This window comes from Yimella lutea (genome assembly GCF_006715095.1).
GTDB classification, from domain to species: Bacteria; Actinomycetota; Actinomycetes; order Actinomycetales; family Dermatophilaceae; genus Yimella; species Yimella lutea.
This window is the reverse complement of the sequence record NZ_VFMO01000001.1, coordinates 3,204,082-3,261,752: the sequence shown is the minus strand read 5'-3', so window position 1 is coordinate 3,261,752 and position 57,671 is coordinate 3,204,082. Positions and strand designations below refer to the sequence as shown.

General features: G+C 67.1%; 55 protein-coding genes and 1 riboswitch (1 of these 56 running past the window's edge). Of the genes, 34 read left to right on the top strand and 21 right to left on the bottom strand.

Annotation, left to right across the window (positions count from 1 at the left end):
* Window positions 1–49: 49 nt before the first annotated feature.
* The 5 genes from exaC (at window position 50) to FB459_RS15645 (ending at window position 5,263) form a co-directional block, all read left to right on the top strand.
* Window positions 50–1,573, top strand: a complete 1,524-nt coding sequence (gene exaC / locus FB459_RS15665; protein ID WP_141929152.1) for an acetaldehyde dehydrogenase ExaC — start codon at window positions 50–52, stop codon at window positions 1,571–1,573.
* Window positions 1,574–1,675: 102 nt separating this feature from the next.
* Entirely contained in the window at window positions 1,676–2,089 is a 414-nt protein-coding gene (locus FB459_RS15660; RefSeq protein ID WP_141929151.1) for a DUF779 domain-containing protein, read from the top strand.
* Window positions 2,090–2,094: 5 nt separating this feature from the next.
* Window positions 2,095–3,249 (top strand): iron-containing alcohol dehydrogenase, encoded by a 1,155-nt coding sequence (locus FB459_RS15655; protein ID WP_246092491.1) that lies wholly within the window; start codon window positions 2,095–2,097, stop codon window positions 3,247–3,249.
* Window positions 3,246–4,595, top strand: a complete 1,350-nt coding sequence (locus FB459_RS15650; RefSeq protein WP_211345213.1) for a GAF domain-containing sensor histidine kinase — start codon at window positions 3,246–3,248, stop codon at window positions 4,593–4,595. The genes FB459_RS15655 and FB459_RS15650 overlap by 4 nt, the downstream gene beginning before the upstream one ends.
* The gene (locus FB459_RS15645; RefSeq protein ID WP_141929148.1) at window positions 4,595–5,263 is read left to right on the top strand and encodes a MadR family response regulator transcription factor; all 669 of its coding nucleotides are present in this window, start codon (window positions 4,595–4,597) and stop codon (window positions 5,261–5,263) included. Before FB459_RS15650 ends, FB459_RS15645 begins: the two co-directional genes overlap by 1 nt.
* A 33-nt stretch (window positions 5,264–5,296) precedes the next feature.
* On the opposite strand, the gene mftM is transcribed toward FB459_RS15645, so the two are convergent.
* The 4 genes from mftM to mdo all read right to left on the bottom strand — a co-directional run bounded on the left by mftM (window position 5,297) and on the right by mdo (window position 10,318).
* The gene (mftM, locus tag FB459_RS15640; RefSeq protein WP_141929147.1) at window positions 5,297–6,169 is read right to left on the bottom strand and encodes a mycofactocin oligosaccharide methyltransferase MftM; all 873 of its coding nucleotides are present in this window, start codon (window positions 6,167–6,169) and stop codon (window positions 5,297–5,299) included.
* A gap of 7 nt (window positions 6,170–6,176) precedes the next feature.
* A complete protein-coding gene (locus FB459_RS15635; protein WP_141929146.1) occupies window positions 6,177–7,700 on the bottom strand; it encodes a VWA domain-containing protein in 1,524 nt (507 codons plus the stop codon).
* A 12-nt stretch (window positions 7,701–7,712) separates the two neighbouring features.
* Window positions 7,713–8,933 carry an AAA family ATPase gene (locus FB459_RS15630; RefSeq protein ID WP_246092489.1) on the bottom strand — a complete coding sequence of 407 codons (1,221 nt, stop codon included), beginning with the start codon at window positions 8,931–8,933 and terminating at the stop codon, window positions 7,713–7,715.
* Window positions 8,934–9,025: 92 nt separating this feature from the next.
* On the bottom strand, window positions 9,026–10,318 hold the full coding sequence (gene mdo / locus FB459_RS15625; protein ID WP_141929145.1) for an NDMA-dependent methanol dehydrogenase: 1,293 nt from the start codon (window positions 10,316–10,318) through the stop codon (window positions 9,026–9,028).
* Between the two features lie 276 nt (window positions 10,319–10,594).
* On the opposite strand from mdo, the gene mftA reads away from it, so the two are divergent.
* The 7 genes from mftA to mftD are packed head-to-tail and all read left to right on the top strand — an operon-like array spanning window position 10,595 to window position 16,330.
* A complete protein-coding gene (mftA, locus tag FB459_RS15620) occupies window positions 10,595–10,699 on the top strand; it encodes a mycofactocin precursor MftA (protein ID WP_141929144.1) in 105 nt (34 codons plus the stop codon).
* A complete protein-coding gene (gene mftB / locus FB459_RS15615) occupies window positions 10,699–10,968 on the top strand; it encodes a mycofactocin biosynthesis chaperone MftB (RefSeq protein WP_141929143.1) in 270 nt (89 codons plus the stop codon). The genes mftA and mftB overlap by 1 nt, the downstream gene beginning before the upstream one ends.
* Entirely contained in the window at window positions 10,965–12,164 is a 1,200-nt protein-coding gene (gene mftC / locus FB459_RS15610; RefSeq protein ID WP_141929142.1) for a mycofactocin radical SAM maturase, read from the top strand. Before mftB ends, mftC begins: the two co-directional genes overlap by 4 nt.
* A complete protein-coding gene (gene mftE / locus FB459_RS15605; protein ID WP_246092488.1) occupies window positions 12,161–12,907 on the top strand; it encodes a mycofactocin biosynthesis peptidyl-dipeptidase MftE in 747 nt (248 codons plus the stop codon). The genes mftC and mftE overlap by 4 nt, the downstream gene beginning before the upstream one ends.
* Window positions 12,904–13,680 carry a mycofactocin-coupled SDR family oxidoreductase gene (locus FB459_RS15600; RefSeq protein ID WP_141929141.1) on the top strand — a complete coding sequence of 259 codons (777 nt, stop codon included), beginning with the start codon at window positions 12,904–12,906 and terminating at the stop codon, window positions 13,678–13,680. Before mftE ends, FB459_RS15600 begins: the two co-directional genes overlap by 4 nt.
* The gene (gene mftF, locus FB459_RS15595) at window positions 13,677–15,107 is read left to right on the top strand and encodes a mycofactocin biosynthesis glycosyltransferase MftF (protein ID WP_141929140.1); all 1,431 of its coding nucleotides are present in this window, start codon (window positions 13,677–13,679) and stop codon (window positions 15,105–15,107) included. Before FB459_RS15600 ends, mftF begins: the two co-directional genes overlap by 4 nt.
* The gene (gene mftD / locus FB459_RS15590; protein WP_141929139.1) at window positions 15,107–16,330 is read left to right on the top strand and encodes a pre-mycofactocin synthase MftD; all 1,224 of its coding nucleotides are present in this window, start codon (window positions 15,107–15,109) and stop codon (window positions 16,328–16,330) included. Before mftF ends, mftD begins: the two co-directional genes overlap by 1 nt.
* 574 nt (window positions 16,331–16,904) lie before the next feature.
* On the opposite strand, the gene FB459_RS15585 is transcribed toward mftD, so the two are convergent.
* From FB459_RS15585 to FB459_RS15575, 3 genes are all read right to left on the bottom strand, one after another.
* Window positions 16,905–17,219 carry a hypothetical protein gene (locus FB459_RS15585; protein WP_211345275.1) on the bottom strand — a complete coding sequence of 105 codons (315 nt, stop codon included), beginning with the start codon at window positions 17,217–17,219 and terminating at the stop codon, window positions 16,905–16,907.
* A gap of 210 nt (window positions 17,220–17,429) precedes the next feature.
* Window positions 17,430–17,519, bottom strand: a complete 90-nt coding sequence (locus FB459_RS17950) for an MGMT family protein (protein ID WP_246092487.1) — start codon at window positions 17,517–17,519, stop codon at window positions 17,430–17,432.
* A gap of 199 nt (window positions 17,520–17,718) precedes the next feature.
* Window positions 17,719–19,053 carry a serine hydrolase domain-containing protein gene (locus FB459_RS15575; protein ID WP_141929137.1) on the bottom strand — a complete coding sequence of 445 codons (1,335 nt, stop codon included), beginning with the start codon at window positions 19,051–19,053 and terminating at the stop codon, window positions 17,719–17,721.
* Window positions 19,054–19,119: 66 nt separating this feature from the next.
* Between FB459_RS15575 and FB459_RS15570 the strand changes: the two genes are divergently transcribed.
* Window positions 19,120–19,569: a hypothetical protein gene (locus FB459_RS15570; RefSeq protein WP_141929136.1), complete on the top strand. Its 450-nt coding sequence runs from the start codon at window positions 19,120–19,122 to the stop codon at window positions 19,567–19,569.
* Window positions 19,570–19,621: 52 nt separating this feature from the next.
* On the opposite strand, the gene FB459_RS15565 is transcribed toward FB459_RS15570, so the two are convergent.
* Entirely contained in the window at window positions 19,622–20,137 is a 516-nt protein-coding gene (locus tag FB459_RS15565) for a GNAT family N-acetyltransferase (protein ID WP_141929135.1), read from the bottom strand.
* A 133-nt stretch (window positions 20,138–20,270) separates the two neighbouring features.
* On the opposite strand from FB459_RS15565, the gene pcrA reads away from it, so the two are divergent.
* On the top strand, window positions 20,271–22,700 hold the full coding sequence (gene pcrA / locus FB459_RS15560) for a DNA helicase PcrA (protein ID WP_141929134.1): 2,430 nt from the start codon (window positions 20,271–20,273) through the stop codon (window positions 22,698–22,700).
* Window positions 22,701–22,754: 54 nt separating this feature from the next.
* Here the strand turns inward: pcrA and FB459_RS15555 are convergent, their stop codons facing one another.
* The gene (locus FB459_RS15555) at window positions 22,755–23,732 is read right to left on the bottom strand and encodes a M23 family metallopeptidase (protein WP_141929133.1); all 978 of its coding nucleotides are present in this window, start codon (window positions 23,730–23,732) and stop codon (window positions 22,755–22,757) included.
* A gap of 142 nt (window positions 23,733–23,874) precedes the next feature.
* Between FB459_RS15555 and FB459_RS15550 the strand changes: the two genes are divergently transcribed.
* From FB459_RS15550 to FB459_RS15535, 4 genes are all read left to right on the top strand, one after another.
* A complete protein-coding gene (locus FB459_RS15550) occupies window positions 23,875–24,339 on the top strand; it encodes a cobalamin B12-binding domain-containing protein (RefSeq protein WP_129625934.1) in 465 nt (154 codons plus the stop codon).
* 49 nt (window positions 24,340–24,388) lie between these two features.
* Entirely contained in the window at window positions 24,389–25,570 is a 1,182-nt protein-coding gene (sucC, locus tag FB459_RS15545) for an ADP-forming succinate--CoA ligase subunit beta (protein WP_141929132.1), read from the top strand.
* Between the two features lie 16 nt (window positions 25,571–25,586).
* On the top strand, window positions 25,587–26,477 hold the full coding sequence (gene sucD, locus FB459_RS15540) for a succinate--CoA ligase subunit alpha (protein WP_141929131.1): 891 nt from the start codon (window positions 25,587–25,589) through the stop codon (window positions 26,475–26,477).
* Between the two features lie 103 nt (window positions 26,478–26,580).
* On the top strand, window positions 26,581–27,807 hold the full coding sequence (locus FB459_RS15535) for a cell division protein PerM (protein ID WP_141929130.1): 1,227 nt from the start codon (window positions 26,581–26,583) through the stop codon (window positions 27,805–27,807).
* Window positions 27,808–27,819: 12 nt separating this feature from the next.
* On the opposite strand, the gene FB459_RS15530 is transcribed toward FB459_RS15535, so the two are convergent.
* The 3 genes from FB459_RS15530 to purN all read right to left on the bottom strand — a co-directional run bounded on the left by FB459_RS15530 (window position 27,820) and on the right by purN (window position 29,465).
* Window positions 27,820–28,482 carry a hypothetical protein gene (locus tag FB459_RS15530; RefSeq protein ID WP_141929129.1) on the bottom strand — a complete coding sequence of 221 codons (663 nt, stop codon included), beginning with the start codon at window positions 28,480–28,482 and terminating at the stop codon, window positions 27,820–27,822.
* Window positions 28,479–28,748, bottom strand: a complete 270-nt coding sequence (locus FB459_RS15525; protein ID WP_141929128.1) for a hypothetical protein — start codon at window positions 28,746–28,748, stop codon at window positions 28,479–28,481. Before FB459_RS15525 ends, FB459_RS15530 begins: the two co-directional genes overlap by 4 nt.
* 90 nt (window positions 28,749–28,838) lie before the next feature.
* Complete coding sequence (purN, locus tag FB459_RS15520; RefSeq protein WP_246092486.1) at window positions 28,839–29,465, bottom strand: phosphoribosylglycinamide formyltransferase; 627 nt, start codon at window positions 29,463–29,465, stop codon at window positions 28,839–28,841.
* Window positions 29,466–29,508: 43 nt separating this feature from the next.
* Window positions 29,509–29,586, top strand: a riboswitch (ZMP/ZTP riboswitch).
* 27 nt (window positions 29,587–29,613) lie between these two features.
* Between purN and purH the strand changes: the two genes are divergently transcribed.
* From purH to FB459_RS15500, 4 genes are all read left to right on the top strand, one after another.
* Window positions 29,614–31,215 carry a bifunctional phosphoribosylaminoimidazolecarboxamide formyltransferase/IMP cyclohydrolase gene (purH, locus tag FB459_RS15515; protein WP_141929127.1) on the top strand — a complete coding sequence of 534 codons (1,602 nt, stop codon included), beginning with the start codon at window positions 29,614–29,616 and terminating at the stop codon, window positions 31,213–31,215.
* 150 nt (window positions 31,216–31,365) lie between these two features.
* A complete protein-coding gene (locus FB459_RS15510; protein ID WP_141929126.1) occupies window positions 31,366–32,325 on the top strand; it encodes a DMT family transporter in 960 nt (319 codons plus the stop codon).
* Between the two features lie 120 nt (window positions 32,326–32,445).
* On the top strand, window positions 32,446–33,291 hold the full coding sequence (locus FB459_RS15505) for a bifunctional methylenetetrahydrofolate dehydrogenase/methenyltetrahydrofolate cyclohydrolase (RefSeq protein WP_141929125.1): 846 nt from the start codon (window positions 32,446–32,448) through the stop codon (window positions 33,289–33,291).
* Complete coding sequence (locus FB459_RS15500) at window positions 33,288–33,548, top strand: DUF3017 domain-containing protein (RefSeq protein ID WP_211345212.1); 261 nt, start codon at window positions 33,288–33,290, stop codon at window positions 33,546–33,548. The genes FB459_RS15505 and FB459_RS15500 overlap by 4 nt, the downstream gene beginning before the upstream one ends.
* Window positions 33,549–33,759: 211 nt before the next feature.
* On the opposite strand, the gene FB459_RS15495 is transcribed toward FB459_RS15500, so the two are convergent.
* Window positions 33,760–34,740, bottom strand: a complete 981-nt coding sequence (locus FB459_RS15495; RefSeq protein ID WP_141929124.1) for a malate dehydrogenase — start codon at window positions 34,738–34,740, stop codon at window positions 33,760–33,762.
* Between the two features lie 157 nt (window positions 34,741–34,897).
* Here FB459_RS15495 and FB459_RS15490 point away from each other — a divergent pair, with 157 nt between their 5' ends.
* The 3 genes from FB459_RS15490 to FB459_RS15480 all read left to right on the top strand — a co-directional run bounded on the left by FB459_RS15490 (window position 34,898) and on the right by FB459_RS15480 (window position 38,317).
* Window positions 34,898–36,082, top strand: a complete 1,185-nt coding sequence (locus FB459_RS15490) for a hypothetical protein (RefSeq protein WP_141929123.1) — start codon at window positions 34,898–34,900, stop codon at window positions 36,080–36,082.
* Between the two features lie 303 nt (window positions 36,083–36,385).
* A complete protein-coding gene (locus tag FB459_RS15485; RefSeq protein ID WP_141929122.1) occupies window positions 36,386–36,928 on the top strand; it encodes a hypothetical protein in 543 nt (180 codons plus the stop codon).
* 165 nt (window positions 36,929–37,093) lie between these two features.
* Window positions 37,094–38,317 (top strand): NADP-dependent isocitrate dehydrogenase, encoded by a 1,224-nt coding sequence (locus tag FB459_RS15480; RefSeq protein WP_141929121.1) that lies wholly within the window; start codon window positions 37,094–37,096, stop codon window positions 38,315–38,317.
* Window positions 38,318–38,400: 83 nt separating this feature from the next.
* Here FB459_RS15480 and FB459_RS15475 read toward each other — a convergent pair whose 3' ends face one another.
* Window positions 38,401–38,913, bottom strand: a complete 513-nt coding sequence (locus FB459_RS15475; protein ID WP_141929120.1) for a hypothetical protein — start codon at window positions 38,911–38,913, stop codon at window positions 38,401–38,403.
* A gap of 177 nt (window positions 38,914–39,090) precedes the next feature.
* Here FB459_RS15475 and FB459_RS17455 point away from each other — a divergent pair, with 177 nt between their 5' ends.
* Both FB459_RS17455 and FB459_RS15470 read left to right on the top strand, forming a co-directional pair.
* On the top strand, window positions 39,091–39,969 hold the full coding sequence (locus tag FB459_RS17455) for a nucleotidyltransferase family protein (RefSeq protein WP_170221967.1): 879 nt from the start codon (window positions 39,091–39,093) through the stop codon (window positions 39,967–39,969).
* Window positions 39,962–40,225, top strand: a complete 264-nt coding sequence (locus FB459_RS15470) for a PqqD family protein (protein WP_170221966.1) — start codon at window positions 39,962–39,964, stop codon at window positions 40,223–40,225. The genes FB459_RS17455 and FB459_RS15470 overlap by 8 nt, the downstream gene beginning before the upstream one ends.
* Window positions 40,226–40,289: 64 nt before the next feature.
* Here the strand turns inward: FB459_RS15470 and FB459_RS15465 are convergent, their stop codons facing one another.
* From FB459_RS15465 to FB459_RS15450, 4 genes are read right to left on the bottom strand one after another with little or no spacing between them, the layout of a single operon-like run.
* Entirely contained in the window at window positions 40,290–41,429 is a 1,140-nt protein-coding gene (locus FB459_RS15465) for a glycosyltransferase (protein WP_141929118.1), read from the bottom strand.
* The gene (locus tag FB459_RS17450; RefSeq protein WP_170221965.1) at window positions 41,426–42,448 is read right to left on the bottom strand and encodes a glycosyltransferase family 4 protein; all 1,023 of its coding nucleotides are present in this window, start codon (window positions 42,446–42,448) and stop codon (window positions 41,426–41,428) included. Before FB459_RS17450 ends, FB459_RS15465 begins: the two co-directional genes overlap by 4 nt.
* Window positions 42,445–43,815, bottom strand: a complete 1,371-nt coding sequence (locus tag FB459_RS15455; RefSeq protein WP_141929117.1) for an O-antigen ligase family protein — start codon at window positions 43,813–43,815, stop codon at window positions 42,445–42,447. The genes FB459_RS17450 and FB459_RS15455 overlap by 4 nt, the downstream gene beginning before the upstream one ends.
* A gap of 47 nt (window positions 43,816–43,862) precedes the next feature.
* On the bottom strand, window positions 43,863–45,836 hold the full coding sequence (locus tag FB459_RS15450; protein WP_246092485.1) for a glycosyltransferase: 1,974 nt from the start codon (window positions 45,834–45,836) through the stop codon (window positions 43,863–43,865).
* 100 nt (window positions 45,837–45,936) lie between these two features.
* On the opposite strand from FB459_RS15450, the gene FB459_RS15445 reads away from it, so the two are divergent.
* From FB459_RS15445 to FB459_RS15425, 5 genes are all read left to right on the top strand, one after another.
* A complete protein-coding gene (locus FB459_RS15445; protein ID WP_141929116.1) occupies window positions 45,937–47,349 on the top strand; it encodes a tyrosine-protein kinase domain-containing protein in 1,413 nt (470 codons plus the stop codon).
* A 65-nt stretch (window positions 47,350–47,414) separates the two neighbouring features.
* Entirely contained in the window at window positions 47,415–48,068 is a 654-nt protein-coding gene (locus tag FB459_RS15440; RefSeq protein ID WP_211345211.1) for a phosphatase PAP2 family protein, read from the top strand.
* Window positions 48,016–49,641, top strand: coding sequence for an oligosaccharide flippase family protein (locus tag FB459_RS15435; RefSeq protein ID WP_170221964.1), 1,626 nt, complete (start codon window positions 48,016–48,018; stop codon window positions 49,639–49,641). Before FB459_RS15440 ends, FB459_RS15435 begins: the two co-directional genes overlap by 53 nt.
* Before the next feature lie 4 nt (window positions 49,642–49,645).
* Window positions 49,646–50,647, top strand: coding sequence for a glycosyltransferase family 2 protein (locus tag FB459_RS15430; RefSeq protein ID WP_129625913.1), 1,002 nt, complete (start codon window positions 49,646–49,648; stop codon window positions 50,645–50,647).
* 82 nt (window positions 50,648–50,729) lie between these two features.
* Window positions 50,730–51,872, top strand: a complete 1,143-nt coding sequence (locus tag FB459_RS15425; RefSeq protein ID WP_170221963.1) for a glycosyltransferase family 4 protein — start codon at window positions 50,730–50,732, stop codon at window positions 51,870–51,872.
* Between the two features lie 625 nt (window positions 51,873–52,497).
* Here the strand turns inward: FB459_RS15425 and FB459_RS15420 are convergent.
* A complete protein-coding gene (locus FB459_RS15420) occupies window positions 52,498–53,559 on the bottom strand; it encodes a glycosyltransferase family 4 protein (RefSeq protein ID WP_141929113.1) in 1,062 nt (353 codons plus the stop codon).
* The gene (locus tag FB459_RS15415; protein ID WP_141929112.1) at window positions 53,552–54,496 is read right to left on the bottom strand and encodes a UDP-glucuronic acid decarboxylase family protein; all 945 of its coding nucleotides are present in this window, start codon (window positions 54,494–54,496) and stop codon (window positions 53,552–53,554) included. Before FB459_RS15415 ends, FB459_RS15420 begins: the two co-directional genes overlap by 8 nt.
* 86 nt (window positions 54,497–54,582) lie before the next feature.
* Here FB459_RS15415 and FB459_RS15410 point away from each other — a divergent pair, with 86 nt between their 5' ends.
* On the top strand, window positions 54,583–55,674 hold the full coding sequence (locus tag FB459_RS15410) for a glycosyltransferase family 4 protein (protein ID WP_281279577.1): 1,092 nt from the start codon (window positions 54,583–54,585) through the stop codon (window positions 55,672–55,674).
* Between the two features lie 59 nt (window positions 55,675–55,733).
* The gene (locus FB459_RS15405; RefSeq protein ID WP_168990241.1) at window positions 55,734–56,804 is read left to right on the top strand and encodes an acyltransferase family protein; all 1,071 of its coding nucleotides are present in this window, start codon (window positions 55,734–55,736) and stop codon (window positions 56,802–56,804) included.
* On the opposite strand, the gene FB459_RS15400 is transcribed toward FB459_RS15405, so the two are convergent.
* Window positions 56,780–57,671, bottom strand: partial view of a glycosyltransferase family 4 protein gene (locus FB459_RS15400; protein WP_168990240.1) — the 3' portion only. 128 nt of this gene lie beyond the right edge of the window; only the last 892 of its 1,020 coding nucleotides appear in the window; the start codon falls outside the window, past its right edge; its stop codon occupies window positions 56,780–56,782. The two genes, FB459_RS15405 and FB459_RS15400, sit on opposite strands and share 25 nt — an antisense overlap.

Here is a 57,671-nt window from a genome sequence, read left to right as displayed (position 1 = left end):
GTGATTAGCGTCACAATCATCGCACCAACAACGACGATGGGAGACAGCGATGCCCGTGTTCGAGCGCCCCGGCACGTCCGGTTCGAAGATCAAGGTCGAGGACCGATACGGCCACTACATCGGCGGCGAGTTCGTCCCGCCCAAGAAGGGCGAGTACTTCGACAACTACGCCCCGCAGACCGGCCAGGTGTTCACCCAGGTGGGTCGAGGCACCGCCGAGGACATCGAAGCTGCGCTCGACGCGGCCCACAACGCGGCCGACTCGTGGGGACGCACGTCCGCCACCGACCGCTCCAACATTCTGCTGAAGATCGCCGACGTCATGGAGGCGAACCTCGAGGACATCGCGGTCATCGAGTCCTGGGACAACGGCAAGGCCGTGCGCGAGACGCTCGCCGCCGACATCCCGCTCGCGATCGACCACTTCCGCTACTTCGCCGGTGCGCTGCGCGGCCAGGAGGGCAGCATCAGCGAGATCGACGAGAACACGATCGCCTACCACTTCCACGAGCCGCTGGGCGTCGTCGGCCAGATCATCCCGTGGAACTTCCCGATCCTGATGGCGGTGTGGAAGCTTGCCCCGGCGCTCGCCGCCGGCAACGCGGTCGTGTTGAAGCCGGCCGAGCAGACCCCGTGGTCGATCCTCAAGCTCGCCGAACTCATCGGTCCCCTGCTTCCCCCGGGCGTGCTCAACATCGTCAACGGGTTCGGCACCGAGGCCGGCAAGCCGCTGGCCTCCAGCCCGCGCATCGCCAAGATCGCCTTCACCGGCGAAACCACGACCGGCCGGTTGATCATGCAGTACGCCAGCCAGAACATCATCCCGGTGACCCTGGAGCTCGGTGGCAAGTCGCCGAACATCTTCTTCGACAGCGTCGCCTCGCAGAACGACGCGTTCTACGACAAGGCGCAGGAGGGCTTCGCGATGTTCGCCCTCAACCAGGGCGAGATCTGCACCTGTCCCTCGCGCGCGCTCGTCCAGAGTTCGATCTACAGCGACTTCATGAAGGACGCTGTTGCTCGCGTCGAGAAGATCAAGATGGGCAACCCGCTCGACACCGAGACCACGATGGGTGCGCAGGCGTCCAACGACCAGCTCGAGAAGATCAAGAGCTACCTCGACATCGGCAAGCAGGAGGGCGCGAAGGTGCTCACCGGCGGCGACGTCGCCTCGCTCGGGGGCGATCTCGACGGCGGCTACTACGTGCAGCCGACCGTGTTCGAGGGCGACAACTCCATGCGGATCTTCCAGGAGGAGATCTTCGGGCCGGTCGTCTCGGTCACCAGCTTCGACGAGGAGGCCGACGCGCTGAAGACCGCCAACGACACCCTGTACGGCTTGGGTGCCGGCGTGTGGTCGCGCGACGGCGCGCAGGCTTACCGGATGGGCCGCGGCATCAAAGCCGGACGCGTCTGGACCAACTGCTACCACCAGTACCCGGCCCACGCCGCGTTCGGTGGATACAAGCAGTCCGGCATCGGCCGCGAGAACCACAAGATGATGCTCGATCACTACCAGCAGACCAAGAACCTGCTCGTGTCCTACTCCCCGGACGCGCTCGGATTCTTCTGAGCCGACGACCCGCCCTGATGCCCCGGTAGCAGGCCTCGCGCCTGCTACCGGGGCCATCCCGTCCTCGGACGCATGCCCGCACCTCAAGGAGAAGGAAACCGGATGAGCACCGAATCGAAGGTTGCCAAGGCGGTGAACGATGTCGACTGCGTCGCGTTCACCGACGCGGCCGCACAACTCGTGGCGAAACTGGTCGATCGCAACGGACCGGTGATGTTCCACCAGTCCGGCGGATGCTGCGACGGCAGCGCCCCCATGTGTTACCCGGTCGGCGACTTCATGATCGGCGACGTCGACGTGCTGCTGCAGCGGGTGCAGCTGCCCGGCGTCGCCGAACCGGTCCCGTTCTACATGAGCTCCTCGCAGTACGAGTACTGGAAGCACACTCACCTCACAGTCGACGTCGTGCCGGGACGCGGCAGCGGGTTCTCGCTCGAGGCGCCCGAAGGAGTGCGCTTCCTCATCCGGTCGCGAATGTTCGACGAAGACGAACTGCGCGGTCTCGGACTGCTGTGAATCGGGTGGCCGGCACGCAGCGGGGCCTGTCGAAGTTCCAGGCCCCGGAAGTTGTCTTCGGCCCCGGTTCCATCGACGAAGCGGGGTTCGCGGCGGGACGTCTGGGCGCCCGCCGACCGTTCGTCGTCACCGATCCCGGCATCGTCGAGGCGGGCTGGGCCGACCGGTTGATCGACCTGTTGCGCGCCGCCGGGCTCGACCCGCAGGTCTGGAGTGCGGTCAGCCAGAACCCCAAGGACCACGAGGTTCGGGCAGCCTACGAGCACTACCGCAGCCGCGGCGCCGACGTCATCGTCGGCATCGGTGGCGGCTCGGTGATGGACGCCGCGAAGGGTGTCGCAGTCGTCGCGGGCAACGGCGGCGACATCCTCGACTTCATCGGCGTCGATCAGATGGCGCACCCGCTCCCGCCGACGCTGATGATCCCGACGACGGCCGGCACCGGTGCGGACGTCTCGCAGTTCTGCATCGTCACCGACACCAAACGCTCGGTGAAGGTGACGATCATGGGCCGGACGCTGGTGCCTGAGGTGTCGATCACCGACCCCGACCTGCTGGTCACCATGCCGGCCTGGCTGACCGCCGCGACCGGGCTCGACGCCCTTACCCACGGCATCGAGGCATACGTCTCGCTGGCGCACAACCCGATCGCCGACCTGCATGCGCTCGCCGCGGTCGAAGGGGTCTGCACCCACCTGCGGTCGATGGTTCGGCAGCCCATCGACACCGAGTCGGGTGCCGGCATGGCACAGGCGAGCCTGAACGCCGGACTTGCGTTCAGCAACGCGATCCTCGGCGCGACCCACGCGATGAGTCACCAGGTCGGCGGCCTACTCGACGCACCGCACGGCGTCATCAACGGAGTGCTGCTGCCGCACGTAATTCGCTTCAACGCGCCGTGCCACCGGTTCGTGCAGCTCGCGCGGGCGGCGGGCTTGCCCGATGCGCGCGACGGCGCGCAGGCCGCAGAGTTCCTCGCCACCTGCGTCGAAGAACTCGGTCGTGACCTCGGCGTGCCGACCGGGCTTGCCGGGCTCGGCGTGAGCGCGCAGAACATCCCGACCCTGGCCCGCACCACCTTGCAAGACGCCTGCCTGACGACCAACCCGCGCCCGGCGTCGCAGGAGCAGATCGAGGCGTTGTTCGAGGCTGCGTTGTGATCAACGAACTCGATTCACTCACCGGCATCCGGTCGGGCAAGCGTTCCTACTACCGCGAATACGTGCGGTCCGACGAACGGCTGCACGGCACGCTTCGGGCGATGGACGCGATCTCCCAGGCGGTCGTGCGCACTGTCGAGGGCCCGCGTGAGTTGCTGCAGGAGGTCGTCGAGGCCGCGCGCAGCCACCTCGACGCCGACTGGGCCCTGCTGCTGATCGGCGGGGGAGAGTTCCCCGGCGCCCGTCCGCGGGTGCTCATGGCGCCGCGCGACGGCGACGTCGTGATCGAGGAGTACGGCCTTCCGCTGGAGGTGCGCCGCGAGGTCGGGGCGGTGCGCGGTGGTGCCGTGCCCGGCGACCGGGCCCAATGCGTCCGCGCTCCGATGATGCTCGAGGGTCGCGTCGTCGGCACGTTGTCGGCCCGACATCGGCTGCCGGAGGAGCCGGCCGACGCCGACATCGCTGTGCTGCGCATCCTCGCCAACCAGGCGGCGGTTTCGCTGCACACGTCCGAGCAGTTCCAAGCCGGACTGCTGCTGCACCGACGGGCGCAACGCCTCAACGCCGAAACCGAGGCGCAGCGACGCGACCTCAACGAACGAGACACCGCGTTGCGCCACGCAGAACACCGACTGCAAGTTGCCGCGCAGCGCGAGTTGGTGGAGGAGGAGCGTCAGCGGATCGCGCGCGAGTTGCACGACACCGTCACCCAGCAGGTGCTCTCAGTGGGAATGGCCCTGGAGATCGCTCGTGGTGACGCGGCCGCGTTGCCGGGCGGCGACACTCTTGGCGAACGTCTGGCGGGCACCCGCGACGTCGCCGGTCACGCGGTCGAGCAGCTGCGGCAGGCGATCTTTGCCCTGCGTCAGCCTCACAGCGACCGGGTGCAGTCGTTGGCCGAACTGCTCGAAGCGCTCGTCTTGCAGCACATCGGGCCGCTGACCTTGCGCTTCCGGGTGGAGGGCGTCGAGGTGGAGGTGCCCGAGCAGGCACGACACGACCTGGTGCGCGCGGTCGGCGAAGCGTTGTTCAACGTCACCGTGCACGCTCAGGCGACCCGTGCCTACGTCCGATTGGTGTATCGCACAGGCGAATTGCGATTGATCGTCGCCGACGACGGCGACGGTGACCCGGCGCGTCTGCGCCGTCACCTCCGTCTCGCGCGCCGCACACCCGGCGACGGACGCCATCGCGGCCTGGCGAACATGGCGGAACGGGCAGAACGCCTGGGCGGAGCAATGAATGTGCGTCGCGCGCGCCTGGGAGGGGTGCGGATCGAGTTCCGCGTGCCGCTGCCAGTGATCATGACGCCGAGGGCGGCCGGCCCCGTAGGGAAGGAACAGTGATGAACGGACTGACGCCGACGACCGGCGAGCGCACGATCACCGTCGTGCTCGTCGACGACCATGCGGTCGTGCGGCAGGGCCTGCGCGCGATCCTCGAACGCGAGGACGACCTGTCGGTGGTCGCAGAGGCATCGGACGCGCGCGAGGCGCTCGCCGTCGTGCGGCACACCGACCCGGCGGTCGTTGTGCTCGATCTCAAACTCACCACCCAGCAGGACGCCGACGGCATCGACCTGTGCAGCGACCTGATCGCGGCCCATCCCGGGCTTGCCGTGCTGGTGTTCAGCACCTTTGTGGACGACCAACTCGTGCTCGCCGCGGTGCGCGCGGGGGCCCGCGGATACGTGGTCAAGGACGTCGACACGTCCGGCCTCATCAAGGCGATCCGCGACGTGCACCGAGGCGGCAGCGCGTTCGATCCGCGTAGCGCAGCGGCGATGGTGCGCGGCGTGACCGCGCCGGCCGTCGAGGACACCAGCAAGATGACCAAACGAGAACTCGAAGTGCTCGCGCTGCTGGCCCACGGGCACTCCAACAAAGCGATCGGCCAGATGCTTTTCATCTCCGAGGCGACCGCGAAGTTTCACGTCGCCAACATCCTGCACAAGCTCGGTGTCTCCCGGCGCGCCGAAGCGGTCTACGCCGCGAGCAAGCTCGGCGTGATCTGACGACCAGCGAAAGGCGCCGGAACGCAGCGGGATTCAGCGGTCGATGACGAGCCAGCCACCGTGGTGCTCGTGCACCTCGAAGCACAGGCCGGTCTGCGCACCGAGCTCGGCGAGGTCGGCTGGGCCGATCGTGCGCACATGCCCGAAGGTCTCGTCGGCGACGTCTTCGTAGGGCACCCCGACGATCACTCGGCGGTCGGCCAGCCGCACCGCTTCGTCGAGCACCCGGCGCCCGTGCTCGGTGTCGATGTGTTCCAACAGGTGCACCGCGAGCACGGTGTCGACGCTGCGATCGGCGGCCGGCACATGCCCCGCGTCGGCCACCACGGTGGCGACCCGTGCGCCGAGCCGGGGAGCGACCGCACCGAGTAACTGCATGGTGCCCACGCTGAGGTCGGACGCGGTCACGTCCAGCCCCTGCGCGGCCAGCCGCAGGGCGAGAAATCCGAAGCAGCTGCCGAGTTCGTGCACCGAGTCGCCGAGCACGAGTTCGACGGCGTGGTCGTGCACCGGCCGGAATTCCTCGATCGCGCCACCAGGTCGTGCACCAGGAGTCGACTCCTGACGAATCGTGTTGCGGTAGAACGCTTCCCACGCAGCCAGTGGGTCGTCGGCGCAGGTCAACACGATGCCGGTGAACAACCGCTCGAACAACTCGGGGCCACGCACCCAGCCCGGTTCGAACAGCTCGGTGCGCAGCAAGCCGGTCAGATCCTCGTCGAGATCGTCGACGCTCAGCTGGTGGGTGATCGCCAAGGGCTCACCGGCGTGCACCGTGAAGTGCGAGGTGTGCGCGATCTCTCGGCCGGGCGGAGCCGGGCCGCGGATCACCGTGACGCAGTCGTCGCGGTAGACCCCGCCCGGCGCCGAGCGCAGTGGGGACAAGATGTCCTGCGAGGTGTCCATCGCGCCCTCACGCCGGGGTGTGGATGCGATGGGAGAGGTCCTCCAGGCCGCCGAGTCCGCGCACGACCTGCACCCGGTCGCAGTACTCCGCGTAGAGCGGCAGGTCGCAGCGTCCGAGGCGCCAAGAGAACCTCGGCTCGGGCGTAAGCCACAACGTGCTGCGAGCACGCCGGGAGATCTCCTCGAAGGCGCGCAGGCCGGGGTCGTGCCCGTTGCCGCGTCCGTCTCCGAGCATGACGACCGTGGTGCGGTGGTTGAGCGCTGAGCCGTAGTCCTCCAGGAAGGTCTCGAAGACCGAGCCGTAGTCGGAGTCGGCGTCGACATCGATCGGTCCACCGCCGTCCGGGCCGGCCATGACGAGTTCCAGAGCACGGTCGAGGCGATGTTCGGCGAACAGGTCGGTGACCTCGGCGATGTCGGCAACGAAGCCGAAGGTGCGCACCGAGCTCACCAGCGATTGCAGGCTCTGCACCACCTGCAGGGTGAAGGCCGAGGTCGCGCGCACCGACAGCGACACATCGGCCAGCAGCAGCAGACGTGGGCGGTCGTGCGTCTTCGCGACGGTGATCGGCCGGAACGGAACGCCGTCGTACTTCATGTTGTGCCGCATGGTGCGGGCGGCGTCGACGGTGCCCGCCGCGCTGGTGCGGCGGCGCGCCCGCGGCGCACCGTGCAACCCGCGGATGAGGCGGCGCAGGTGGTCCTCGATCTCGGCTCGCTCCTGCTCGTGCAAGAGTTCGGCGCGGGCCGCGTCCTGGGCGCGCTCCTCGATTTCGGGGGCGGCGGCCAGTAAGCGTTCGAGGTGTTCGCGCAGCCGCTCGGGCAAGCCGGCGAGCAGCGGCGCGAGCTGCTCGCGCAGTGCCCTCAGGTCGGAGTCGTCGGCCGGACCCTCGTCGGGCAGGTCGCTCTCGGCGAGCCAGCCGAGTAGCGCCATCTCCTGGGCGACGCTGAGTTGAGCGTCGACCTCCAGCCCGGCGCGGTCGGTCAGCCTGCCGGGCAACCCCGGGTTCTGCAGCCGCCGGGTCGTCAGCTGCACCCGGGCGGCCTCGCCGCGCGGGTCGCTCTGGTCGTTCGACAACACGATCTCGTCGGTCGCCGAGGCCATGTCGAGCTTGTTGGCCTCCTGGTGCAGGTTGTACGACTGGGCGAGGTCCTCGCGGCGGAAGTAGTCGCGGATGTCGTCGGGCGCACCGTGCGAGTGGCCCTGTTGCGGGCTGTCGCCGGGGTCTTCACCGAGGGTGAACTGGTGAAGATCGCCGCTGTCGCTCAGGTCGTCGTGCGCGTGGCCGTGCTCTTCCGGCGCGGCCACGACCGCGCGCAGACCGAAGAACGCGGCGAAGACGTCCTGGAAGATCTCCAGGTCGCGGCGGTCTTTCACCAGGGTCACGCGCAGCGCGGACTCCAGCAGCTCGCGGTCGCCCAGCATGCCCGGTTGGGTCGCTGCCTGCAGCGCGTCGATGGTCTCCGCGACGCTGATCCGCATCCCGAACAACCGCAGCAACCGGACGAACCGGTGGATGGCACCCTGCACGGCGCGCCCCGATCAGAAGGTCCGACGGCGGGCCGTGCGGCGGGTGTCACGACCCGGCTCGCCGTAGATGCCCTTGCCGTGGCGGCCCGGCTTGTCCTTCGCCGCCCGCACGGCGGAACCGTCCGGATCGGACGCGTAGGCAGAGTGATCGTGGTCGTGATCCCCATCCGAGTGGTCGTGGTCGCCGTGCCCGTGGCCATGCCCGTGTCCGTGTCCGTGCCCGTGGGTGGGCAACTCCTCGGGCACCGTGGCGTTCGGGTCGACCAGCCGGGGGATCGCCTTGCGGGCCTCACTGACATCGCGCTCGTACTTCACGACGATGTTCAAGGTGTCGGACAGCACCTTCGACGACAGTTCGGACGCGCCGAGCACCGCCAGTGTGCGCGCCCAGTCGATCGTCTCGGAAATGCTCGGTGCCTTCCGTAGGTCGAGCTCGCGCAGGCCGCGCACCACCTCGACCAGCTGACTGGCCAGTGCGTCATCGAGGCCGGTGTCCTTGGAGCGGATGATGTCGAGTTCGCGTTCGGCGTCGGGGTAGTCGAGGAACAGGTGAAGGCAGCGGCGCTTGAGCGCGGCCGACAGGTCACGGGTGTTGTTGGAGGTGAGGATGACGTAGGGCTGGTGCTTGGCCCGCACCGTGCCGACCTCGGGGATCGAGATCTGGAACTCCGCGAGCAACTCCAGCAGCACGGCCTCGAGGGCTTCGTCGGCGCGGTCGACCTCGTCGATGAGCAGCACGACGGGGTCGGGGGAGAGCACCGCTTCGAGCAAGGGACGTTGGGCCAGGAAGCGTTCGGAGAAGAACACGCTGTCGTGGGTGGCGATGCGGTCGACGGCCTCGTCGATGGTGCGGGTGTCACCGACGAGCTCGGTGATCTTCTCGCGCAGGATCTGGGTGTAGAGCAGTTGCTTGCCGTAGTCCCACTCGTACAGTGCCTTCGACTCGTCTTGACCCTCGTAGCACTGCAGGCGCAGCAACCGGCGTCCGGTGACCTGCGCGAGGGACGACGCAAGCTGGGTCTTGCCGACACCGGCCGGCCCCTCGATCAGCAGCGGTTTGTCTAGTCGGGTCTGCAAGAACACCGTGGTGGCGAGTGCGTCATCGGCGAGGTAGCCGCCGGCGTCCAATCGGTCTTTGGTGTCCTGCACGTCAACGAACTGCAGGTCGGTCCCGGTGCTGTCGGTGCTGTCGGTGCTGTCGGGGTCGGTGCTCTTGCTGCTCACGGCGGTCACGTTTGCTCCTTGGCCATGCAGGTCGGGTAGCGGGTGGGGCTGTCGGGTCCGCGGGATGATCGCCGCGGACCCGACAGAGTGGGGGCGGACGGTTAGCCGAGCAGGTCGTCCAGTTCGCCGTTCATGCAGTGGTCGACCACCGGCGAAACGGTCTCGAAGGTGCACTCCCGCAGGTTGCCGGGGGTGCAAGCGTCGCCGAGGACGTGGTTGGTGATGCGCTCGACATCGGCCTTGTCACCCTTGATGACCTTGGCCTTCTCGTAGTACTTCGTCGGGCCAGTGCCGAGACGGTTCTTGGAGTAGCTGTCGGCCGTGACGTCGACGAAACGCTCCGGGATGGCCACATCGCGTAGCAACCGGATCGATGCGGCCAGCGCGGCCTCGGCCGCTTGCACATCGGTCATGCCGTGCGTGTCGATGCTCATCGCGCGAGCGATATCGGCGAACTTCTTGTAGCTGGCCGACATGTTGAACGCCCAGACGCGGGGCAACGCGATCGCGTTGTTGAGTCCGTGGTGGGTGTCGTAGAACGCGCTGACCGCGTGGCTTATCGAGTGGATGATGCCGAGGCCACCGGAGTTGAACGCCTGGGCGGCGATGTACTGGGCGTACATCATGCCCTCGCGGCCGCGCAGGTCCTGGCCGTTCCAGGTGGCTGCGCGCAGGTTCTCCTCAGTCAGCTTGATCGCGTGCAGCGCGTTGCCGAGCGAGGGTTGGAAGTCCAGGCGCGACACGTACGGCTCACTGGCGTGCGCGAGCACGTCGAACCCGCACTGTGCGGTGTAGTCGGTCGGGCAGTCGAAGTAGAGCACCGGATCGTCGACGGCCAGCGAAGCCACACTGGCGTCGTCGAACGCGACGTACTTGTGCGGGTTGTTCGGGTCGGTCGTGGTGTCGGTAATGACGTAGGCCCACGAGGTTTCCGAACCGGTGCCGGCCGTGGTCGACACGGCGATGTGCGGCGGGTTGTTCGGGTTCTCGGACATGTTGAAGCCCTCGAACTCGTTGACGCTGCGCCCGTCGTGAGCGACCGAGATGCGGGCACCCTTGCAGGCGTCGTGGCTCGAGCCGCCACCGATGGAGACGAACGAGTCGCACTTGTTCTCTTGGTACAGCGCCACGGCGTCCATGACGTTGTAGTCCTTGGGGTTCGACTCGACCTTGTCGTAAACGACGACCTCGAGGCCGTGGTACTTCAGCGACTCGACGATCTTGTGGACGATGTCGGTGCCGCGCAGGCCCGAGGTCATCACCAACGTCTTCTTGAAACCCATCTTGAGGGCTTCTGGCCCGATCATCTCGTGGGCACCTGGGCCCATGAGAGCCCGCGGGAACGGGTGGAATTCCTTGATCGGGAACGGCTTGAGCAACTCGTCGACCTGCATGGGCGACCTCCTTGTCGGCAGTGAACGGCTCGGACGCTAGGTCGTCGGCGGGCGCCGGAACAGACGAGGACGCGAAGACTGGCCACAGTCGTCGGGTCGTGCGCTGACCGCCCGGGGAGTGCCCCACCTCACCGGTCGGACAGGTGGGTCGCCGGGACCTGCCCGAATGGGTAGGTGCAACTGTCCGGTACGCGGGTTCGGTTGCAGCACAAGCGGTTCTAGCGTCGAATCACGGCGCACCGACCGGTGCGGCGAGTCGAACGGAAGGCGATCATCATGAACGAGGAGATCGACCGCAACGAGGATCTCGACCTCGCCGAGGTTGTCGAAGACAGCCTTGTGGAGGACGTCTCCATCGACGGAATGTGCGGCGTCTACTGATGTTGCACGAGCGATGGGCGCTGAGCGGGTCGGTTGCCTTGCGGCCCGAACCGTTCGGCGCCCTCGCGTACGACTTCACCTCTCGCCGGCTCAGCTTCTTGAAGTCGCCCCGGCTGGTTCGGGTGGTGGAGTCGCTGCGCGAGAGCCAAGACGTTGCCGCGGCACTGACCGGGGCCGGGGTGCCCGAAGAACAGTGGCCGCAGTACGAATCCGCACTCCGCCAACTCGCCGACCGCGGGATGCTCACCAGCCGAGGGAGCCAGTCATGACCCAACTTGCCGAACGACCGACAGAATCCGTCGGACGTCTCGTCGACCGTTTCGAACACGGCCTCGACGCACCGATCTGCTTGACGTGGGAGCTCACCTACGCGTGCAACCTGTCGTGCGTGCACTGCCTGTCCTCCAGCGGACGCCGCGACCCGCGCGAGCTGTCGACCGAGGAGTGCAAGGCACTCATCGACACCTTCCAGCGGATGCAGATCTTCTACGTCAACATCGGCGGCGGTGAGCCCACCATCCGCAGCGACTTCTGGGAGTTGGTGCAGTACGCCGTCGACCACCAGGTAGGAGTGAAGTTCTCCACCAACGGTTTTCGGATCACCCCCGAGCGCGCGCAGTACCTCGCGTCGTCCAACTACATCGACGTGCAGTTGTCGCTCGACGGTGCCACGGCCGAGGTCAACGACCCGATCCGCGGCGCGGGCACCTACGAAGCCTGCATGCGGGCGTTGCAGAACCTGGCCGATGCCGGGATGAAGGACATGAAGATCTCGGTCGTGTGCACCCGCACGAACATCGACCAGCTCGACGAGTTCAAGGCGATCGCCGACAAGTACGGCGCCCAGTTGCGATTGACCCGGCTGCGCCCCTCGGGTCGCGGCGCCGACGTCTGGGACGAGCTGCACCCGTTGCCGCACCAGCAGCGCCAGCTGTACGACTGGCTGGTCGCCAATGGCGAGAACGTGCTCACCGGCGACTCCTTCTTTCACCTCTCTGCCTACGGCGAGGCGCTGCCGGGCCTCAACCTGTGCGGTGCCGGACGAGTGGTGTGCCTGGTCGACCCGATCGGGGACGTCTACGCGTGCCCGTTCGCGATCCACGACCGCTTCAAGGCGGGCAACGTGCGCGAAGGCGGCTTCGACACCGTCTGGACCCAGGCGCCGCTGTTCAAGCAGCTGCGGGAGCCGTCGGGCGGCGGCGCGTGCGCGTCCTGCTCCGCCTACGACACCTGCCGTGGTGGTTGCATGGCGGCGAAGTTCTTCACCGGCCTACCCCTCGATGGCCCCGACCCCGAATGCGTCAGGGGCAACGCCGGGACCCCGGGCGATGAGCGCCCCGCGCCGTCCGGTGACCACTCGCACAAGGGGCCGGTGCGCAATGCACCGGTGCCGGTGACGATCAACCGACGTCCGCCGCGCAGCGCGTGCGACGAGAACCCGGTGTCGGAGTTGCTGGCGCCGTGAGCCGCACCCGACCGGCACCGCGACTCGAGGCGATCAGCTCGGCGCGCGTCGAACAGCTCGATCGCCCCTGGTTGTTGGTGCCTGTCGGGTCGACCGAACAACACGGACCGCACCTGCCGTGCGGCACCGACAGCCTGGTGGCCCGGACGGTGGCCGCCCGGGTGGCGGCGCGACTCAGCGAGTCGGGGGAGCGGGTGGTTGTGGCTCCCGGCATCGACTACGGCTCGTCCGGGGAGCACGAAGACTTCGCCGGCACCATCTCGATAGGCACCGAGGCGCTGCGCCTGCTGTTGGTCGAGCTGGTGCGGTCGGCGTCGCGCTGGGCGGGTGCCACCGTGCTGGTCAACGGGCACGGTGGCAACCTCGACGCCGTACGATCGGCCGTGCGCCTGCTGCGCACCGAGGGCCGCTCGGTGGCCTGGGTGCCCGGCGGCCCCGCCGGGCGCGATGCACATGCCGGACACACCGAGACCGCCATGATGCTCGCGCTGCGGCCCGACCAGGTCGCAATGGACCGCGCGACCGCGGGCTGCACCGATCCGTTGCCGCAGGTGCTCGAACGGTTGCGCCGCGAGGGCGTGCGCGCGGTGTCACCGACGGGCGTGCTCGGCGACCCGCGCGGCGCCTGCGCCGCCGAAGGGGCGGGCCTGCTCGACGGTGTCGTCGAGGAGATCGTGCGCCGGCTGCGGGCAGTGCACGTCGACGCCGACGGCATGTTGGCCAGAGCAGAGACCGTCGCATGAGCCTCGCCGTCGTCACCGGAGCCGCTCGCGGCATGGGCGCCGCGACCGTCTCCCGACTCGTCGCACGCGGTTGGACGGTGCTGGCGCTCGACGCCTGCCTCGGCGACAGCGAGCCGGGCGCCGTGCAGGCGACTCAGGCCGACCTCGATGCCGTGGTCGCCGCGCATCAGGGCCGGGCGATCGGCGCCGTCGTCGACGTGCGCTCACCCGAGTTGCTGCGCGACGCAATCGATCACGCGGTCGTCGAGCACGGACCTTTGGTGGCCGTCGTGGCCGCGGCGGCCATCATCGACGGTGGCGACGACCTGTGGCTGACCGACCCGGGCGTGCTCGATCGGCTCTGGGAGACCGACCTGGTCGGCGTCTTGAACACCGCCGCCGCGACCGTGCCGCATCTGCTGGCCGCAGCCGAAGCAGGGCAGCAACCGACCTTCTGCGCGATCGCCTCCGCCGCCGGTCACCGGGGCCTGTGGCACCTCGGCGCCTACTGCATCGTCAAGCACGCGGTCGTCGGGCTGGTGCGTGGGCTGGCCGCTGACCTGCACGGACGCGGCGTCACCGTGGTCGGCGTCTCGCCGGGATCGACCGACACCGACATGCTCACCGCCACAGCCGGGCTCTACGGACTCAGCGATGTCGCCGAACTCGCGCAGCGGCAGACCACCGGTCGCCCGCTGAGCGCCGACGAACTCGCCGGCGTCATCGATGCGGCCTGCACCCTCGGACCGGCCGTGCACGGTTCGGTGCTCGACGCGAGTGCGGGGATGCGATGAGCGGCCCGACGACGTGCGCGCTGCCGGTCGGCACCCGGGTGCGCCTCACCTCGACGGTCACCCGTTGCCACGGCGGCGACGTGCTCTTCTGCACCCGCAGCGGCGCGATGGTGCGACTGCGCTCGAAGGCGCGCGACCTGCTCGCCGGACGCGACGAGATCTTGGTTAGCGACAAGGTCAGTGCCACGCTCGCGCGCGCCCTGCTCGACCGCGGCTTGGCCGACCCGATGTGGGACGACGATGCGCTGACCGAGTCGCTCGACGTGACCGTCGTGATCCCGGTGCGCGATCGCCGGACGGCGCTGGTACGCCTACTCGCGGCGCTGCCCGCGGTGGGTGCGGTCATCGTGGTCGACGACGGGTCGACCGATGCCGACGCGCTGCGCACGATCGCGCAGGAGTGGGACGCGCAACTGGTGCGTCACGACGTCTCCCAGGGTCCATCGGCGGCCCGTAATTCCGGTCTGCGACAGGCGGTTACGCCGTACGTCGCGTTTCTCGACTCCGACGTCGTACCCGACGCCGGCTGTCTGGCTGCACTTGCGCGCGAGTTGCGCGACCCGGCGGTCGCGCTGGTCGCCCCGCGGGTGCTCGCCCTCCCAGTCGACCGACCGGGCTGGGTCGCTCGTTACGAAGACGTGCACTCCTCCCTTGACCTCGGCAAGACCCCCGGACGCGTCGCGCCCGGCACCCGCTTGTCCTACGTGCCGAGTGCGGCTCTGCTCGCCCGGCGCGATGCGCTCGGCGACGGCTTCGACGCCGACATGCGCGTAGCCGAAGACGTCGACCTCGTCTGGCGGCTGCATCGCGCCGGCTGGGTCGTGCGCTACCAGCCAGCCGCGATGGTGCGCCACGAGCACCGAATTCGGTTGGGGGAGTGGGTGACTCGTAAGGCCTTCTACGGCACGGGCGCGGCGCCGCTGGCTCTGCGGCACGGCGACCGTGTAGCACCCTTGCGGCTCGCGCCGCTGCCCACCGCCGCGGTGCTCGGAGCCGCCACGTTGACACGTCCGGGCGCTGCGCTCGCCGCCACCGCGGTCGCCGCGCAGCTTGCGGTCACCTCACGTCGGTTGCGCCAGGCCGGCGCCCCGTCGGCAACTTGGGCCCTGACCGGGATGAGCCTGGCCGCCACCGGCGCCCAACTCGGCGCCTCCTTGAACCGGCACCACTGGCCGCTGGCCGTGGCCGGCGCGGCCTGCTCGCGCCGCGTCCGGTGGTGGTGGGCGATCGCCGCGGTGACCGACGCGGTGACTGACCACCGCCGTACGCACAGCACCCTTGACCTGCCCCGGCACCTGCTCGCGCGTCGTCTCGACGACCTCGCCTACGGCGCCGGTGTCTGGTGGGGCGCCGCACGATCACACACCCTCGGCCCGCTGCTGCCGGCCGGGCTCCGACGACAGCACACACAGAAGGGAGACCCGTGATGGGTCAGCACAAGTGGTTCGAGACGGTCGCCGTCGCACAGGAGCGCGCCAAGAAGCGACTGCCGAAGTCGGTCTACAAGGCGTTGCTGGCCGGCAGCGAGAAGGGCGTGACCTACGCCGACAACCTCGCTGCGTTCTCCGAGTTGGGGTTCGCCCCGCATGTCGTCGGCGCACCCGCCGAACGCCAGCTCGCCACCCAGATTTTCGGCCAGTCGGTGTCGATGCCGGTGATGATCTCGCCCACCGGAGTGCAAGCCGTGCACCCGGACGGTGAGGTAGCGGTGGCTCGTGCCGCGGCCGCTCGCGGCGTGGCGATGGGTCTGTCGTCGTTCGCCAGCAAGCCGATCGAGGAGGTCGTCGCCGCCAACCCGCAGACCTTCTTCCAGATGTACTGGATGGGCGACCGTGATTCGATGGTGCGCCGGATGGACCGGGCCCGCGCAGCCGGCGCCGTCGGCCTCATCGCCACGACCGACTGGTCGTTCTCCAACGGGCGCGACTGGGGCAGCCCGATCATCCCGCAGGCGATGGACCTCAAGACGATGGTGACGCGCGCGCCCGAAGCGCTGCTTCGGCCGAACTGGTTCGCACAGTTCGCCCGGACCGGGCGTCCGCCGGAGTTGTCCGCGCCAAACCTGACCGAGGCCGGCAAGCCGGCGCCCGGCTTCTTCGAGGCCTACTACGAATGGATGCAGACGCCGCCGCCCACCTGGGACGACATCGCCTGGATGGTGCAGCAGTGGGGTGGCACCTTCGTGCTCAAGGGTGTCGGACGGGTCGACGACGCGCTGCGCGCGGTCGATGCCGGTGTCACCGGCATCTCGGTGTCGAACCACGGCGGCAACAACCTCGACAGCACGCCCGCCCCGATCCGGTCGTTGGAGGCGATCGCGGCGACCGTCGGTGACCAGATCGACGTCGCCCTCGACGGCGGTGTGCGCCGCGGCAGCGACGTCGTCAAGGCGCTCGCGCTCGGTGCGAAGACGACGCTCATCGGCCGTGCCTACCTGTGGGGGCTGAGCGCCGGCGGTCAGGCGGGCGTCGAGAACGTGCTCGACGTGATCCGCGGTGGCATCGAGTCGACGATGATGGCGATCGGACGCAGCGACGTGCACGACATCTCCCGCGACGACGTGTTGGTGCCCGAGGGTTTCGCGCGGCCACTGACGGCGGACGAGGTGAGCGCCGGTCCCGCGGTAGCGCACCGTTCGACGGCCGGCTGAGTCCGCGCTCAGAACAAGCGCTCGGCTTTCGTCTCGGCCGACTCGAATCTGTGCAGGCTGAAGAAGGCCGGTGGCGGTGAGCTGGTCGAGGACGACCTGGAGCCTGCCAGCAGGAGCAGCGCCGAAGACGCCGCCGATGAGGGCCTTGAGGTGGCTGCGCTCGATACCGGTCGCATGCTCCCAGATGTAGGACGCAACCGGCCCCAGCTGATGGACGACGTCATCGGCAAGCACGCACCGCTGACCGTTGACGCCGATTGCATCACTGGTGCTGGCGCGTCGTACGCCGGTTGGGCCGATCGCGTGGCTGAGCTTTGCCTCCCACCGATCGTGCCCCACGACGTGGTCGACTGCGCGGCCAGTCCGTCGATGACGTCGAATAACTGTGACGCATCCGAGTACTCGACGGCGTGCACGGGAACCGCCCGGAGTATTTCGCCCCATCGCGTCAGAGGCAACGCCCGATGGGTGACCGCCGCCGTGCTTTTGCCCGTGCCCGACGGTGCGACCAGGGCGAACACCCGGCTGTCGTCTGTACGCCGGGCACGCCCAAAAGACGTACAGATGGTCGAAGTCAGTCACCGTGACCGGTCGGCGCCACTGGGGTCTCAGGGCTTTTGCCGTCGGTGGAATCGGTAGCCGCGTCAGCGCCCTTGGCTTGCGCCGGGGCGACGCCCTGCGACTGGCAGATCCCAAAGTTGGGATCCGTGGTCTCGGTGCGCCATGTCGACAGGCCGGTCACGGTGAACGTTCCGCCGGGGACATTGGACCACCCGTCCGTGGGAGGGTTCGTCGAGGTGGAGTTGTTGACCTGTAGCTCGAAATCGATGGTGAAGTCGTTACGAGAGCTAGGGCCGGGCACCGAGGTGGTGTTGGCGGAGTATGTCAAAGCGACGACTTATCGCTTCCCCGGAGCGAGAGGTGAGCGCAAGTATCGAGTAGTTGCTCAAGGCACATTCCCAGCCGACGCTGAAGTTGTGGGTGCACGTGGCGCGGCAGTCGGACGAGGCCGCTCGGAACAAGCGCTCGGCTTTCGTCTCGGCCGACTGCTCCAGGTCGAGAAGGAAGCGCTTGCGGTCGAGGCCGCCAGCGAAACCGGTCAGCGAATCTCCGAGCCGACGACCCGGTGGCACGGCACGACGAGGCTGATCGGGTTGTGCCCCACACTGTGGCCGACCGCCTGCGCCATGTTCGGGTTGCCGAGCGCGGGCGATCGCGCTGTACGTCGTCGTCTCGCCGTAGCCGATGGTCATCAGGTGATCCCACCCCTGCTCCGACGAAGGGTCGCCCGCGGTGCACAGGGCAGGTCGAAGAAGAGACCAGAAGGGGAGGTACCCGAGCAGGAGGTGCTCGAGCGTCGTGATCATCCGGTGGTGCTCAGACTTCGTTCAGTGCCAGCCGTCCGGGTGTGCGCCGCCGGGCAGGTCGGCGTCCGGGTCGTACGGCGTCCGGGTGAACCGGAAGCTGCCGAGATCGAGGTACTGCGCGCCATCCTCGACGTGCATCTGCAGTCGCTCGCCGGCGTAGTAGTCCTCCAGCCCGACCCAAACGCCGTCCCTCATCGCGAACCGGGAACCGCGGCCGACTCGTACCGGACGAAGTTCGAGGACGCCGCCGTGCAACGTTGCAACATGCTCCCGCGGCCCCCAGAACCAGGTTCCCGTGATGTTGAGTGACTCGATGGATCCCGTTGCGGTCCAAGGCTTATCGTCGCGTGGACTCAGCTCGTCGAACCGCTTGAGCAGGTCGTAACCCAGGTCGAGATCGAAGTTGCCGGTCGTGTTTGCCTGCACGGCGAAGCCGTCCCCGGTCACTGGGTCGATGCGGAGCGCCGCAAGGTAGCCGGGCATCGAACCGCCGTGGCCGATGAACCGGCGTCCGTCGATGTTGAAGACGTCCAGGCCGAGCCCGTAGGCGCGCGACCAGCGTCCGCCCGGTGTGTCGTCGACGACGCCGGGGACGTGCATGTCGAGGCGGAGGTCGTCGGGCAGAACGCGTTCGTCACCACGTGCGAGGAACCGCGCCCAGGCCGCGAGATCGCCGACGGTCGACCACAACTGGCCGGCAGGGGCCATCGCTCGGGAATCGTGTGTGGGTTCGTCGTGCAGCAGATCGGCGTGCGGGTGGACCGCCCATCCGGGTGCGGCGTCGTCCGGTCGTTCGTAGGTCGTGCGGGTCAGCTCGAGCGGGTCGAGGATTCCGTTTCGGACGGCATCGAACCAGCACGACTTTCGTTGCCGGGCAACGAGTTCACCGGCGACCGCGTACCCGACGTTGGAGTAGTGGAACCGTGCTCCGGGACGGTGCGCCCGGCGCACGCTGGGCAGCAGTTGCTTCCAGGTGAGCCCGTCGCTGCGTTCCCACCACGGCCCCTGCGTCTCGGCATGGAGTCCGCTGGAATGGTTGAGCAGCGACCCGACGGTGACCCCCCGCACGGACTCGTCCAGCTCCGGAAGGTGGTCGGTGATCGGGTCGTCGAGGGCGACTGCGCCGTCTCGCACCAATTGCAGGACGGCGACGGCGACGAAGGTCTTGGTGATCGATCCGATCCGGTACGGCGTCTGCGGGGTCGCGGTAGGGGAGTCGCGGCGTCCGGTCGGATGCCCGGCGGCATCCGACCAGACGACCTCACCGTCACGGATCAGCGCAATCGACACCGACGGGGCACGGTGCCGGCGTTGGCGGGTGATCAGTTCATGGCGCAGCGAAGACTCGATTTCCACCGGATCATCCAATCAGGGGCGCACGCTTCTTCGGCGATTCCCTTGTCGGCGAGGTGGCCTGGGGCTGTGATCGTCTGGCTCGACCGAGCGAACCACCCGCACTGGATCGAGGTCCCGGACGTTGCCGGCTCGGTCGACCACAACACCTCCTACTCCTCCGACCTGCAACGCAGGTCGGTGACCGAGTGGTTGACCAAGCAGGTCGGCCCGGACTCATCGTTCAGCCTCGAACGCAGGACGCCGGCGAGCACGGTGGGCCTGGCGTTCGGACTCGCCGCCTTGGCGTTCATCGTCTTCGGGCCGAGACCGGTGCGCGGCACCCGCTGGTACTGGTTCTGGATCGCGGGCGTCCCACTCGGACTGGGGTTCGCTGCCTACGCGGTGCGGGAACTGATGCATCCCGAGGTCGTTCGACCCCGCCGTTCGGGCTTCGACGGGTTCGTCACCACGATCATCTGCGGCTTCGTGCTCGCGGGCCTGACCATGACGGCCGCTTGGCTCGTGCCGCGCCTGTGAACGAAAGTCCGCGCGCTCAGCGAGTCGGCCCGCGAGTCATGCGGACTTTCGGCTAGAGCGAGATCCAGTAGCGGCGCTTGTCCTTGCGCACGTCCTCCAGCACACCGCCGCATCGCTCGATCGTGCGTCGTGAAGCCTCGTTGTCCTCGTCGCAGGTCACCAGCACCCGGGCCAGTCCGTGCTCGCGCGCCGTGCCGAGCGAGGCAGCGAGTGCCGCAGTCGCGACCCCACGCCGACGCGCTGACGGGCGCACGCCATAGCCGATGTGCCCACCCTCCTCGAGTAGGAAGTCGTTGAGGCAGAGGCGGAGGCTGAGCGAGCCCAGCACCTGATCCGGGTCGGTGTCATCGACGATCCAGTACAGCGCGGCAGGGACGAAACCCTCCGGTGGGTCGGTGAGGTTACGACGTTGCTGTGCCAACCACCGTCCGAAGCCGTCGGGGTCAGCGAGCTCCTCTGCGGTGAACCCGAAGATCGAGTAGCCGTGCACATGATCGCCGCCGAACTCGGCGATCGACTTAAACCATGAGTCGCGGAGAGCTTCGGACGGTTCGACCAGGCGGATCATGGTGGCGAGGCTATCCGGCGCTTTCGCCGAGGGGTTTGGGATGTCGTGAGGGCGGCGCGTGCTGGGCACACTTTTGCGATGATCGGCGCAGACTTCGGGGTTGTCGGTGGCACGACATACCCTGGACGGTGAGATGAGCAGCCTGTTCGACGACCTTCCCCTGCCCGGCCTGACCCCCGATTCGGCGTCACCGCACCGCGCGCCCGGTTCCTCCGGCGCGACGACGGACGTCGACGAGCACGGCGTCCCCACCTGGGCGAGCCTGGGCCACGACGCGCCCGAACAACCCCGGGAGCGGCCGAACCGTCCGACCATGCGTGACCCCGAGTCGCTGATCGAGGGACTCAACCCCCAGCAGAAGGAAGCCGTGCTGCACCACGGCTCGCCGTTGCTGATCGTCGCCGGTGCCGGCTCCGGCAAGACACGCGTGCTCACCCACCGCATCGCGCACCTGATGGGTGCGCGTGGCGTCCAGCCCGGTCAGATTCTCGCCATCACCTTCACCAACAAGGCCGCCGCCGAGATGCGCGAACGCGTCGAGGCGCTGGTCGGCCCGGCCGCCAAGATGATGTGGGTGTCCACCTTCCACTCCGCGTGCGTGCGCATCTTGCGCCGCGAGGCGACGAAGGTCGGTCTGAAGTCGACCTTCTCCATCTACGACGCGGCCGACAGCCAGCGACTGATGGCGATGGTCATGCGCGACATGGATCTCGACCCCAAGCGTTTCCCGCCGCGCTCCTTCAGCCACCAGGTGAGCAACCTCAAGAACGAGTTGATCGACGAGGAGACCTACGCCGGACAGGTGGGGGAGGGCACGCATCAGGAGCGGATGCTCGCGGAGGCGTACACGATGTACCAACGCCGCCTGCGGCAGGCGAACGCGCTCGACTTCGACGACCTCATCATGACCACCGTCCATGTGCTGCAGGCCTTTCCGGACGTCGCCGAGTACTACCACCGCCGTTTCCGGCACGTGCTGGTCGATGAGTACCAGGACACCAACCACGCGCAGTACCAACTGGTGAAGGAGTTGGTCGGGCACGGTACGGACGATCCGGCCGTCGGTCAGGTGCCGCCCGCCGAACTCTGTGTCGTCGGTGACGCCGACCAGTCGATCTACGCCTTCCGCGGCGCGACGATCCGCAACATCGTGGAGTTCGAGCAGGACTACCCGGACGCACGCACCATCTTGCTGGAGCAGAACTACCGCTCGACGCAGACCATCCTGCAGGCGGCCAACGCGGTCATTGAGAAGAACGAAGGACGCCGCCCGAAGAACCTCTGGACCGACTCCGGTGACGGGTCGATGATCACCGGCTACGTCGCCGACTCCGAACACGACGAGGCGGCCTTCGTGGCCCGCACCATCGACACGCTCGGTGACGACCATGGGGTGCGTCCGGGTGACGTCGCCGTGTTCTACCGCACTAACGCTCAGTCACGTGCGTTGGAAGAAGTGTTCGTGCGCGTCGGGCTGCCGTACAAGGTCGTCGGCGGCACCCGCTTCTACGAACGCAAGGAGGTCAAGGACGCGCTCGCCTATCTGCGCGTCGTCTCCAATCCGCTCGACACGGTTAACCTGCGCCGCATCCTCAACACTCCCAAGCGCGGCATCGGTGACCGTGCCGAAGGCTGCGTCTCCGCGCTCGCCGAGCGTGAACGGATCACTTTCATCGCCGCGCTCGGCCGAGCGGCGGACGCCCCCGGCATCGCCACCCGATCGGTGGCCGCGATCGAGAACTTCACCTCGATCCTCGAACAGTTCCGGATGGCCCGCGAGACCGAGGGCAACGGCATCGGCGACCTGCTCGAGGTGATCCTCGACAAGTCCGGCTATCTCGCCGAACTCCGTGCCAGCCATGACCCGCAGGACGAGACTCGTATCGAGAACCTCGCCGAACTGGTCGCAGTCGCAAGGGAATTCGACGAGTCTTATCCCGAAGGGTCGCTGGAGGACTTCCTCGAGCAGGTCTCGCTGGTGGCCGACGCCGACGAGATCCCGAAGGGTGACGAGAACGACAAAGGCGTCGTCACGCTGATGACTCTGCACACCGCGAAGGGCCTGGAGTTCCCGGTCGTGTTTCTCACCGGGATGGAGGACGGCACGTTCCCGCATATGCGGGCTCTGGGTGATCCGAAGGAACTCGAGGAAGAACGCCGGCTCGCCTACGTCGGCATCACCCGAGCAAGACAGAGATTGCACATTTCGCGGGCGGAGGTGCGGTCCGCCTGGGGTGCACCGCAGTACAACCCGCCCTCGCGGTTCCTCGACGAGATCCCGCGTCACCTCATCGACTGGGTGCGGGTCGCGACCACCGGAATGCGTCCGTCATCCGCGCCTGCTGTCGCCCGTCTCGCCGCGCGTCCGGGTGTGAAAAGCCCTGGTAATCATCCGATTCCGTCACTCGACGCAGGTGACCGTGTCAGTAGCGACTCCTTCGGGTTGGGCACCGTTGTCCGGCTCGAAGGCAGCGGGGATCGTACGATCGCACACATCGACTTCGGCGGTGACTACGGCGTGAAGCGTCTTGCGCTGCGGTACGGCAAGGTCGAAAAGATCTGAGAACAACGAACAAACCCCACCGCCGAACGGCGATGGGGTTTGTTCGTCGAGAGATCAGAGCAGGCCGCGCGCGGACAGCCAGCCGTACGGGTTGATCGCCACACCGCCGATGTGGATCTCGAGGTGCAGGTGCGGGCCGGTGGAGTTGCCGGTGTTGCCGGACCAGCCGATCATCTGGCCGGCAGCGACCTGCTGGCCCGGGCTGACCGCGAAGCCGGACATGTGCGCGTAGACCGCGCTCACACCATTGCCGAAGTCGATGTTGACGCGCATGCCCTGGCCGCCGTACCAACCGACAGCGGTCACGGTGCCGGACGACATCGAGCGCAGCGGGGTGCCCACCGGGACCGACAGGTCGATACCGCCGTGGTTCGTGGAGCCGATGCCGCCGGGGGAGTTGCGGTAGCCGAAGCCGGAGGTGAAGACACCTGCGCAGCCGGCGATCGGGCAGACGTAACCACCGCTGTTGGTGTTGACAGCTGCCGGTGCACCGGTGGCCCGCTCCGGCGCACGAGCTGTCGAGCTCACCGGGCCGTTGCCGGCGGAGGCGCCGTACTGCTGGGTGGGCGCCGGCAGGCCGGTGGCCGCCTGACGCGTCGGCTGCTGCTCGAGGCGCGGCGCCGCAAGGGCCTTCGGCGGTTCGACGTGGTCGCGTGCGGTGGTGGCCGTGCTCATGGCCGCGACCGCGGCCTTCTGCTTCGCGGTGGCCTTGAGCGTCTTCGCCCGTGTCTGGGCGGCAGTCTTGGCCTTGGCGCGGGCCGTGACGGCCGCCCTCACCTTGGCGTCGACCGCGGCAGAAGCGCGGGTCGCGCTGCGCGACACCGACTGGTTCTGCGCTGTGACGGTCCACGAGTTCACCGCTTCGACGGTGCCGACGGTCGTCGGCCCCGTGGCGTAGGTGGCCCCGTTCGCCGTGCTGACCGCCCCCGCAGCCACAGCACCGGCAACAACGGCCGTCGTCGGGAGGATGACCTTCCCTCGCTTGATGAACGAGGGACCGGACTGGCGGTGCCGCCCTTTGTAACGAGTCAAAACAGGGACCAACTTCTTCTCTTCGGGGGGCCGAGCGGGGAACACCGTACCGTGATCATCCCGTGACATTCCAATCCCCAAGAAAATCTGTGAACAACACCACAATGCGATTGGACCCGCCCGCAGGTCTACGCTTGAGAGCATGAACGATTCGGCGCCGTCCGCAGCAGTTTCTCCCGAGTCCACGGCTGATCAGGCTGTTTCCCCGTTGCGTGTCGTCGTGGCCAAGCCCGGGCTCGACGGACATGACCGCGGTGCAAAGGTTGTGGCCCGTGCCCTGCGTGACGCCGGCATGGAGGTCATCTACACCGGCCTGCACCAGACGCCCGCGCAGATCGTCGAGGCGGCGATCCAGGAGGACGCCGACGCCATCGGAATGTCGGTGCTCTCGGGAGCGCACATGACGTTGTTCGCCGAGGTGATGAAACTGCTCGCGGCCAAGGATGCCGAAGACATCGTGGTGTTCGGTGGCGGCATCATCCCCGAGGAGGACATCCCGGCCCTGGAAGGTCTCGGAGTCGCCACAGTTTTCACTCCCGGCGCAACCACCACGGACATCGTGGAATGGACTCGGACCCACGTGGGCGGCGTCACAGCCGAGGGCTAGAGTGCGAGGCGGAAATCCCTTTGAACCCCGAGAAGAGGATGGATTCCGCGTGGATCTTTTCGAGTACCAAGCGCGAGACATGTTCGAGGCGCACGGCGTCCCGGTCCTGGCCGCCAAGACCGCCACGACTGCGGCTGAGGCCAAGGCAGCTGCCGAGGAGATCGGAGCCAAGTCCGGCGGTGTGACCGTCGTCAAGGCCCAGGTCAAGACCGGTGGACGCGGCAAGGCCGGCGGCGTGAAGGTCGCCAAGACCGCCGACGAGGCGGAGCAGTATGCCGAGCAGATCCTCGGCATGGACATCAAGGGCCACACCGTCGGCACCGTGATGATCGCCCAGGGCGCGAAGATCGCCGAGGAGTACTACTTCTCGATCCTGCTCGACCGTGCGAACCGCAGCTACCTGGCCATGTGCTCCAAGGAGGGCGGCATGGACATCGAGCAGCTCGCTGTGGAGCGACCGGAAGCTCTGGCCAAGGTGAACGTCGACCCCAACGTCGGCATCGACGAGGCCAAGGCGAAGGAAATCGTCGACGAGGCCGGCTTCGACGCCGAGACCGGCGCGAAGATCGTCCCCGTCCTGCAGAAGCTGTGGGAGGTCTACTCGGGCGAGGATGCAACGCTCGTCGAGGTCAACCCGCTGGTGAAGACCGAGGACGGCGAGATCGTCGCTCTCGACGGCAAGGTCTCACTCGATGCGAACGCCGACTTCCGCCACCCCGAGCACGAGGCTCTTGAGGACAAGGCCGCGGCCGACCCGCTGGAGGCCAAGGCCAAGGCGATGAACCTCAACTACGTCAAGCTCGACGGCAACGTCGGCATCATCGGCAACGGCGCCGGCCTGGTCATGTCGACCCTGGACGTCGTTGCCTACGCCGGTGAGGAGCACACCGGCGGTAAGTCGAAGCCGGCCAACTTCCTCGACATCGGTGGCGGAGCCTCCGCCGAGGTCATGGCCAACGGCCTCGACGTCATCCTGAACGACGAGCAGGTCAAGTCCGTCTTCGTCAACGTCTTCGGCGGAATCACCGCCTGTGACGCAGTCGCCAACGGCATCGTCGGCGCACTGAAGACCCTCGGCGACGAAGCCAGCAAGCCGCTGGTCGTCCGCCTCGACGGCAACAACGTCGTGGAGGGCCGCCAGATCCTCGCCGACTTCAACCACCCGCTGGTCACCATCGAAGAGACCATGGACGGCGCTGCCCGCAAGGCCGCCGAACTGGCCGCGAACTGAACAGGACTGAAGACTCGTGTCGATTTTTCTCAACGCTGACTCCAAGGTCATCGTCCAGGGCATGACCGGCTCGGAGGGCATGAAGCACACCACGCGCATGCTCGCCTCGGGCACGAACATCGTCGGTGGCGTGAACCCGAAGAAGGCCGGCCAGACCGTCGATTTCGACGGTGGCAAGCAGGTCAAGGTCTTCGGTTCCGTGCAGGAAGCCATGGACGAGACCGGCGCGAACGTGTCGGTCGTCTTCGTGCCGCCGGCGTTCGCCAAGGCTGCCGTCGTCGAAGCCGTGGACGCCGAGATGCCGCTGATCGTGGTCATCACCGAGGGCATCCCGGTGAAGGACTCCGCGGAGTTCTTCAACTACTGCAAGGACAAGGGCACCAGCCGCATCATCGGTCCCAACTGCCCCGGCATCATCAGCCCCGGACAGTCGAACGCCGGCATCATCCCGGCCGACATCGCCGGTCCGGGCAAGATCGGTCTGGTGTCGAAGTCTGGCACCCTGACCTACCAGATGATGTACGAGCTGAAGGACTTCGGCTTCTCCACCGCTATCGGTATCGGTGGTGACCCGATCATCGGCACCACCCACATCGACGCGCTCGAAGCATTCGAGGCCGACCCCGAGACCGTCGCGATCGTCATGATCGGCGAGATCGGTGGCGATGCCGAGGAGCGCGCCGCGGCGTACATCAAGGACAACGTCTCCAAGCCGGTCGTCGGTTACGTCGCGGGCTTCACCGCCCCCGAGGGCAAGACCATGGGCCACGCCGGTGCGATCGTGTCCGGTTCGTCCGGTACCGCCCAGGCGAAGCAGGAGGCCCTCGAGGCCGCCGGCGTCAAGGTCGGCAAGACGCCGTCCGAGACTGCCGACCTCATGCGCGAAATCATGAAGAACCTCGGCTGACCGAGTTCTTGTCGGGCCCGGAGACACTGTCTCCGGGCCTGATTCTTTTGGGTACGGCGCGCCTGAACGGCCTGCGCGGGCTCCCGCGTCACCATGGTTCGCGATGAGCCTGCTCGACCGTGTCACTCCTGCTGCCCGCACCGAATCGGATGGACGATCCGTCGGACGCGGCGCGCCGCCGTACGCGCTCGCGTTCGGCTACGGCGTGCTCGCTCCGGTGGCTTTCGCCCTGCTGTTGTTCGCGCCGGTGCTGGCGTCCTGGACGCTCGACCCGCGCACCTCGACGCAGTGGGCCGACGCTCTGGCGATCACCGCCTCCGGGGTCGGGCTGACGCTGCGCGGCTCGATCTCGGTGCCGCACAACGAGATCGAGGGTCTGCACTTCGCGCCGATGTTGCTGTCCGCCCTGCTTCTGCTGCTCACCCGGTTCGCCTACCGACCCGTCCAGAGCGCTCTGGACGACGCGGACGCGGCCGGCGATGAGCAACAGCGCACCCCGCTGGCGTTTCTTGCTGGCTTCGTGATCTCCTGCCTGGGCGTCACCGCCGTGTCGCTGTCCGGATCGGCTCCGGTGAAGTGGTGGAGCGTCCTGCCCGGAGCGATTCTGATCGCGCTTGCCGCAGTGATCTGGTCGATCCGGCGCGACGGCACGGGGGTGGAACTACCGTGGGCAGCGAACCTGGCCGAGCGGCTGCACCTCAACGTCCGACGCTCGCTGCGTCCGGCGATCGAAGGAGTCGGCGTCCTGTTGACCGCGGGCGCCATGGTGACGTTCGTGCTGGTGATGACGCGGCTCGACCGGGTCGGCAAGGTCGCGGCGCTGCTCGATGTGCACGGCAGCGGGATCGCGTTGCTGTGGTTCGCGCAAGTGCTGGCGCTGCCCAACCTGATCCTGTTCGCGACCGGTTGGCTGACCGGCGCGCCGGTTGTGCTCGGTATGGGTGAGTTGAGCACCTCGTCGGCGACGGCCACCGTGCTGCCGAGCATCCCGGTGCTCGGCGCGTTGCCCGAACCCGGTGCCTTGCCGGGAGTCTTCCGGCTTGCCCTGCTGATCCCGGTACTGGCCGGCGCCTTCATCGGTTGGCGCGCCACGTGGTCCATGCCCGTGCTGACCCACCTGGGTCGCAAGCTGCAGGTGGCATCGTCTGCGGCGGGCCTCGGCGCGTTGGTGGTGTCGATCCTGTTGTGGTGGAGCCGCGCCGGGATGAACCCGGGCCGACTCGACCTCATCGGGCCGGCCATGACCTCGGCGCTCTGGGTCGCGGGGGAGTTGCTGGTCGGTGCTGTGATCGCAGCCACAGCGGTGCACTACCGGCGCCGCCTGCGCTGAGGCGAAGGCCGGTCAGCGGCCGATCCGGGGCACCTTCGGTGCGTCGATCTCCACGGGTACCACACTGTCGAACACCTCGATCTCCCCGGCCGGGCGGATCCTGCGACCGCCCGGTCGGCTGACGAGGCTGCGGGCGAGTTCGTAAGGGTCACCGTCGCGTTGTGTATGCACCCAATGGTCGGCCTGCTCGCGCAGCACCTCCAGGCACCGGGTCCGCAGGAAGTCCAGTTCGTGCTCGACGGCTTCGGTCGCGCTCCTACCGGTGACGGTGCCTTCGTCCGCCTTGGCCCCGACGAGATGCTCGGAGATCGAATGAGTCGGCAACGCCCGCGGATGGACCAGCGACGAACCGGTGTCGAGGCTGCGCGGCATCGTCTCGTCGAGGTAATCGGGCTCCTCGCTGATCGTCTGACGACGTTCCAGCGCCTCGGCGTAGTCCAGCAATGCACGCCCTGCGGCGTCGAGGGTCGCGGTGAGTTCGAGCAGTCGGGTCGACAGATGAGCACTCGAGCGGACGAACGTCGCGAGTTCGTCGGCCGGTAGCTGGGTGACGACCGAGGCGGCAGCTGACAGGACGTTCACGCGCTGGCGGGTCAGCGGAGTCGTCTGATCGGCGAACCGCTTAGCGATCGCGCGGATCTGCGCCGGGTCGTTCAGCGTCGGTGGAGTTGTCACTGGCTGCCCTCTTCGTGCGTGGCGGCCTGGGCGTGGACGAACTCGCTGAGGTGAGCAATGCCGTCGGCGATCCCGTCGGCCGTGCCGGTGACGACCGCAAGACTTCGCGCGACCAGCGTGGACAACTCATCGTCGACGATCTGGTCGGTCGGGACGGTGAATGTCTCGGCGACCGAGCGAATCACCGATTCCGAATGCTCGAGAACGACCGCCTGGGCACGCAACTCGCGTGCATCGGCGTCGAGAGCCGCGTCGCGATCGATCATGTGTCCCTTCCAACCGTTGTCTCGCCCGGCTGTCGGGGGCGATTGCGTCGTTCCTTCGAGGGTACGAAACGCGGTGGCCCGGTGGGGGTTTCAGCCGCTGTCGGTGCTGCCGATGCGCACGCGACGTCCCTCGACCCGGAAACCCTTACGTGCCATGCGTCCGACGTACTCCACGAGTTGGGGCCGCTCGGCCTGCTTGATCCGCTCGGTGAGCGTCTCCACGTCGTCGTTGTCGTCGACCGGAACGACGCACTGGGCGACGATCGCGCCGGTGTCGATGCCCTCGTCCACCACGAAGAGCGTCGCACCGGTCACCTTGACGCCGTACTCGAGGGCGTCGGCCGGCCCATGAATTCCGGGAAAGCTCGGCAACAGCGCGTTGTGGCTGTTGAGATATCGGCCGCCGAACCTTGACAGGAACGCCGGCCCCACGAGCTTCAGGAAGCCCGCGGACACGACCAGATCGGGGGAGTACTCGGCCACTTTCGCCCCGAGCGCGTCGTCCCACGCCTGCCGGGACTCGAAGTCCTTGGTGCGCAGGACGAAGGTGGGGACGCCGGCGCGCTCGGCACGGTCAAGTCCGAGTACGTCCGGACGGTCGGAACCCACGGCCACGATCTCCACTCCGTACGAGTCGTCCGCGGACGCGTCCAGCAGGGCTTGGAGCAGCGAGCCGGAACCGGACAGGAGGACGACCACGCGGGCGGGAGAATTCACGCAGGCGAGGTTACCGCTCGGGTCCTCACGCCCCCTCGGTACGCTGGGCGCACACGACTGGCGCAGGTGGGTGACCACCAGGGAGTGACTGGATCGTGGATCGATCGCCTGGGTCCACATCGCATGCAAGCGACTGTTCAGGAGTGTCATGTCCGTCGATCAACGTCCGATCAAGCGCGCCCTCGTCTCCGTGTACGACAAGACCGGGCTGGAGGATCTGGCCCGCGGTCTGCACGAGGCCGGTGTGGAACTCGTCTCGACCGGGGGCTCGGCCGCCCTCATCGAGAAGCTCGCTCTGCCGGTCACCAAGGTCGAGGACCTCACCGGCTTCCCCGAATGCCTCGACGGACGCGTGAAGACGCTGCACCCGCGGGTGCACGCCGGCATCCTGGCGGACACGCGCAAGCCCGAGCACGTCACGCAGTTGGGCGAGCTGGGGGTCGAGCCGTTCGACCTGGTGGTCAGCAACCTGTACCCGTTCACCCAGACCGTCGCCTCCGGTGCCTCACCCGACGAGTGCGTCGAGCAGATCGACATCGGCGGCCCCTCGATGGTGCGTGCCGCCGCCAAGAACCACCCGAGCGTCGCGATCGTCACCGATCCGGCGTCGTACGACGCGGTGCTGGAGGCGGTCCGCGCGGGTGGGTTCACGCTCGAGCAGCGCAAGCGTCTGGCAGCGGAGGCCTTCGTGCACACCGCTACCTATGACGTCCATGTGGCGTCCTGGATGGGCAACGTGCTCACCGACACCTCCGACGGCGACGGCTACCCGGCGTGGATCGGTGCCACCTGGACCAAGTCACAGACGCTGCGTTACGGAGAGAACCCTCACCAGTCGGCAGCGTTGTACGACAACGGTTTCCAGCCCGGCGGCCCCGGCCTGGCGCAGGGTGAACTGCTGCACGGCAAGCCGATGAGTTTCAACAACTACACCGACGCGGACGCCGCCCACCGGGCCGCGTACGACCAGGGCGACGAGCCGACCGTCGCGATCATCAAGCACGCCAACCCGTGCGGGATCGCCGTCGGCTCCGACATCGCGGACGCGCACCGCAAGGCGCACGCGTGCGACCCGGTGTCGGCGTTCGGCGGTGTCATCGCAGCGAACCGGACGGTGACCCGCGAGATGGCCGAGACGGTCAAGGACATCTTTACCGAGGTCGTCATCGCGCCCGATTTCGAGTCCGAGGCGCTGGAGGTGCTTCAGGGCAAGAAGAACATCCGCCTGCTCAAGGTCGCGCCCCGACGCATGGGCGGCGACATGCGACACATCTTCGGCGGCATGTTGCTGCAGGACGGCGACGCGCTCGACGCCGAGGTCACGGACGAGTCCGGGACAGTGATCGGGGGCGACGAGGTCGACAACTGGCGCCTGGTCGCCGGCAACGCGGCCGACGAGGCGACGCTCGCCGATCTGCGCTTCGCCTGGCGGGCTGTGCGTGCGGTGAAGTCGAACGCGATCCTGCTCGCCAAGGACGGTGCGTCCGTCGGCGTCGGGATGGGCCAGGTCAACCGGGTCGACTCCTCCCACCTCGCGGTCTCACGCGCGGGTGAAGAGCGAGCTCGCGGCGCTGTCGCCTCGTCCGACGCGTTCTTCCCGTTCGCCGACGGACTCCAAGTGCTGATCGACGCCGGGGTGAAAGCCGTTGTCGCACCTGGTGGTTCGATGCGCGACCAGGAAGTGATCGACGCCGCGAACGCCGCCGGTGTGACGACGTACTTCACCGGCACGCGCCACTTCGCGCACTGAGCCTCACGATCATCGAGCAGAAGTCGCGGACGTATCGAGCAGGGTCCGCGACTTCTGCTGTTCTCGAGCGGGGTCCGCGGCGGGCGCGACACGGTCCGCCTACTGACCCGCATCGCATGCGGATGAAGTATCGGAACACAATGGATCTCGATGTCCACCACTACTGAAGTCCATTCTGCGCGCGTCCAGTTCCTTGCGCTCGCCGGCGCGTTCTCCTCCGGCGCGATGCTCGCTGTCCAGTCACGCTTGAACGGCGTCGTCAGCGAACACAGCGGACGCCCGCTGATGGCGGCGTTGTGGAGCTTCGGCTCCGGACTCGTCGTGTTGACCATCGCTGTGCTGGTGACTGCGCCGGTGCGGCGAGGCGTCCTGCGGATCATCGAAGCGCTGCGAGCCGGCCGGTTGAAGTGGTGGCAGTGCATCGGTGGGTTCTTCGGCGGGCTGTTGGTGGCCGTGCAGGCGTGGTCGGTGCCGATCGTCGGTGTCGCAATCTTCAGCGTGGCCGTTGTCGGCGGGCAGACCCTGAACGGACTGCTCGTCGACCGGCTCGGACTGGGACCGGCGGGAGTGCATGCGGTGACCGGTGTCCGGTTGCTCGCCGCGATCGTGGCTGTCGTGGGAGTCGTGGTCGCTTCGACCGCCGGAGGGGCGGGGGAGTTCTCGCTGTTGCCCGCGGTCGCTGCGTTCCTGGTGGGAGCCGGTATGGCGGTCCAGCAGGCGGTCAACGGACGCGTGTCGGTCGCGAACAAGAGTCCGATGGCGACGACCTGGCAGAACTTCTTAGTCGGCACCGTCACGCTGCTCGTCGTGAGCCTCGTCGTGCTGCTGACGTCCGGGACTCACGATTGGACGCTGTCGAGCGACGTGCCGCCCTGGGCGCTGACCGGCGGACTGATCGGGATCGTCTTCATCGCGATCACGTCGTGGGCGGTACGGATCACCGGCGTGTTGATCTTCGGCCTGCTCGCCGTCGCCGGTCAGCTGTTGACGGCCGTCGGTCTTGATCTGATCGATCCTGCGGCCCGAGACCGCATCGGTGCGCAACTGTTGATCGGACTGCTGATCACATTGGTCGCGGCCGTGGGGGCAGGTCTCGCCCGCAATCGCTGAAGGCTGTTGCACCTGCACGAGAGCTTCTTCCCGCAGGCGGGCGCCTCGCCCACCACGGCGACCTCCGATTGTCAGTAGTCGGCGAACCTCGAACCGTGCCACCTGGCAGGATGGGTGACCGTGACCGCAATCGTGATGGACGGCAAGGCGACTCTGCGAGCGATCAAGGACGAACTGCGCACCCGCGTCGCCGTTCTCGCCGAGAAAGGTGTGACTCCCGGTCTCGGCACAGTCCTCGTCGGGGACGACCCCGCGTCGCACTGGTACGTGGGTGCCAAGCACAAGGACTGCGAATCGATCGGCATCCGCGGGTTGCGTCATGACCTTCGCGCGTCGGCCACGCAGGCCGAGGTGGAAGCGGTCATCGACGAACTCAACGCGGACGACGCGTGCACCGGGTTCCTCGTCCAGCAGCCCACCGGCCTCGACGAATTCGCCCTGTTGTCAAGGGTTTCCCCTGAGAAGGACATCGACGGTCTGCACCCGGTGAACCTCGGCAAGCTGGTGCTCGGCAAGGACGGCCCGCTGCCCTGCACTCCGCTCGGCGCGATCGAACTCCTGCGGCGCTACCAGGTGCCGATCGACGGAGCGAACGTCGTCGTGGTCGGACGCGGGCTGACCGTGGGCCGCCCGCTTGGCCTGCTGCTGACCCGCCGCTCGGAGAACGCGACAACCACGTTGTGCCACACCGGAACTCGTGCCCTTGCCAACCACGTCCGCGAAGCCGACATCGTCATCGCCGCGGCCGGAGTGCCCGACCTCATCACCAAGGACATGGTCAAGCCAGGTGCAGCCGTCATGGACGTCGGCGTGAGCCGCCGCGACGGCAAGATCGCCGGCGACGTGGCGAAGGACGTCGCCGAGGTCGCCGGGTGGATCACCCCCAACCCGGGCGGGGTCGGCCCGATGACCCGCGCGATGTTGCTGAGCAATCTGGTCACGATCGCCGAACAGAAGGTGGCGTGAGGCGTCCGCCGCTCGGTCCGGCCTGGTCTCTGCTGGCCGCCGGCGCCGTGTTCTCCATCGCCGTCCTGGTGCTCGGCGACGTGCGCACGGGCGGTTATCTGCTGGCGGCGACCGCGGCCGGGGGAGCTCTGCTGCGCCTGGCGTTGCCGGAGCGGTTAGCGGGCGGCATCGTCGTCCGTCGCCGAGGCACCGATGTCCTGATGTACGGACTGCTTGCCGTCGCACTCGCGACGGTGTTCTCACTCGTCCGGCTCTGATTCTTCCGGCACGGCGAAGGGCCCCGGAACCTGCAACGGTCCGGGAGCCCTGCGCCAGTGCGTACTGCTACGGCTGTACGAAGACCGGATCTTCTGCTGCGCGGCCTTTGGCGACGGGCTACTTACCGGGTCTTTATGTACTGCCCTCCCTCGGGGTGGGACGACGATGCCCCACGACCGACTGGTCGTGGGGCTCGCGCGCGAGTGAGACTCAGATGAGGCCGAGCTTCTCCACCGCGGCGCGCTCGTCCTGCAAGCGCTTGGCGGACGCCAAGATGCGCTCCTTGCTGAAGTCGTTCAGTTCCAGACCCTGGACGATCTCGTACTTGCCGTTCTTCACGCGGCACGGGAAGGAGGAGATGATGCCTTCCGGCACGTCGTACGAGCCGTCGGTCGGGACGGACATCGAGACGATCTGGTCGGTGCCGAGCATCCAGTCGCGCATGTGGTCGATGGTCGCCGAGGCAGCCGATGCGGCGGACGATGCACCGCGCGCCTTGATGATCGCGCCACCGCGGGTGGCGACGGTCGGGATGTACTCGTCCTTGATCCAGGCCTCGTCGACCAGGTCGGCCGCAACCTTGCCGCTGACCTTCGTGTTGTAAAGGTCCGGGTACATCGAGTCGTCGTGGTTGCCCCAGATCGCGAGGTCCTTGATCTCGTCGACCGCGACCTCGAGCTTCTTGGCGAGCATCGCCTTCGCACGGTTGTGGTCGAGACGGGTGAGCGCGTTGAACCGCTCGGCCGGGATGTCGGGGGCGTTCTCCTTGGCGATGAGCGCGTTGGTGTTCGCCGGATTACCGGTGACCAGGATCTTGACGTCGTCGGCGGCGACCTTGTTCAGCGCGGCGCCCTGGCCGGTGAAGATCTTGCCGTTGGCGGAGAGCAGGTCGGAGCGGTCCATACCCTCCTTGCGCGGCATGGCGCCGACCAGCAGGGCCGCGTTGGCGCCGTCGAACATCTTCTCGGCGTCGTCGCCGATCTCGACGGAGTGCAGCAGCGGGAACGCGCAGTCGTCCAGTTCCATGACGACGCCCTCGAGCGCCTTCAGCGCAGGGGCGACTTCGAGCAACTGCAACTGGACCGGGGTGTCCGGGCCGAGCAGGGCTCCGCTGGCGATGCGGAAAAGAAGGCTGTAACCGATCTGGCCGGCGGCGCCGGTGACGGCGACCTTGACAGGCTGGGTGCTCACGTAAATCCCCTCAGGACGTCTACGGGTGGGTACGGGTCGAAAGTATCAGCGGTCGGTGCGTGACGCCCCGGCAGCCATGGGATATGGGAATTGTGTGACCAGTGCGGCGAAGGCGGCATACTGTCCGAGGAATTCCACCTGATCGAAGGGACCTCCCGTGCGCCGAAGCCTGTGGCCGTTCGCCCTCGGGCTGCTGCTGATCCTGGACGTCGCACTCGTCGCCTGGGCGATGCGTCCGGGGGAGCGGACGGCGCAGGACGCCGATGTGACGGCGACGTCATCGGCGCCCTCGTCGGCGACGACAGCCGCGAACAGTTCGACCGTCGCGGCCGCGCCCGACCGGGTGATCGTGCTGCCGACCGGCGCAGCGAGCGCGTGGCGTGTGGTCACCGGGTCCGCGTGCTCTGGCTCGGTCACCGTCGCGAGCAGTCAGGACTCCGGAGCGACCTGGAAGGCCGGCCCGAAGATCGACCTGCGCATGGTGTCGTCGGTCAGCATCGACGACAACGGACGGCCGGTGCTGACCGGCCTCGACACGGCCTGCAAGCCGGCAACCCTCGTGCTGGAGGACAGCGGTGCGAAGGCGACCGAGACGCAGCCCGGGTGGGCGATCAACCCGGCGGACGCGTCCACGCTGATGCACACCGGCAAGGCGACGGCGAAGGCCTGCGCGACGGGCACTGTCAAGGACCTCGCCATCGACACCGCCGAACGCGCCAACGTGTTGTGCGACGGCGGCGTGGTGCGCCGAACCACCGACTCCGGCGCCACCTGGTCGACGGTCGGCACGGTGAAGAACGCCTCCGGCATCTCGACAGCCGGATCGAGGCAGGGCTACCGGGTCTACGTCGCCAGCAGCCAGAACTGCGGCATCCGGGTGGCCGCGCTCGCCGACGAGGCGAACGGCTCCGCCAGCGGATGCGTCGAAGGCACCACCGGCGTCAAGTCGGCCGACATCGCGATCTGGGGTCGCACCATCTGGGCGGCCGACCAGACCAAGGCGTGGGTCGTGCCGATGTCCAATCCCGTTGCGGAGCAGTCGTCCACAACCACGCAGAGCTCGACCCAGGAGTCCGCGAGCTCGACCGAGGCCGCGGCAAGCAACTCCGCGGCGGAGCCGAGCTCGACCTCCAACCCGTACGTTGCGCCGAGCACCAGCCAGCAGTCGACACCGAGCTCGACCCAGCAGTGGACACCGAGCTCGACCAGGCAATGGACTCCCACCTCGAGCCGTCAGTGGACGTCGAGCTCGACCACTGAGCAGGAGTCGGCCTCGACTGATCCGGGTGCGGGCTTGACCACGACCGCGGCACCACCCGTGGGTGTGGAGAGTGCCCGTTAGTTCGTCGACCGCGAGACGCATCTCCATGGTTGTGTGATAATTGGGTCGTACCTGCCGCCTGGCCGATTCGGGAGTGCGCGACTGCGCACGATGTAGCGGGCACGACCTAGTGGGGAAAGTATGACTTCGGAAAACAGTGTGAACCGTCGGACGGTGGCCAAGGGGATGGCTTGGGCTGCGCCAGTTGTGGCACTCGCAAGTGCCGCGCCCCCCGCCGCGGCCTCACTCCGGATCGATCCGGGAATCAACGGCTGGGTGCTGAATTCGTCCAGGTCTCTAGGTAGCTGCAAGTACACCCTCGAGGTGAACTCAACGCTCAACGGCAACGGGCCAGATGGTGCTCCCTACGGCCTATACCTGTACGACGTGCAGTCGACGGCTGTGATCTCGAACGCGGTCCTCACATATTGGATCATCGGCAACCAGACCGCTACCTGGGCAACGAACATCGGGCACTCGTCGACGTGTTGGTCCGGCCCGGTCCGCGGCACTCCGACGATAAAGGCGGACGGCTTCGTGTACACGCCCTATGTTTTTACCTACACGTGCTCGATCGACCCGGCGAGTGTCAGCGCCGACGGCAGACTCCGCCTGGGTGGTTTCCACGTGACGGCAACCTTCACCCAACCGAGCGACCGCTGTAACAACGTCACCTATTGGACGCAACGGTCAATCACGATCGACCAGGATGGCGTTGGGTCGCAGCCTGCTGTGGACCTGACCTTCGAGCGACGCAATGGAACGCTGGGTCCTTACACCGGCAACCGCGCGCCGCAGGCGCGGAGTGCGTCGGGCAGCGACGGCGTGAGCACGGCAGACACTGCCGTCAGCGTCGCTGCCTCCTAACCGACGTGTACAACGACAACGGCACTCCAAGGCGCTTGGAGTGCCGTTGTCGTTGCGTACGTGACCGGCCGGTAGCGGCCGGGTTGTTCGCTAGCTGCCGGTCGGGGATAGCCTGTTGCGAGCGAACAACGCCGTACCCCCACCGATTCAGGAGCCAGCAACCGCATGGAGAAGATCAAGGTCAAGAACCCCATCGTCGAACTCGACGGTGACGAGATGACGCGGATCATCTGGACCTTCATCAAGGACCGCCTGATCCACCCGTACCTCGACATCGATCTGAAGTACTACGACCTGGGTATGGAGTCGCGCGACGCGACCGACGACCAGATCACCGTCGACGCAGCGAACGCGATCAAGCAGTACGGCGTCGGCGTCAAGTGCGCGACGATCACCCCGGACGAGGCCCGCGTCGAGGAGTTCGGCCTCAAGGAGATGTGGAAGAGCCCCAACGGCACGATCCGCAACATCCTCGGCGGCGTGATCTTCCGCGAGCCGATCATCATCAGCAACATCCCGCGTCTGGTGCCGGGCTGGACCAAGCCGATCATCATCGGCCGTCACGCGCACGGTGACCAGTACAAGGCGCAGAACTTCAAGGTGCCCGGCAAGGGCAAGGTGACGATCACCTACACCCCGGCCGACGGCAGCGAGCCGATGGAGCTCGAGGTCGCCGAGTTCGGTGAGGACGGCGGCGTCGCGATGGGTATGTACAACTACAACAAATCCATCGAGGACTTCGCCCGCGCGTCGTTCAACTACGGCCTGCAGCGCGAGGTGCCGGTCTACCTGTCGACCAAGAACACCATCCTCAAGGCGTACGACGGCGCGTTCAAGGACATCTTCCAGCGCATCTTCGACACCGAGTTCAAGGAGAAGTTCGACGAGCTCGGCCTCACCTACGAGCACCGACTGATCGATGACATGGTCGCGGCAGCGCTGAAGTGGGAGGGCGGTTACGTCTGGGCGTGCAAGAACTACGACGGCGACGTGCAGTCCGACATCGTGGCCCAGGGCTTCGGTTCGCTGGGCCTGATGACCTCGGTGCTCATGACCCCTGACGGCAAGACGGTGGAAGCCGAGGCCGCGCACGGCACGGTCACCCGCCACTACCGTCAGCACCAGCAGGGAAAGGCGACCTCGACCAACCCGATCGCGTCGATTTTCGCCTGGACGCGTGGCATCGCCAAGCGCGGGGAACTCGACGAGACCCCGGAGGTCACCAAATTCGCCGAGACGCTTGAGCGCGTCTGCGTCGAGACGGTCGAGGAAGGCAAGATGACCAAGGACCTCGCGCTGCTCGTCGGAAAGGACCAGGCGTTCCTCACCACCGAGGAGTTCCTCGCCGCGATCGACGAAAACCTGCAGAAGGCGATGAGCGCCGCCTGATTTCGCTGACACAGGTAAGCGGCCCCGACCTGTCGGTGGGGCCGCTTACCTGCTGTGGCGCGTCTCTCGCTGCGCCGACTCACCTAACGTGGCGGCAGGCAGCCGCCGCTGGCGTTAGTTCCGCAGTTGGGCGGAGCATCGATGTCGCTGCTCCATTGAGCGCCGCTTCCGTTGGCAGCGAAGCTGTACTGAAAGCGGATCTTCGATGCGCTGCTCTCACTGTTGAAGAGGAGGTATCCAGTACTGCAGGCACTGCCGGTTCCGATGTCGAGAACCAGCGGGAAACTGGCCCCACTCGGTATCAGCTTCTTCTTAGCGTTGTTCGTCACGTCCCAGATATAAAGTTTGGTCGCGCCGCCCGGACCAGTACACCCGTTCACGGTCGCGCAGATCTGCAGGTAATACCCCCACGACTGGTCGGTCGACTGCCCAGGGCACTTACAACTGTTGCCACCGAAACTGAAGGTCGGCACACACGGCACCGACGCGGCGGCATTGGGCGCAGCTGACACGAGCGCGACGGCGGGCACTGCCCACGCTGCGGATGTCGCTACATTGCGCCGAGTGACGGTGCCGTCGGTCTTGCTTCTACTCATGATTCCCACCTTCAGAGTCGACGTTGGTCGTGCCGAGTCGGATCGGTGGCCCCCCCGGGACTTCGACTCTCCGAGCCCGATAGTAGACCCCTGGTAGGGACTAGGCAACGGAACAGCACGAAGTGGGCAGAACGGAGACCAGACGCGTCGCTGGCCACCGGGGTTAGGCTGCATCCGATGACGATGCAGAGTGGGACCGGTGTACAGCGGGTGGAGGCGCCTTCCGGCGTCCGTGTGGTCCTCGGCAGAGCGGCGGTGCAGCTCATCGCAGATGATGCGGGCGCTCAGTTGCTGCACATCAAAGGCGAGGCTGTCGATTCTCGCCTCAGCCCGAGACAAGCACCTGGCTCAGACGTCGATGCGTTGGTCCGCCCGGCCCACGTCAGCCGGCTCGACACGGCGCTACGTGCCCGTGGCTGGCGGATCCACAGCACCTTCGCGAATGGGTCGCCGTTCGAGCATGCACAGACGTACTTGCACGACTTGTGGGGTTACTTCGATCTACATCGCTGGTTTCCCGGCATCAACCTCCCCGCCGATGAAGCGTTCGAACTGCTGTGGAAGGAACGACAACCCCGCCAGCTCGCGGGGGCGACCGGTTCTGTTCCATCCTTGCCGATGCAGGCCACGATTCTGATCCTGAATGCCGCCAGGTCGGGCGTCGGCGACCCCGTCCAGCGCTGGATCGTAGAGCCGGGCATCGATCCCGCGGTGATCGAGCGCTGTGTTGGGCAACTTCAGGCTCAGGTGGCCTTCGCGGCAGCGACGGGACATCTCGCTGATTTCAGCAGGGAGCCTGACTACACCCTCTGGAGCGCGGTGACGCAGGACGGGAGCCGCACTGCCGAGTGGTTGGGACGGTACCGTGCAGCGCACTCGTGGCGGCAGCGGATTCGGATCATCGCACGTGCGCCGCGCGTCAATATCGATGATTTGTCTCATCGCTTGGGACGGCAGCCGACACGGTCGGAGATTGTTGCGGAGACGATCCGGCGCGCATCGAAAGCAGGGCAGGAGAGTTGGACATGGTGGCGCGGGCGGTCACGACGTGGCTGACCTTGTGATTGGTGAACGTGTCGGCTGGGTATGCACCGACGACACTTTTTACGTTGCGAAGCTGCCGGACGGCCCGTTGATGGCGATGAACGAGACTGCGGCGGCTATTTGGGGGGCATGTCAGGCAGGGACGTCGCGCGAAGGTCTGATCCGCGACCTGGCGGCTCACTACGACATGCCACCGAGTGAACTCGCGCCTGAGGTCGACCGATTCGTCGTGGAACTGCTTGCAGTGGGGATCCTGCGAGAGCGGTGATGTCGCGCTGGAGCCTGGACGCGAGGGCAGTGACCGTTTCTGACCGGCTCCATCGTCTCCGCCCTTACGTCCAGCCCGTGGCAGCGGAGATAACACTCGCCATCTGGCGTGCCCGGTCGTCCCACGACGGCACCGGCCGGTCTGCTCGATCGGAGAACCGCCACCGGCCGGGCACCGCCAAGGCAACAGCATCTGCGAATGCTTCGCCGTCGGCGATCGTCACGCGATCGTCACGCGCATCCCGGAAGCCGGCGACGTTTGTGCTCACCACCGGTCGACCGACCGCCGCGTATTCGTAGACCTTGATCGGGTCGAGACTGTCGGTAAATGCGTTGACCAGGTGTGGCACGACGAGCACGTCAGCGTGCTGGAGATAGGCGGGCACATCCATCACCGGTTTTTGCCCTAGGAGCACCACTCCTGCCCTCTCGAGGCGGGTGCGGTCGTCGGGCGTAAGAAGGTTCGGTCCCACGAGGGTGAGCGTCGCACGGCCGGCGAGACGCTCTGCTGTCCTGATGGCCAGGGACACATCGATGCGGTCGGTGTGCAGCGTCCCGACGTATACGGCGTTGGCGCCGACCGGGAGATCATGTGGGCGCGGTGCGGGTCGGCGGTAGGTCTCCGGATCAACGGCGTTCGGGATGAGGGTGGTGCGACCGGCGCGTTGCTTGGTGCGTTCGAGCGCGGGCGAGCACACGACGATCTGCGCGCACCGGTCGAGCAGCAGTGACTCGTGCTGATGCAATCGCGCCAACTCCGCAGCGGTGCGATCCGCTTGCAGCCAGTCATCGGTGATGTCGTAGATCGCCGGCCAACCCGTCGCGTCGAGCACGTCTGCGCCCCGTGGGTCGTTCACCCACAGCAGAGGACGTTCGAAACCGATGCGCCTCGCCGTCTGCGCGATGTGGCGGGCCCACCGCAGATCCTGTCCGCGATCGATTTTGCGGGGGAGGAGCTTGGTGGGCTCGAGCAGGAGGATTCTGGTGCCGTTCTCGCCCGGCAGGCTCGGGCCCGGACGCAGTGCGCGTCCGGGTCGTGGGCGTCGACCCGAGCGGGCGGCGTGGAGCGGGTCGACGCTCGGCTCGACCCAGAGCACGCGCAGCGCGGGGTCGGTGAGAAGCAGGCGGTGCACGAGGTGTTGGTTGCGGCGCCAGACCTCGTCCCATGCCTCCAACGAGATCACCACGAGGTCGTGTGCGGTCACAGCACGCTCCGGTAGACGGCGTCGGTGGCCTCGGCTTGGGCCTCGATGGTGAAGCGCTCGCGTTGGATCGCGCGCAGGTCCGCGCCATAGGCAACGCGTCGGGTGTCGTCGGCGGCGAGCTCGCGCAGCAGCCGGGCGGCAGCGTCGACGTCACCCGCCGGGAACATCGCTGCATCCGAGGCGGATCCGACGGTCTCCAGGTGGCCGCCGGACGCCGATGCGACCACCGGCAGGCCACCGGCCATCGCTTCCAGGACGGTCAGGCCCAGCGCCTCGGAGGCGGTGGGCGCTACGAGGATCGAGGCCGCATCCATCCGGTCGGGCACGTCGGAGCGGTGCCCGAGGAAGGTTGTGGCTCCGGCGATACCGAGCCGAACAGCGTTGTCCTGCAGGTCGTTACGCAAGGCGCCGTCGCCCACCAACTCCAGCCGCCAGCCTTCGGCGGCAAGGCCCGAGCGCGAGAACGCGCTCAACGTGAGGTCGGTGAGCTTCTCCGGCTCCAACCGCTGCACGACCAGCACGGTGCGTTCGCGTGGCACGTCGGAGTGCGGTCGCACCGGCACGCCGGAGTGGACGACGGTGGATGGCCCATCGATGTGCGCTGCAACGAAGTCGCTCACCGCGATCTGTGCGGCCAAGCGGCGTGTACCGAGGCGCAGGATCGGTCGGAGCGCCGGCCTGCTGCCGCGATGCGTCGCGAAGTGCCGGGTGGCGACGATCGGTGCCGCGCCGGGGGCGAGCCCGGTAATCACTGCCGCCGTCTCCGCAGCCGTCATGTGCGCATTGATCACGTCGGGGCCCCAACTGCGCAGCCGTGCCAACGCGTGGACGACGTCGAAGGTGGTCGTCGCCGGGGTGAACCGTGCGCCGGCCTCGGCCAATGGGGCCTGCATCCGCGAGGCATCGCCACCTATGACCGTCACCTCGTCACCGCGCTGCCGCTGGGTGATGGCCAAACTGAGCACATGGCGTTCGACTCCGGCGAAGTTGCCCGACCGGATCGCGTGGACCACCCTCACCGCGGACTGGCTCCGGCCACCTCGACGCGGTGGCCGCCACCGGCGCCGTGCATAGTCCGGATGTCTGCGCCCGCGCCGGTGGGGTCGAGTTCGGCGGCTCGGCCACCGAGACAGATGCCGATGATGACGAACGGCAGAGACGCTGTCACGGCCACCCAGAAGATGTCGAGTTGCCCCTGCACCATGCGATCGACCAGCACGCCGAAGGCGATCATTCCATAGACCGAGCGGTCGCGCGAGGTGACTACGACGCTGCCGATGGCCCAGATCACGAAGCCGAGCACGCCGACGAGGCCGGCCGACGAGCCGACCTCGAGCAATGCATTGGGTGGTTGGAAGCGGTGGGTGAACCGGTTGGTGTACCACCAGCGCAGGCCGACCCCGACGAGAGGTTGGTGCGCCCAGACGTCCATCGTGTCGGCGAACCAGGTGACTCGTTGGTTGGCCGAGTTGAACTGCGCGGCATCGGAAGTCGTGCTGAGTTGTTCCTGCACGGTGAGTGTGGTGAAGCCGAGGGCAGGAACTGCCGCGAACGTCAGCACGCGGCGCGGGTGCTTCACGCCCCGGCGCACGGCGACGACCGCCATGGCAACAGCGAGACCGACGATCGCCTGGCGCGACTGGCTCATCCCGAGCGCCACCAGCAGCAGGCCGAGCACCACGGGGGTGAGCCGACCGAGCTTCATCTGGGGTGGCCGAAGCCAGGCGACGATGGCGCAGACGCTCATGAGCGGTCCGATGAAGTTCTTGTGCATCGGCATCGGCATCGGCGACGTCACGTACACCGCAGAGAAGTCGCCTCCGGCGTACTGCCGCAGACCGGTGACGATCGTGATCACCGCGAGCACGCTCGCGCAGGCGAGCAGGATGCTGAGGCCGAGCCCGGCGTAGCCGCGCCTCCCGATGGTCCAGCCGACGACCAACGCCCCGCTGATCAACAGCCATTCGTGTGCCCACTCGAAGTAGTTCGCGCGGTAGGGGTTCTGGATGAGGGTGAACAGTAGGCACGCCTGGTAGGTCGCCGACAGCCACAGCAGCGTACGCAGCGTTGGGGAGAACGGACGCGGTGCAAGCAGCACCGCCGGCCAGAAGGCAACGAAGAGTGCAAGATCGGACACCGACAGGTCAATGCCACCGAGCCCCGCCCGAGTGCTGATGAGGTAGAGCGGGAGGAACGCGATCGGCACCAGCGCCGACTCGGTGAGGCTGAGCGCGAACAACAACACGATCGCCGCCCCGATCACCACCAAGGTCGGCCGGTGCGGAATCTGTTGGCCGGCGCCGAACAGTAGTGCCAGGGCGACGACTGCCACCAACGCGACGCCGCCCCAATGCAGCAGCCGTCGCACGGTGCTGTGTGCGGCCACGCGTTCCCCTCCTGCTCTCGCCCGGGTCCTATGTGCGCCTGCCCTGATCAGGTCGTCGACTCGGACCTGTCAGAGGTTCGCACAATTGCGGCACGCACCGCCAACGGCCCCCGCAGATAGCGACGTGCTCGGCCTCGAGCCTGCGCCCCACGCTCGCCGCTCAGCACAACACCGCGGGCGGCCGCGCCGGCGATCTGCGCCCAGCGGGCCACCTGCCATCCGGTCGCCCCGAAGTGCTTGCGCTGATAGATCTCCTGCGAGGCGTGGAAGTGAGCCTCGCGCACGTCCGAGTTGCCGCTGGTCGCGGCACCGATGTGCAGCGCGTCCACCTCCGACACCAGCACATGCCGCCACCCGAGGTGCGCGGCGCGAACCGCCCAGTCGGTCTCCTCGGCGTAGAGAAAGAACCGCTCGTCGAAACCGCCCACCTGGGCCAGCGCCTCGGCGCGCAGCAGCATGATCGCCCCGATGACGTACGTGTTCTGTGGGCCGAGGCGGCCGAGACCGACCGCTTCGAGCACCGACCGGCCCGGCGAGGGGAGCGGCCAAGCGACCCGTGACGGACTTCCGTCGGCATCGTGTTGAGCGGGCGCGACGCTCGCGAGGTCCGGGTCGGCCAGGAGGTGGGTATGCAGGATGTGCACCTCGGCGGGGGAGATCACGGCGTCGGGGTTGAGCAGCAGGACGTCGGCGCCCGCCACGTCGGGCCGCCCGAGCGCGACGTTGACTCCCGCGCCGAACCCGCCGTTGCGGTCGGGGTCGACGTAGGCGGCCCCGTGGCGGGCGGCGACCTCGGCGATGTCGGTCCGTGAACTGTTGTCGACCACCGTGATGTCGAAGCCGACGAGGGGCGCGAGCGCGCGGTCGACGAGGTCGGGGGAGCCGTAGGCGACCAGCACGACGTGCACTCGGCGCTCCCCGGTCGCCAATGGCTCGTGCAGCATCCGGCGGTACATCTCCACCTGGTCGGCAGCGATCTGCCGCCAGTCGTAGTGCACGCCCCGTGCGGTCGCGGCCGCCGAGAGACGACCGTGCTCCGGCTCGGTGCCGGCCCGCACCAGCGCCTCGGCCAGCGCGTGGGGGTCGGCTTCGGGCACCAGCAGGCCGCCGTCGCCGACCACATCGGGTAGGGCACCGCTGGCGGAAGCGACCACTGGGGTGCCGCAGGCCATCGCCTCGACGGCGACGCGGCCGAACTGCTCGATCCAACTCGGCGTGGTCAACGACGGCACGGCCAGTACGTCGATTTCGCGGTAGAAGTCGGCGAGCGCCGCACCGGAAAGCGACCCGCGCCAGGTGATCCGCGGCTCGATCCCCAGTTCCGCGGCCTGTGTTCGAAGCCGTGCCTCGGACGGACCCGCGCCGGCGAGTTGGAGATGCAGCCGCGGTTCGAGGGCGAGCGCCTCGAGTAACACGCCCACTCCCTTGTGCGATTCGAAGCGTCCGGCGTAGCCGACGCAAATCTCACCCGTTGTCGGTCGGTGGTCGGGACGGGGTGTGAATTGGGAGGTGTCGATGCCGAGGCCGAGCAGCGTCGACCGGCCGGGGAATCCTTTCCGCTCCACGATGCGCCCGGCCTCGGCGTTGCAGACCTGCACGGCCGCTGCGTGCCGCAAGGCCCAGCGTTCGAGCCAACGGAACGGCACGGGGTAGCGCTTGTCGAGGTTCTGCGCGGAGTAGAGCACGTACGGCGCCGGTTGGCGGGCCAGCCGCCGTAGCAGCAGCACCTCGGCAGTCGCCAGCGCGAACGGTTCCTCGTGGATGTCGATGACGTCGAGCGGCCGGCGCAGCTCCCGCCAAACGGGCCGCGGGTCGTAGACGAAGAGGGCAGGGTGCTTACCCCGAGTGGCCACCCCGGTCACCTGCTCGCCTGGATGGGGAGTGAGCGTGACGTTGCGCCCGCCTTCGTCCCACACCTTCGCCGACAGCAGCCGGAGGTCGATGTCATGCGCGCGGATCAACCGATCGCGGGCCCGCCAGGCGGTGACGACCGCGCTGTGCGAGAGGCGTAGGACACGCACGTTACACTCCTGCAGAATTGGGGTAAGGACAGTTGGGGGCGTCCACTGACGCAGCATCATCGCTGACGACGACGTGTCCACCGGACAGATGGATTCAATCGTGACCTTGCGTGAGTTTCTGAGGGTAATGCGCCGCAGATGGCGCATCATCGCCCTGTGCACCCTCGTCGTCGTCGCGGTCGCGGCTCTCGTCACCATGCAACAGCCCCGCTCCTACACTGCGCGATCGAGTTTTTACCTCCAGACGACTGCCCAGAGTTCAAACGCGAACAATGGCATCGCAGTCATCACTGCACAAGATCTCAACACCTATGTTGCGGTCCTCGGATCGCCCCCGGTCATCGAGCCCCTTCGCCGCCGCCTCGGGCTGCCGGCCGGGTACCCGATCAATGTCTCGGCGACAGTCAATCCAAGCGCTTCCATCCTGAACGTCACTGCCGTCGATTCCGATCCTCGTCGGGCGGCCGCCATCGCGAATGCAACGGGACCCCAGCTCGCCGAGGCCGCAGCCACCTTCTCGCCCTTGCTGAAGTCGTCCGGCCAGGCTGTCGCCGCGACCACGATTTCGCCGGCCGGCGTGCCTGCGTCACCGACGTCGCCGAACGTCACACGCAACATCGAGATTGCCGCGCTTGCAGGCCTGCTACTCGGCGTCGCTTTCGCCCTCATGCGCAATGTGTTCGACACGAAGGTTCGAGGCGAGGGTGACCTGCAGACGGTGTCGGACAGCCCGCTTCTGGCGGCTCTCCCGGCAGACAATATGCAGAAGGTGATCTCGTCCTGGAACTCGCGCGCAGCGGAGCGCCACGGCTACCTGGAGGCCGTGCGTCGACTGCGCACGAGTCTCATGTTCGTCGACGTCACGACCACCGGGAACGCCTTTCTGATCACGTCTGCCGTGCCGGGTGAAGGGAAGACTTCGACGGCGATCAACTTGGCCCGAGCCGTGGCGGAGACCGGCTCTCGCACGCTGCTTGTGGACGCCGACCTCCGGAGGCCGACCGTGGCGAGCACGCTCGGCTTGGAAGGCGCGGCCGGGTTGACGACTGTGCTGCTCGGCCGGGCCGACCTCAACGACGTGATTCAGCCCTACGGCGACACCAACCTCCACATCCTCGCCGCCGGGCAAGTGCCGCCGAACCCGAGCGAACTTCTCGGTTCCCAACGGATGACCGAGGTCTTCGAGAAGCTCGGAGCAGACTTCGACTATGTCCTGGTGGACAGCCCTCCCGTGCTCCCGGTGGTTGACGCGGTGCTGCTCGACAAAATGACCGCCGGACTTGTGATGGTCGTGGCTGCAGATCGAACGCGAAAGCGGGATCTCGCACAGGCGGTGAAGGTGCTGCAGACCGCCGGTGTCGAGATCGACGGTTTTGCGATGAACATGGTGAGCGCGAAGTCGGAGTCGTACTACGGCACTTATACCTATGAGTCGGAATCGTCGACGCGTTCGGGGACCAAGCGTGAAAGCCACGCGAAGGGTGGCCGGCGGCGGGCACTCGCGCGCCGGTGACCGAGCGACGGCGCCACTGCCGGCGGTCCATGGTCGCGGGGGCGGCCCTGTTCGCGCTGTTTGTCGTGTCCTACCTCGTGTCTGTCCGCTCGGCGCAGGGCCAACGCCTGGACTCAGCGACGAACAACTTCCTGCACAACCACATCGGGTCACCGATCGACACTGTGCTTGGTGAGATTGCCCGCGATGTGGGGCCCGTGCTGGCCTTTGTCGTCGTCGGCCCGTTCGCGATCGTCGCTGCCGCGCGACGCCGGTGGTGGGCACTCGTCGCAACGACGATAGTCGCGGTGGCACCTGTGATCGCTTGGCTCCTGCGTCGCAGCGGTCCGGATCGTCCCGACTTCGGCGTCTCGCTCCCGAGCAACAACACCTATCCGTCGACCCACGCCGCGCTCATTGCATCGGCTTGTGTCGCAACCGTGTTCCTCTGGCCGTCGCGCCCTCCGCAGGTCGTCCTCGTGGTCGCCGCGGGAGCTGCCGGTCTGGGGGCGCTCGGCAACGTGGTGAGTTACGCCCATCTGCCCAGCGACGTGCTCGGAAGCTTGTTGCTCGTTGCGGGAGCGACGGCGATCGCAATGGCCATCAGCGGCTGGCGACGACGGGTGATCGTTGACTCCACCAACACGTTTGACGAGGTTCCGAGTTCCGTCGGCGTCGATGAGTACGGTGAGCGCGACAGCGAGGCTCGAAGATGGTGGAGCAGCGAAGGTGAGCGCTGAAAGCGGCCCGGGGCCGGATCAAATGGCCAGCGCTGGGGCTGCCGGACAACTGGGGCCCCGGGCACTGCAGGACCGGGCGATCCGCGGTGCGAGTTGGACCATGCTCCACACGATCACTGCTGTTCCCATGGGCTTCGTCGTCAATCTGATCCTGGCACGGGCGCTGGGAGTCGTTCATTACGGACGACTCGCGTTCCTGATGACGTTGATGGACGTCGTGGGCGGGATCATCGCAGTGGGGGTGACGACTGGAACGATCCAGTTCGGCGCCAAGCGGCACGCACTAGGGCGCCACGACGACGTTCGACGGCTCCTGTCCAAGGCACAAGGCTTCCGACTGTTCATCGCGGCACCCCTGCTGACGCTCGTGGTTTTGCTCGTGGCCGATGTACCTCTGCCGATGCTTCTGCTTGCGCTTGTGTTCGGTGTCTGGTGCCCTGCGCTTCTTGACGGCGCGACGACATGTCTTGCGATCGAGAACAAGACAGCCGCCGGCGCCCAGAACGCGATGGTTGTGAACATATTGGTTCAGGCGGCGACGTTACTTTCACTCTGGTTGGTAGGCACGGCAGACGCTGTCTGGGCTGCTCGTCTGGCCGCTGGCGGGCTCGGGGTTGGCCTCGCCCTCGTTGTTGTTGATCCCGGCTATCGGCGCGCGGTACTCCACCCACAGATTCCGGTGGGCATGCCGGCGGGTTTCTGGAGATTCGCAGTGCCAACGGCGATCGGAGGGCTCGTTGCCACGCTGGTCCTGTCGCGCACCGAAGTGTTCTTCCTCGCCTGGCTCGGGGACGCGGCGGCGGTCGGTACTTTCGCTTTGGCCTACGGCCTGGCGTCGCACATCTTCGCCCCAGCGCAGGCATTGGTCGGACCGTTGATGCCCGCGATCTCCGGACTTCGGGAGATTCAAGCATCGGCGGTGGAGGCGGCATTCCGGCGGACGATCCGTGCTTCAGCGCTGATCGTTTCGTTGTTGTTGGTCGCAGGTGTTCCGTTCTTCGCACTGCTCATGCCAGCGCTCTACGGAGACGCCTACTCGCAGAGCGAACCGATGTTCGTCGCCCTTGCGATCTCTGCCGGGTTGCTCGTCGCAAGTGGTCCGGTCTCAGCGTTCGTCATGGGGCGCCTGGCCGCCGGCACGATTCTCAGGGTCAACTTGCTGGCGCTGATCGTCGATGTGGGTGTCGCATTCGCACTCATTCCATCGCTCGGCGGATGGGGAGCAGTGATCGCCAATGTGAGTGGGGCGCTGGTCCAACTGGTCCTGCTCGTCGGCAGCGAACTGCGCGCGATGCAGATGCCTTGGTCCGAAATGGTCAAGCAGACGGGGAGCCTGACATTCGCAGTCACGGTCGCAGTTGCGACATGGGCCCTGATCGAGCCGATCCAGCTGGGTCGGTGGGTCGCAGCATTCTGTGCGATCCCCGTCGGGTGTGCAGTCTTCCTTCTGATGCTTCGGACCACTCGGGCCGGCCTGGCACAGGAAGACGCCGTCGCCATCCAGCGTGCTATGCCACGTCGCCTCCACCGCTCCGCCGGGGCAGTGCTCCGGCTCTTGACTGTGCAGGGTTGAGGTAATGGATCATGTGGTTGTGGTTCTCTCCTACTTCGGTAGGGAAGACACGTTGCGTTGTCTCGACTCGATCGTACTGAGCGAGCCCACGATTCACCCGCTGGTGATCGACAACGGATCCTTCGACGGTGTCATCGATGCGTCCCGCCTGCGATTCGGTGACCGCATCTCAACGCTCCAATTGGGAACGAACGGGGGCTTCACGGGAGGCATGAACGCGGGGCTCCGTTGGGCGCTGGAGCGGAGTGCCCGGACGGTGACTGTGCTCAACAACGACACCATGGTTCTGCCCGGCGCCCTTGAGCAACTGGAACTGACAGCTGCAGGAGGGGCCGCGGTTGCGCCGGAGGTCCGGTATCTCAGCAAGCCCGGCCGCGTGTGGTTCGGTGGTGGCGTCGTCGACCCGTCCACAGGGCTTGCGCGCCATCTGGGCGAGGGCGAATTGTCGCCGACCGACGACGGCGTTCGTGAGTCCGAGGTGCTCACCGGCTGCTGCATCACGGCCACGGCGGCGGTGTGGCGGCGCGTCGGGCTGTTCGACGAGCGGTTCTTCCTCAACTTCGAGGACTCCGACTGGAGTGTTCGGGCTGCGCGGCTTGGAGTTCCGCTGCTGGTCGACACACGTGCGGTTATCCACCACACCGTTTCCGCTTCATTCGCAGGAGAATTCAGCTACCTCGGATTGTACTTCTACGCGCGCAACGGTCTGACGTTTGTGCATGAGCGCACGAATGCGGGAGTGCTCGGCGAGACCCGCTTCCTACGAAGACAACTGCTTCCGCACCTCAAGCCGCGCCCAGGCCGGGGCACCCGGGCCGTCGTACGAAACGGGCTTGTGCTGGGCTACGCCCTCCGCGACGCGGTCACCGGCCGGTTCGGTGCGGCGCCTGCTCGGCTCCAACGAGCCGCAAAGCACTGGGCCGAGCAGGACCCACAGTCGTATGCAGCGGGCGGCAGTGCGGAAAGCGACCTCCGCGCCGTTGGATCCGACTGCGAGGGTGATTGAGCGACAGGGCAGGATGGAGACGTGATCGAGTTCGGCGATTAATGAGCAATGGGGGATTGGCATGACAGGTGCGGGGCCGTCGGTGGCGTTTGTGCGAGGTAGCGCGCTGAACCCGTTCGAGACGCAGGTATTCGCCGGCCTGGACGGCTTCGAGGTCCGAGCCATCGGAGAGTCGCCCGCAAACTATGAGGTCGACCTGGTTCCCGTGCCAGTCACACTGCTGGCGCCGCACGTGAACGGGCGAGCGGTGCGAGTTGCGCGCCGCGCCGGGTTGCCCCTGCCCCCACCCCTGAAGAAGGCCGGCATGCTGCGCGGACTGCGCGAAGCAATCGGGTCGGCCGACATCGTCCACGCTGCGGAGACGTTCATCCCGTTCACTGACCAGTGCGTCGAAATTGCCCGCAGCATCGGCGCTCGGCTTGTGTTGACCTGTTGGGAGAACATTCCGTTCCTGTACGACGATGACCCGGTCATGACGCAGCGCAAACAGCGTGTCCGCGACGCAGCCGCCGTCTTCGTAGCGGTGACGGAACCGGCGCGGGACACGCTGATTGCCGAGGGAGTGGAAGAAGACCGGATCCGAGTCGTTCCTGCGGCCCTGAACACGGATCGATTCGAGTCCGGTCACGACCGCTCGTTCCTTGCGGCGCGGGCCGGCATCCCTGCCGACGCGCCGATCGTGCTCTTCGTGGGTCGGATGATCAGGGAGAAGGGCGTCATCGAACTCGTCCACGCCTTCTCAAAGGTCGTCGGTGCTGCGGCGGCTCCCCACTTGGTGCTTGTCGGCAATGGCCCGCAAACGACAAGGGTGAAAGTGGCCGCGGAGGCACTCGGTGTTGCCGAGCGCGTTCATCTGCTGGAAGGTCAGTCGTACGCGGACATACCCCGGGTGTTCCGGTCCGCCGATGTCGTTGTCATCCCGAGCCTTTCCACGCCGTATTGGCAAGAACAGTTCGGATACGTCCTGGCCGAGGCCATGGCGTCGGGGAGGCCCCTCATAACGACCAGGACGGGTTCGATCCCGCATGTCGTCGGGGACGCAGCGTGGGTGGTCGATGATTACGACATTGACGGACTGACTCGCGCCATCGCGGAGACGCTCACCAGCCCCGACGTGGCGGCAGAGCTTGGTCTGCGTGGCCGGTCTCGGGCAGTCGAGCGTTACTCCGTGGCGGCCGTCGCTCCACTATTGGCCGCGGCCTACGAGGACGCACTGTCGCGGTAAACGGACCCGTATCCAGCGCCTTGTCAGGCACGGCGCTCGGCTCAGCAACCGAGGCAGACGCATCGAGGTCAGGGACAGGAGCATCTTCAGGCGGCACGACCGCCAGTGTCTCGGTCATTACGGACCTTCCCCGCCAACCGCCACGGTCAGTCCCCCGCACGCCTTGGAGGGGTCTATGTGGGAATTATGGAATCCCTCGCGCGTTATCATTAGCATGGCGCGAATTCCTCAGCGAACTATCGGGCCGGGTTGCGCGAGCGCTCGCGCATCATCGCTGCGCAGAGAGATCAGGCGGCCGGTAAGGGTGATTTCGACTCTGTTCGGGCGTGCGATTCTGGCCTGAGTCGTACTCGTGAACTTTACGGGTTCCAGGCATTGGACGCGGCGAGGGGGTGCTATCGGCGAGGTGATAAGCGAGGCACAGCGACGCATCTCTCGGTGGCAGTCGGGCTTACGCGGGGCGCTATACTTGCACCCTCGTTCCGGCGGTCACTTCGCGTGCAGGCATCTCAAAGCGTTGAGGCAGTGTCGAAGTTGTTGGGCGCAGCATCGCAGGTGGTTTCTGCATCGCAGCATCCTCGGGCCCGCACTTGTCGCCGTCTGGCAGAGCCGACAGGCGATGTGCTCAGCGGTGTAGTACTCGATTACGATAGTACGCCTCGTAGCGGTCGATCACTCGATCGAGGGAGAAGTCCTCGCTGCGCTCGATCGCTTTGCGCCGCAACGACTCTCGATAGGGGCTGCTGGTCAATACCTTCACGAGCGCAGCGCCGAGCCCGTCGAGTTCGGCGAGCACCCCGCCGGTCTGCCCGCTCTGCAACACATACCGCGCACCGATGTTGGGCGTTGCGACCACCGGTGTGCCCGAGGCCATGGCCTCGGCATAGGGAATGCCGAACCCCTCATAGTCCGACGGCAGGCAGAACACCCATGCGCTCGCATACGCACGCGCCAACTCCTCGTCGGAGAGGCGACCTAGCGCCCGCACACCGTGGGGCAGCGTCGCGGGGGCATCGTGCGTCACCATCAACAGCTCGGCGTCGGGCACCTGGGGGCGCACCTCGGCGGTGAAGATCCGGGCGAGTTCGGCGCCTCGTTTGCGGTTGCGCCACGTGCCGACAAAAAGGACCGTGGGGTGGTCTGACTTCGGCGCCGCCGCAGGCGTGAAGCGTGCGGTGTCAACGCCGTTGGGCACGACATCGAGCACCCACGGCATCCACTTGCGGGTGTCGGGGGAGACCAAGACGGTCCGGTCCGCAACGACCGAGGCGAGCAGTTCGGTCACCCCGAGCGCGCCCATCCGCAGCTTCTCCTTCGCGCCGGGAATGTGCTTCGCCTCCTCGAAACACGACCCGTGCATGGTGCGTACGTGAACAGGCGCACGACGTTTCCACAGCCAGTAGTCGTCCCCGTGTGCGTGCACGACGTCGAAGCCGGAGAAGTCGATGCGCCTCAAGTGGGTCGCGAAGCGGAAGGTCCGCAGCGGTCCTTCGACCGCGACGAGCCGGTGCGCATACCGCGCATCCTCGACGGGCGGGGAGTCGCTGAACATTGTGACGTGGTGGCCTCGATCAGCAAGAGCGTTGGCCAATGCGTGCGCCTGGTAACCGACCCCGATCTTGCTGGCGCTGGGCAGGTAGTGCGAGATCATCGCGATCCGCAGCGGATCGGCGGTGAGGTCAGGCATCTTGCAGCGACCGGAAGTGGTCGACGGTCTTCGCGAGACCGTCGTCCAGTACGACCTGCGGGGCCCATCCGAGCTCCGACTGGGCGAGCGAGATGTCCGGGCGGCGTCGCACCGGGTCGTCCTGGGGGAGTGGACGATGCTCGATCTGCGAGTCGCTGCCGGTCAGCGCGATCACCTTCTGGGCGAGTTCGAGCATGGTGAACTCGCCGGGGTTGCCGATGTTCACCGGGCCGGTGAACGAGGGGGGCGAATCCATCAGCGAGATCAGCCCCGAGACCAGGTCGTCGACGAAGCAGAACGAGCGAGTCTGCTGGCCGTCGCCGTAGATGGTGATCGGTTCGCCGGCGAGCGCCTGAACGATGAAGTTCGACACCACGCGCCCATCGTCGGGACGCATCCGTGGCCCGTAGGTGTTGAAGATTCGAGCCACCTTGATCGGTAGGTCGTGCTGGCGCCAGTAGTCGAAGAAGAGCGTCTCAGCGCACCGCTTGCCCTCGTCGTAGCAAGAGCGGATGCCGATCGGGTTCACGTGGCCCCAGTAGCCCTCCTGCTGGGGGTGCACCTCCGGGTCGCCGTAGACCTCGGAGGTCGAGGCGAGCAAGATCTTCGCCCCGGTGCGCTTTGCCAGGCCCAGCATGTTGATCGAGCCGTGCACGCTGGTCTTGGTGGTCTGCACAGGGTCGCGCTGGTAGTAGACCGGGCTTGCCGGGCAGGCCAGGTGGTAGATCTCGTCGACCTCCACGTACAGCGGGAACGTGACGTCGTGCCGAATCAGCTCGAACGACGGGTGGCCGATCAGGTGGTGCACGTTCGACCGCAGGCCCGAGTAGAAGTTGTCGACGACGAGCACCTCGTCTCCCCGCTCGAGCAGGCGCTCCACCAGGTGTGACCCGATGAATCCCGCGCCGCCAGTAACTAACACCCGACGTTCGACCATTGCCGCCCTATTCCGCGTGAAACCCCCTGGTCCGGAAGTCGGACCGACACACATCGAACCATGCCCCATGTTGTTTAGTTGAGCTTGTGCGGATATGGCTGGCACCCAGTGCCTTCTTTCCTGCCAAGGGGGGCGTCGAAGAACTCACACTCCAGTTGGCGCGGCAGTATCAGCGACGCGGTCACGAGGTGACCGTCGTTGTCCATCGTCACCCGTCCGAGCTCCCCGAGGTCGACGAGGTGGAGGGGGTTCCGGTGCGCCGGATCCTCTTCGACTTGCCCGGTTGCGACCCGCGGGCGCTCGCCGGTTACCCGGCGACCGTCGCCCGTCAGTTGCGAGCGTTGGCAGCGATCGGAGCGCCCCCCGATGTGTTGCACGTGCAGTGCCCGGCCAACCAGGTGCCGGCCCTCACGGCCTATGCCGCGCGGCACCGCGTGCCGTTCGTGATCACCACGCAGGGCGAGGTGACGATGGACGCGGGACAGATCTACCAGCACAGCGCCCAGATGCGTCTGGCGCTGCGCACCGGGTCACGGCGGGCAGCGCTGCTCACCGCGTGCTCACGCAGGGCCGGCGACGACGCAGCCGCCGTGGCCGCACGCTTCGCCGACTGCCTTGTGGTGCCGAACGGCGTCGACCCCGCCCAGTGGGAAGTGACCGAACTGCCCACCCAACCGACCTTCGCTGCGTGGGGTCGCCACGTGCCGCAGAAGGGTCTCGACCTGCTCATCCGGGCGTTCGCGTTGGTCCGCACGGAGTTGCCGGACGCTGTGCTGCGCATCGGTGGCGACGGCGAACAGACCCCGGCATTGCGCGAATTGGCCGGTTCCGGAGTCGAATTCGTCGGGTCGCTCGACCGCTCCGGCGTCCAGGACCTGCTCGCGCGCAGCCGGGTCGCCGTGGTGCCGAGCCGGCTCGAACCCTTCGGGATCGTCGCCGTCGAGGCGATGGCTGCTGGGCGGGGCGTAGTCTGGAGCACCAACGGTGGACTCGCCGACGCGACCGGCGGCTTGGGTTGGGGCGTCGACCCGAATGACACCCGCGCCCTCGCAGATGCACTCGTCGCGGCGCATCGCGAGCCAGTCGACCCCATGGCTGCACGATCCCACGCGGAGTCGTTGTCGTGGGAGCACGTGGCGGACATTTACCTGCGCGTGTATTCCGATCTAATCGCCTGAGGATGTTGCACAAACGCAGCCTGCGGGTGGAACGACATCGGTTCGGCTTGGAGGGTGTCATGCATGAAGATGTCAGGGCCGCACGTCCGGGGCATCTTCCGGGCCTCGACGGCCTTCGGGGCGTTGCCGCGATGGCCGTTGTCATTTTCCACATGTCGCTCGGTCCGGCGGCGAACGGATTCGCGGGCGTCGACGTGTTCTTCGTGCTCAGCGGGTTCCTCATCACTTCGCTGCTGGTGCGGGAGCACGCCGCCACGGGTTCCGTGGCACTCGGCCGGTTCTACCTGCGGCGACTCCTCCGCCTATACCCGGCACTCGTCCTAACCTGTGCCGGAGTGCTGCTGCTCGGAACACTCACCGGCGAGTCCGGTGAGGTGGCCGGAGCATCTCTCGCCGCGCTGGCCTACGTCGCCAACTGGTGGATCTACCTCGGCCACGCGGCCCCGTTACTCGAACACACGTGGACATTGTCGATCGAAGAGCACTTCTATCTGCTTTGGCCGATCACGTTGGTGCTCGTTTGGTCGCGGCGCGGGTTGTTCCGCGTGCTCGGCATCGGGATCGCAATAGCTGCAGTCGTCGCGGTGATGGTTTCCTGGCCTAGCTCGATAGCTGCTGTACGCGCGTCATACGTACGTGGGGTGCCGATCATTTGGGGGAGCCTAATGGCCGTCGCCATGCGCCGCTGGGACTTCGGACGGGTAGGTCGCCCGCTGCGGTGGCTCCAAATTGTCGCATCGCTCCTCCTGCTTGGCCTGCTTGTAGTGCCGTGGGAATTCGGTTGGGTCACCGGAGCGTTCGGCGTCGCAGGGCTCCTCACTGTGGTGATCGTGCTGGGAATAGCGGTGTCGCCGGGCGGCGCGGGCGAGGTGTGGGCGAACCGCGTTCTCGTCTGGCTCGGACGTCGGTCGTACGGCCTGTACCTCTACCACTTCCCGATTCTGAGCATGTTCGCCCATCAACTCCGGGTCGGACCCGACTGGCTGCGCTCTTGCGCCGGCCTGGCGGTCACGCTGGCCGTCGTCGCCTTCTCCTACCGATTCGTCGAATTGCCGTTTCTGCGTCTGAAGGACCGCCGTTTCGCCAGCGCGTTTCGTGGTGACGCTCAACGCCCTTCCGCGTCCCGGTAGACCTCCAGCGTCGCCTCCGCGGTGCGCGTCCAACTGAACTCCGCGGCCCGCTCGACACCTCGCGCACATAGCTCGGCTCGCAGACCGCGGTCTTCGATCACCCGGAGCAGCGCGTTCGCGAAGCCCACGACATCCAGTGGCGCCACAGTGAGGCCCGCATCGCCCACGACTTCCGGGATGGATGAGGTGTTGCTGACGACCACCGGCGCGCCGCATTTCATCGCCTCGAGCGGAGGAAGGCCGAATCCTTCGAACACGGACGGGAGGACGAAACAGTCGCAGGCGCTGTACCAGCAACTGAGTTCTGCGTCAGGAACATGTCCGGTGAAACGGATACGGGACGCGAGCCCGAGTTCGCCGACAGCGGTTTCGAACGCTGCGTTCTTCCATCCTTCGCCGCCGACGATGACCAAGGTGTGCGGGATGCGGTCGGCGATGGACGCGAAGGCGTTAAGGAGGGTGAGAAGGTTCTTGCGCGGTTCGATCGTCCCGACGGCAAGGATGTACGGCGAAGCCATGGTGTCGCGTCGGAAGGCTTGGAGGCGATCGGCTGGTGGGCGCTGAATCGTCGGCGTGGCCGCAAGCGGGATTGCCTCGATTCGGTCGGCGGGAAGGCCCGTCCAGTCCATGAGGTCCGAAGCAGTGGCATGCGAGACCGTGATCACGCGGCGCGCTCGGTGCACGGATTGCCGGGTCGCCGCCGCCAGATAGGCCGTGCGGGACTTGGGCGCGTGTTCTGGGTATCGGACGAATGCGAGGTCGTGCACGGTAACGACGCTCGGCGGCCCGAGCAGGGGAGCCACCATCACCGGCCCATGGAGCAGATCAACATCCATCATTCGCGCCCGTGCGGCGAGCGCGGTCTGT

Excerpts from the sequence above, each read along its gene's own strand:
- exaC (WP_141929152.1), top strand. The coding sequence starts at position 50 with ATGCCCGTGTTCGAGCGCCCCGGCACGTCCGGTTCGAAGATCAAGGTC.
- FB459_RS15660 (WP_141929151.1), top strand. The coding sequence starts at position 1,676 with ATGAGCACCGAATCGAAGGTTGCCAAGGCGGTGAACGATGTCGACTGC.
- FB459_RS15645 (WP_141929148.1), top strand. The coding sequence starts at position 4,595 with ATGAACGGACTGACGCCGACGACCGGCGAGCGCACGATCACCGTCGTG.
- mftM (WP_141929147.1), bottom strand. The coding sequence starts at position 6,169 with ATGGACACCTCGCAGGACATCTTGTCCCCACTGCGCTCGGCGCCGGGC.
- mdo (WP_141929145.1), bottom strand. The coding sequence starts at position 10,318 with ATGCAGGTCGACGAGTTGCTCAAGCCGTTCCCGATCAAGGAATTCCAC.
- mftA (WP_141929144.1), top strand. The coding sequence starts at position 10,595 with ATGAACGAGGAGATCGACCGCAACGAGGATCTCGACCTCGCCGAGGTT.
- mftB (WP_141929143.1), top strand. The coding sequence starts at position 10,699 with ATGTTGCACGAGCGATGGGCGCTGAGCGGGTCGGTTGCCTTGCGGCCC.
- mftC (WP_141929142.1), top strand. The coding sequence starts at position 10,965 with ATGACCCAACTTGCCGAACGACCGACAGAATCCGTCGGACGTCTCGTC.
- FB459_RS15600 (WP_141929141.1), top strand. The coding sequence starts at position 12,904 with ATGAGCCTCGCCGTCGTCACCGGAGCCGCTCGCGGCATGGGCGCCGCG.
- mftF (WP_141929140.1), top strand. The coding sequence starts at position 13,677 with ATGAGCGGCCCGACGACGTGCGCGCTGCCGGTCGGCACCCGGGTGCGC.
- mftD (WP_141929139.1), top strand. The coding sequence starts at position 15,107 with ATGGGTCAGCACAAGTGGTTCGAGACGGTCGCCGTCGCACAGGAGCGC.
- FB459_RS17950 (WP_246092487.1), bottom strand. The coding sequence starts at position 17,519 with ATGGCGCAGGCGGTCGGCCACAGTGTGGGGCACAACCCGATCAGCCTC.
- FB459_RS15565 (WP_141929135.1), bottom strand. The coding sequence starts at position 20,137 with ATGATCCGCCTGGTCGAACCGTCCGAAGCTCTCCGCGACTCATGGTTT.
- pcrA (WP_141929134.1), top strand. The coding sequence starts at position 20,271 with ATGAGCAGCCTGTTCGACGACCTTCCCCTGCCCGGCCTGACCCCCGAT.
- FB459_RS15550 (WP_129625934.1), top strand. The coding sequence starts at position 23,875 with ATGAACGATTCGGCGCCGTCCGCAGCAGTTTCTCCCGAGTCCACGGCT.
- FB459_RS15535 (WP_141929130.1), top strand. The coding sequence starts at position 26,581 with ATGAGCCTGCTCGACCGTGTCACTCCTGCTGCCCGCACCGAATCGGAT.
- FB459_RS15525 (WP_141929128.1), bottom strand. The coding sequence starts at position 28,748 with ATGATCGATCGCGACGCGGCTCTCGACGCCGATGCACGCGAGTTGCGT.
- purH (WP_141929127.1), top strand. The coding sequence starts at position 29,614 with ATGTCCGTCGATCAACGTCCGATCAAGCGCGCCCTCGTCTCCGTGTAC.
- FB459_RS15510 (WP_141929126.1), top strand. The coding sequence starts at position 31,366 with ATGTCCACCACTACTGAAGTCCATTCTGCGCGCGTCCAGTTCCTTGCG.
- FB459_RS15480 (WP_141929121.1), top strand. The coding sequence starts at position 37,094 with ATGGAGAAGATCAAGGTCAAGAACCCCATCGTCGAACTCGACGGTGAC.
- FB459_RS15475 (WP_141929120.1), bottom strand. The coding sequence starts at position 38,913 with ATGAGTAGAAGCAAGACCGACGGCACCGTCACTCGGCGCAATGTAGCG.
- FB459_RS17455 (WP_170221967.1), top strand. The coding sequence starts at position 39,091 with ATGACGATGCAGAGTGGGACCGGTGTACAGCGGGTGGAGGCGCCTTCC.
- FB459_RS15430 (WP_129625913.1), top strand. The coding sequence starts at position 49,646 with ATGGATCATGTGGTTGTGGTTCTCTCCTACTTCGGTAGGGAAGACACG.
- FB459_RS15420 (WP_141929113.1), bottom strand. The coding sequence starts at position 53,559 with ATGCCTGACCTCACCGCCGATCCGCTGCGGATCGCGATGATCTCGCAC.
- FB459_RS15415 (WP_141929112.1), bottom strand. The coding sequence starts at position 54,496 with ATGGTCGAACGTCGGGTGTTAGTTACTGGCGGCGCGGGATTCATCGGG.
- FB459_RS15405 (WP_168990241.1), top strand. The coding sequence starts at position 55,734 with ATGCATGAAGATGTCAGGGCCGCACGTCCGGGGCATCTTCCGGGCCTC.